42 protein-coding genes and 1 CRISPR repeat array (1 of these 43 running past the window's edge) are annotated in these 57,671 nt (G+C 73.6%); of the genes, 29 read left to right on the top strand and 13 right to left on the bottom strand.

Going from position 1 to position 57,671, the window contains the following annotated elements; genetic code table 11:
• Positions 1-1,060, bottom strand: partial view of a peptide ligase PGM1-related protein gene (locus ACFXAM_RS08575; RefSeq protein WP_380288802.1) — the 5' portion only. Its footprint begins 182 nt before the window's first position; 1,060 of the gene's 1,242 nt are visible here — the first part of the coding sequence; it begins with the start codon at positions 1,058-1,060; its stop codon lies off the left edge, out of view.
• Between the two features lie 243 nt (positions 1,061-1,303).
• Here ACFXAM_RS08575 and ACFXAM_RS08570 point away from each other — a divergent pair, with 243 nt between their 5' ends.
• From ACFXAM_RS08570 to ACFXAM_RS08550, 5 genes are all read left to right on the top strand, one after another.
• Positions 1,304-2,497 carry a GNAT family N-acetyltransferase gene (locus ACFXAM_RS08570; protein ID WP_380288800.1) on the top strand — a complete coding sequence of 398 codons (1,194 nt, stop codon included), beginning with the start codon at positions 1,304-1,306 and terminating at the stop codon, positions 2,495-2,497.
• A gap of 228 nt (positions 2,498-2,725) precedes the next feature.
• Complete coding sequence (locus ACFXAM_RS08565) at positions 2,726-4,486, top strand: ABC transporter transmembrane domain-containing protein (protein WP_380288798.1); 1,761 nt, start codon at positions 2,726-2,728, stop codon at positions 4,484-4,486.
• Positions 4,483-6,294: an ABC transporter ATP-binding protein gene (locus tag ACFXAM_RS08560; protein ID WP_380288796.1), complete on the top strand. Its 1,812-nt coding sequence runs from the start codon at positions 4,483-4,485 to the stop codon at positions 6,292-6,294. Before ACFXAM_RS08565 ends, ACFXAM_RS08560 begins: the two co-directional genes overlap by 4 nt.
• 54 nt (positions 6,295-6,348) lie before the next feature.
• Positions 6,349-6,648: an acyl carrier protein gene (locus tag ACFXAM_RS08555; protein ID WP_380288794.1), complete on the top strand. Its 300-nt coding sequence runs from the start codon at positions 6,349-6,351 to the stop codon at positions 6,646-6,648.
• A 51-nt stretch (positions 6,649-6,699) separates the two neighbouring features.
• A complete protein-coding gene (locus ACFXAM_RS08550) occupies positions 6,700-13,803 on the top strand; it encodes an amino acid adenylation domain-containing protein (protein ID WP_380288792.1) in 7,104 nt (2,367 codons plus the stop codon).
• A gap of 21 nt (positions 13,804-13,824) precedes the next feature.
• Here ACFXAM_RS08550 and ACFXAM_RS08545 read toward each other — a convergent pair whose 3' ends face one another.
• Both ACFXAM_RS08545 and ACFXAM_RS08540 read right to left on the bottom strand, forming a co-directional pair.
• Entirely contained in the window at positions 13,825-15,270 is a 1,446-nt protein-coding gene (locus ACFXAM_RS08545; RefSeq protein ID WP_380288790.1) for a purine-cytosine permease family protein, read from the bottom strand.
• A 163-nt stretch (positions 15,271-15,433) separates the two neighbouring features.
• Complete coding sequence (locus ACFXAM_RS08540) at positions 15,434-16,780, bottom strand: M20 family metallopeptidase (protein ID WP_380288788.1); 1,347 nt, start codon at positions 16,778-16,780, stop codon at positions 15,434-15,436.
• Positions 16,781-17,009: 229 nt separating this feature from the next.
• Here ACFXAM_RS08540 and ACFXAM_RS08535 point away from each other — a divergent pair, with 229 nt between their 5' ends.
• Positions 17,010-17,867, top strand: coding sequence for a MurR/RpiR family transcriptional regulator (locus tag ACFXAM_RS08535; protein WP_380288786.1), 858 nt, complete (start codon positions 17,010-17,012; stop codon positions 17,865-17,867).
• Positions 17,868-17,921: 54 nt separating this feature from the next.
• On the opposite strand, the gene ACFXAM_RS08530 is transcribed toward ACFXAM_RS08535, so the two are convergent.
• From ACFXAM_RS08530 to ACFXAM_RS08520, 3 genes are read right to left on the bottom strand one after another with little or no spacing between them, the layout of a single operon-like run.
• Positions 17,922-19,139, bottom strand: coding sequence for a M20 family metallopeptidase (locus tag ACFXAM_RS08530; RefSeq protein ID WP_380288784.1), 1,218 nt, complete (start codon positions 19,137-19,139; stop codon positions 17,922-17,924).
• On the bottom strand, positions 19,132-20,301 hold the full coding sequence (locus tag ACFXAM_RS08525; RefSeq protein WP_380288782.1) for an amidohydrolase family protein: 1,170 nt from the start codon (positions 20,299-20,301) through the stop codon (positions 19,132-19,134). The genes ACFXAM_RS08530 and ACFXAM_RS08525 overlap by 8 nt, the downstream gene beginning before the upstream one ends.
• Complete coding sequence (locus ACFXAM_RS08520; RefSeq protein WP_380288780.1) at positions 20,291-21,589, bottom strand: glutamine synthetase; 1,299 nt, start codon at positions 21,587-21,589, stop codon at positions 20,291-20,293. The genes ACFXAM_RS08525 and ACFXAM_RS08520 overlap by 11 nt, the downstream gene beginning before the upstream one ends.
• A gap of 893 nt (positions 21,590-22,482) precedes the next feature.
• Between ACFXAM_RS08520 and ACFXAM_RS08515 the strand changes: the two genes are divergently transcribed.
• From ACFXAM_RS08515 to ACFXAM_RS08500, 4 genes are all read left to right on the top strand, one after another.
• Positions 22,483-24,159 carry a PxKF domain-containing protein gene (locus ACFXAM_RS08515; protein ID WP_380288778.1) on the top strand — a complete coding sequence of 559 codons (1,677 nt, stop codon included), beginning with the start codon at positions 22,483-22,485 and terminating at the stop codon, positions 24,157-24,159.
• Between the two features lie 188 nt (positions 24,160-24,347).
• On the top strand, positions 24,348-24,620 hold the full coding sequence (locus tag ACFXAM_RS08510) for a hypothetical protein (protein ID WP_380288776.1): 273 nt from the start codon (positions 24,348-24,350) through the stop codon (positions 24,618-24,620).
• An 18-nt stretch (positions 24,621-24,638) separates the two neighbouring features.
• A CRISPR array of direct repeats spans positions 24,639-24,972; the repeat unit is 28 nt; unit sequence ATCGGCCCCGCACACGCGGGGATTGCTC.
• 373 nt (positions 24,973-25,345) lie between these two features.
• On the top strand, positions 25,346-26,383 hold the full coding sequence (locus ACFXAM_RS08505) for an agmatine/peptidylarginine deiminase (protein ID WP_380288774.1): 1,038 nt from the start codon (positions 25,346-25,348) through the stop codon (positions 26,381-26,383).
• 59 nt (positions 26,384-26,442) lie between these two features.
• Positions 26,443-27,687: an agmatine/peptidylarginine deiminase gene (locus tag ACFXAM_RS08500; RefSeq protein WP_380288772.1), complete on the top strand. Its 1,245-nt coding sequence runs from the start codon at positions 26,443-26,445 to the stop codon at positions 27,685-27,687.
• Between the two features lie 52 nt (positions 27,688-27,739).
• Here ACFXAM_RS08500 and ACFXAM_RS08495 read toward each other — a convergent pair whose 3' ends face one another.
• Both ACFXAM_RS08495 and ACFXAM_RS08490 read right to left on the bottom strand, forming a co-directional pair.
• Complete coding sequence (locus ACFXAM_RS08495) at positions 27,740-28,936, bottom strand: agmatine deiminase family protein (protein ID WP_380288770.1); 1,197 nt, start codon at positions 28,934-28,936, stop codon at positions 27,740-27,742.
• Positions 28,937-29,238: 302 nt separating this feature from the next.
• Positions 29,239-29,970: an SDR family NAD(P)-dependent oxidoreductase gene (locus ACFXAM_RS08490; protein WP_380288768.1), complete on the bottom strand. Its 732-nt coding sequence runs from the start codon at positions 29,968-29,970 to the stop codon at positions 29,239-29,241.
• A 95-nt stretch (positions 29,971-30,065) separates the two neighbouring features.
• On the opposite strand from ACFXAM_RS08490, the gene ACFXAM_RS08485 reads away from it, so the two are divergent.
• From ACFXAM_RS08485 to ACFXAM_RS08460, 6 genes are all read left to right on the top strand, one after another.
• A complete protein-coding gene (locus tag ACFXAM_RS08485) occupies positions 30,066-30,917 on the top strand; it encodes a LysR family transcriptional regulator (protein ID WP_380288766.1) in 852 nt (283 codons plus the stop codon).
• Between the two features lie 88 nt (positions 30,918-31,005).
• A complete protein-coding gene (locus ACFXAM_RS08480) occupies positions 31,006-31,419 on the top strand; it encodes an ArsR/SmtB family transcription factor (protein WP_380288764.1) in 414 nt (137 codons plus the stop codon).
• Positions 31,416-32,618, top strand: coding sequence for an MFS transporter (locus tag ACFXAM_RS08475; protein ID WP_380288762.1), 1,203 nt, complete (start codon positions 31,416-31,418; stop codon positions 32,616-32,618). Before ACFXAM_RS08480 ends, ACFXAM_RS08475 begins: the two co-directional genes overlap by 4 nt.
• Before the next feature lie 410 nt (positions 32,619-33,028).
• Entirely contained in the window at positions 33,029-34,093 is a 1,065-nt protein-coding gene (locus ACFXAM_RS08470) for a hypothetical protein (RefSeq protein WP_380288760.1), read from the top strand.
• Between the two features lie 551 nt (positions 34,094-34,644).
• Positions 34,645-35,040, top strand: a complete 396-nt coding sequence (locus ACFXAM_RS08465; RefSeq protein WP_380288758.1) for a hypothetical protein — start codon at positions 34,645-34,647, stop codon at positions 35,038-35,040.
• Positions 35,041-35,153: 113 nt separating this feature from the next.
• Positions 35,154-36,044, top strand: coding sequence for a hypothetical protein (locus ACFXAM_RS08460; RefSeq protein ID WP_380288756.1), 891 nt, complete (start codon positions 35,154-35,156; stop codon positions 36,042-36,044).
• 6 nt (positions 36,045-36,050) lie between these two features.
• On the opposite strand, the gene ACFXAM_RS08455 is transcribed toward ACFXAM_RS08460, so the two are convergent.
• The 3 genes from ACFXAM_RS08455 to ACFXAM_RS08445 all read right to left on the bottom strand — a co-directional run bounded on the left by ACFXAM_RS08455 (position 36,051) and on the right by ACFXAM_RS08445 (position 37,556).
• On the bottom strand, positions 36,051-36,632 hold the full coding sequence (locus ACFXAM_RS08455; RefSeq protein ID WP_380288754.1) for a hypothetical protein: 582 nt from the start codon (positions 36,630-36,632) through the stop codon (positions 36,051-36,053).
• A gap of 59 nt (positions 36,633-36,691) precedes the next feature.
• Entirely contained in the window at positions 36,692-36,859 is a 168-nt protein-coding gene (locus ACFXAM_RS08450) for a hypothetical protein (RefSeq protein ID WP_380288752.1), read from the bottom strand.
• A gap of 193 nt (positions 36,860-37,052) precedes the next feature.
• Positions 37,053-37,556 carry a GNAT family N-acetyltransferase gene (locus ACFXAM_RS08445; RefSeq protein WP_380288750.1) on the bottom strand — a complete coding sequence of 168 codons (504 nt, stop codon included), beginning with the start codon at positions 37,554-37,556 and terminating at the stop codon, positions 37,053-37,055.
• Positions 37,557-37,953: 397 nt separating this feature from the next.
• Here ACFXAM_RS08445 and ACFXAM_RS08440 point away from each other — a divergent pair, with 397 nt between their 5' ends.
• From ACFXAM_RS08440 to ACFXAM_RS08395, 10 genes are all read left to right on the top strand, one after another.
• A complete protein-coding gene (locus ACFXAM_RS08440; RefSeq protein ID WP_380288748.1) occupies positions 37,954-38,976 on the top strand; it encodes a LacI family DNA-binding transcriptional regulator in 1,023 nt (340 codons plus the stop codon).
• Between the two features lie 5 nt (positions 38,977-38,981).
• Positions 38,982-40,577 carry an FAD-dependent oxidoreductase gene (locus ACFXAM_RS08435; protein ID WP_380288824.1) on the top strand — a complete coding sequence of 532 codons (1,596 nt, stop codon included), beginning with the start codon at positions 38,982-38,984 and terminating at the stop codon, positions 40,575-40,577.
• Between the two features lie 27 nt (positions 40,578-40,604).
• Positions 40,605-41,888 (top strand): ABC transporter substrate-binding protein, encoded by a 1,284-nt coding sequence (locus tag ACFXAM_RS08430; protein WP_380288746.1) that lies wholly within the window; start codon positions 40,605-40,607, stop codon positions 41,886-41,888.
• 2 nt (positions 41,889-41,890) lie between these two features.
• On the top strand, positions 41,891-42,853 hold the full coding sequence (locus tag ACFXAM_RS08425) for a carbohydrate ABC transporter permease (protein ID WP_380288744.1): 963 nt from the start codon (positions 41,891-41,893) through the stop codon (positions 42,851-42,853).
• A complete protein-coding gene (locus ACFXAM_RS08420; protein WP_380288742.1) occupies positions 42,843-43,682 on the top strand; it encodes a carbohydrate ABC transporter permease in 840 nt (279 codons plus the stop codon). Before ACFXAM_RS08425 ends, ACFXAM_RS08420 begins: the two co-directional genes overlap by 11 nt.
• On the top strand, positions 43,679-44,749 hold the full coding sequence (locus ACFXAM_RS08415; protein ID WP_380288740.1) for an ROK family protein: 1,071 nt from the start codon (positions 43,679-43,681) through the stop codon (positions 44,747-44,749). The genes ACFXAM_RS08420 and ACFXAM_RS08415 overlap by 4 nt, the downstream gene beginning before the upstream one ends.
• Positions 44,750-44,789: 40 nt before the next feature.
• Positions 44,790-45,488 carry an N-acetylmannosamine-6-phosphate 2-epimerase gene (locus tag ACFXAM_RS08410; RefSeq protein WP_380288738.1) on the top strand — a complete coding sequence of 233 codons (699 nt, stop codon included), beginning with the start codon at positions 44,790-44,792 and terminating at the stop codon, positions 45,486-45,488.
• The gene (locus ACFXAM_RS08405) at positions 45,488-47,131 is read left to right on the top strand and encodes a DUF4127 family protein (protein ID WP_380288736.1); all 1,644 of its coding nucleotides are present in this window, start codon (positions 45,488-45,490) and stop codon (positions 47,129-47,131) included. The genes ACFXAM_RS08410 and ACFXAM_RS08405 overlap by 1 nt, the downstream gene beginning before the upstream one ends.
• Before the next feature lie 9 nt (positions 47,132-47,140).
• On the top strand, positions 47,141-47,317 hold the full coding sequence (locus ACFXAM_RS08400) for a hypothetical protein (protein WP_380288734.1): 177 nt from the start codon (positions 47,141-47,143) through the stop codon (positions 47,315-47,317).
• A gap of 315 nt (positions 47,318-47,632) precedes the next feature.
• Positions 47,633-48,583, top strand: a complete 951-nt coding sequence (locus ACFXAM_RS08395; RefSeq protein ID WP_380288732.1) for a ribosome-inactivating family protein — start codon at positions 47,633-47,635, stop codon at positions 48,581-48,583.
• A 143-nt stretch (positions 48,584-48,726) separates the two neighbouring features.
• On the opposite strand, the gene ACFXAM_RS08390 is transcribed toward ACFXAM_RS08395, so the two are convergent.
• Positions 48,727-51,507 (bottom strand): AAA family ATPase, encoded by a 2,781-nt coding sequence (locus tag ACFXAM_RS08390; RefSeq protein WP_380288730.1) that lies wholly within the window; start codon positions 51,505-51,507, stop codon positions 48,727-48,729.
• Between the two features lie 481 nt (positions 51,508-51,988).
• Here ACFXAM_RS08390 and ACFXAM_RS08385 point away from each other — a divergent pair, with 481 nt between their 5' ends.
• On the top strand, positions 51,989-52,675 hold the full coding sequence (locus ACFXAM_RS08385; RefSeq protein ID WP_380288728.1) for an alpha/beta fold hydrolase: 687 nt from the start codon (positions 51,989-51,991) through the stop codon (positions 52,673-52,675).
• 163 nt (positions 52,676-52,838) lie between these two features.
• On the opposite strand, the gene ACFXAM_RS08380 is transcribed toward ACFXAM_RS08385, so the two are convergent.
• Positions 52,839-54,095: an FAD-dependent monooxygenase gene (locus ACFXAM_RS08380; RefSeq protein ID WP_380288726.1), complete on the bottom strand. Its 1,257-nt coding sequence runs from the start codon at positions 54,093-54,095 to the stop codon at positions 52,839-52,841.
• 209 nt (positions 54,096-54,304) lie between these two features.
• On the opposite strand from ACFXAM_RS08380, the gene ACFXAM_RS08375 reads away from it, so the two are divergent.
• Complete coding sequence (locus ACFXAM_RS08375; RefSeq protein WP_380288724.1) at positions 54,305-55,240, top strand: LysR family transcriptional regulator; 936 nt, start codon at positions 54,305-54,307, stop codon at positions 55,238-55,240.
• A gap of 516 nt (positions 55,241-55,756) precedes the next feature.
• A partial coding sequence (locus tag ACFXAM_RS08370; protein ID WP_380288722.1) for a glycosyltransferase family 39 protein occupies positions 55,757-57,671 on the top strand: 1,915 nt, incomplete at its 3' end.

Genomic DNA, 57,671 nt, shown 5'->3' with positions numbered 1-57,671 from the left:
CGTCGAACGAGGGGGTGGCCCAGCCCCGCGGCCACACGTTGGTGAGCAGGACCCGGTCCTTGGTGTAGCCCGGCCCCACCACGACCTCGCCGAGCACGTGGTAGGAGTGCGTGGAGCTGGTGATGCGGCCGTTCCACTCGGTGAACAGGACCTGCCGGTCCGGGGTGATGACCGCGTCGGCGCTCAGCCAGCCCCGGTAGCCCATCGCGTGCAGCGGCGCGCAGACCTTCCGTCCGCCCTCGATCAGCTCGGCCTGCAGCTCGGCGTCGAGCTCGGGCGGCGTCACCTCGTTGAGGTAGCGCGGGGCGTGCATCAGCTCGCCGATCCCGCCGAACACGGCCCCGCCGTCCTCGATGCGGAACTCGGCGTAGTAGGCGCGGCTGTCGTTGAAGTAGCGCTCGGCCACCACCAGGTGCGCCCCGCCGTCGGTGAGCCAGTCCCAGTGGGCGGCCAGGTACGCGCGCACTCCCGCCCGGTCCGTCACCTGCACGGTCCGCCGGGCCCCGACCGGCCGCATCCCCGCCACCGGGCTCAGCACCTCGTTGCCTGCGCCGCCGGCGCCGTACTCCAGCTTCACCATGACGCTGTGGCCCTGCTCGATCAGCGCGGTGATCGCGTCCTCGGCGGCCCGGGCGTCGGCGCACACCGCGCCCGGGGAGAGCGGAGCGCCCGCGCCCGCCGCCGCGGCCCGGAAGACCGCCTTGCTGCTGACGACGGCGCCGCCGCGCTGGCCAATGAAGGCGTGCCCGGCCAGCGCGGCCGGGTCGCCCAGCCGCTCGGCGAGCACCGCCACCGACACGTCGGGCCAGAGCGGGACCACCTCCGCCGGCGGCCGGCCGCCGAGCGCGGCCAGCACCTCGGCGGCCAGCCGCGGATCGGTGAGCTGCTCCGGGGTGAGCATGCCCGACGCGGACGACGAGGCGGTGGGCGGTACGACGACGGTGAGCGTCCGCCGGTCGACGCCGGTGTGCCCGGTCACGTAGGTCAGGAACGACTCCTCGGGAATCGCCGGAAGCACCAGGACGTCATGGTCGCGGGCGAACCAGATGAAATGGTCCACCCACCAGACGGCTCCTTCGCTGTGGCCGCCCAGATTCCCGTCCCAGTCATTGCCTATGAGGACTCTTGCCATCTCGGCCTCTCCGTGGAAACCATGGCGGGTGAGGACCAGTCAGCTCGGAACCCGCCCCGCCGGATGATGTCACAGAAGGTCCGGCGTGCAAGCGGAACGGATTGCCGACCGCGTCGCGCGCGGGACGGAAAAAGCGATTTCCCCGGAATTCCGTCAGGGAGGTGCGGGTCCATGACCGAATCGACAGCCGCTGCGGTGCCGGAGCGGCAGCGGCGGACGGTGCGGGTGTGCGACACGCTCGCGGCGGTGCCGCCGCAGAGCTGGGCACCGGTGGCCGCCCGGGCCGGGCTGTACTCCTCGCACGCGTGGCTGACGCTGGTCGAGCAGGAGACCGAGGGGCTCTGCCGCTACCTGCTGGTCCACGACGACGCCGGGCTCGCCGGCGCCCTGCCGGTCTACCTGACGGCCGACGAGCCTAACCCGTACTACGACCCGCGCTCGGTCTTCCGCGCCGCCGTCCCGGGGCGCGGCGGACGGTACTGCGTGGCCGGCAGCCGCAGCGGCTACAGCAACGAACTGCTGCTGGCCGACCGGCTCGGCGAGGCCGGCCGGCGGGCCACGGCGGCGCTGCTGCTCGACGAACTCGCCCTGCTGGCACGGGAGGAGGAGCAGCAGCACGCCTTCCTCCTCTACCTGAACGAGCGCGGTCTGCGGCAGGTCGCGGGCGCCGCCGAGGGCCTCGCCCCGGTGCTCGGCTACAGCGGGGACGCCTGGCTCGACGTTCCCGGCGAGGGCTTCGGGGACTACCTCGCCGCGCTCACCTCCAGCCGGCGCTGGACCGTGCGCAAGGAACTGCGGGGCTTCGCCGCGGAGGGCCTGCGCACGGTCCGCACCGATCCGCGGGAACGGCTCGACCTGGTGGTGGAGTTCGCGCGGCGGGGCAACGAGAAGTACGGGATCGTCGAGGACGGCGCGGCGCTGCGCACCCGGTTCGAGCGGCAGTGCGCCGCCTTCGGCGAGCAGGGGGTGCTGTTCGAGGCCCGGCGCGGGCGGACGGTCCTGGGCGTGGCGCTCTGCTACCGCTGGGAGGACCGGCTGCACCTGCGGATGGCCGGGTTCGACACGGCGGTGCCGGCCCGCGCCTACGCCTACTTCAACGTGGTGATCTACGAGTCGCTGCGGTACTGCTACGAGACCGGCCTGCGCGGCGTCCACCTGGGCACCGGGTCCCACGACGCCAAGGGCGGCCGGGGCGCCCGGATCGGCCCGCTGGCCTCCGTGGCGCTGCCCGCGGCCGGGGCGGACGGCGCCGATCCGGCCGCGCCGGCCGCCCGGGCCGGGGTCCGCCGGTACTGGCGGCAGCAGAGCGCGAGGCGCCCGCAGCTGTTCGACGAGGAGCAGTGGCGGCCGTGGCTCGGCGACTGAGCGCGCCGGGCGGGGTACGAAGAGCCATCGGTGCCCGTCGATCTGACGGCATGTCATGATGCTGGCGCGCAGCCGCGGACTCGTCCGGGGATGGACAGACGATCCGCCCCCCATGGTTAATGGCTCTGCCGACGACCGCCTGCGGGAAGACCGGCACCGTTCGACGACATGGTGCGTGTGCGGAGCCGGCGCCGACCGATCCCGGTTCCAGAGGAGATTGAGGGCTGAGTGGTGCGGAACTTCCCCGATACCGATCCCGGGGTACCGGACATTCGCGGACCGTGGCGATATCTGCTGTGGCTGGCCGCCCGGCACCGGCGCGTCCTCGTGCTCGACTCCGTCTTCAACATGCTCTGGGCGGGCGGTCTGGCCCTGACCCCGGCCATGATCGGGCAGGCCATCAACGACGGCCTGGTCGCGCGGGACCAGACGGCCCTGGTCGGCTGGGGCCTCGCGGTGCTCGCACTGGGCGTCGGCACGGCGCTGTCCGCCATGGCGGTGGAGCGCCTGGAGCTCCGGGCCAAGGTCGAACCCGGCTACCGCACCATGCAGTTCGTCACCCGGCGGACCTGCGAGCTGGGCTCGGCGGTCGACCGGAAGGTCTCGGCCGGGGACCTCGTCACCGTCGGCGTCTCGGACATCGAACTGATCGGCGCGACCTTCCAGTACGGCGCCCGCGGCGCCGGCGGCGTGGTCGGGTCCGTCCTCGTCGCCGCGCTCATGCTGGCCGCGTCCTGGCAGGTCGGCCTGCTGGTGCTGATCGCCGTGCCGGTCATCCTGGTCGTCACCACCCGGCTGGCCCGCGTGCTGCGCACCCGGCAGGCCGCGCTGCGCACGCAGCAGCGCGAACTCACCGACCAGGCCGTCGACATCGTCCGCGGACTGCGGGTGCTGCGGGGCATAGGCGGCGAGGAGCCGTTCGCCGCCCGCTACCGCGCGGGATCGCAGCGACTCCGCTCCACCGCGCTGCGGCAGGCCGCGGCGTCGGCGATGGTCGGCGCGACCAGGACCCTCCTGCCCGGACTGCTGCTCGCCGGTGTGGTGGCGCTGTCCGCGGAGCTGGTGCTCGGCGGGCACCTGAGCGCCGGACAGATGGTGGCCTTCTACGGGTACGCCGGCTACCTGACCATTCCGCTCAACCAGATGACCCTCGCCGTCTCGACGGCCATGCAGGGCCACGTCGCCGCCGCCAACGTCGTCCGGCTGCTCGGTACCGAACCCGACCTCGCGCCGGGCCCGCGGACGGGCGCGATGCCCGGTCCCGGCCCGCTGGCCGACCCCGAATCCGGCCTGCTGGTGCCCGCCGACGGGCTCACCGCCGTGGTCTGCTCCCCGGCCGACGCGATCGGCCTGGCCGACCGGCTGGGACGCTACACCGACTCCGGCGCCACGTACGCCGGGCAGCCACTGGCCGGCCTGCCGCTGGCCGCCGTCCGTGAGCACATCCTGGTCGGCTCCGCCGACGCGCACCTGTTCGCCGGACCGCTGCGCCGCGAGCTCGTCCCGCCCGGCCCGTCGGAGTCGTCGGACCGGGCGGACCGGGCGGACCGGTCGGAGGCACCGGACGGCCCCGACGCCGACGACCGGCTGCGGGCGGCCGTCGACGCGGCCGCCGCCCGGGACATCGTCGACGCACTGCCGGACCACCTGGAGACCGAAGTCGCCGCGGGCGGGCGGGAGTTCTCCGGCGGCCAGCAGCAGCGCCTGCGCCTGGCACGCGCCCTGCGCTGCGATCCGGAGGTGTTGATCCTGATCGATCCGACCAGCGCCGTCGACGCGCACACGGAGAGCCGGATGGCCGAGGGGATAGCCACGCTGCGCCGGGGACGCGCCACCCTCGTCCTCACCACCAGCGTGCCGCTGCTGCACCGGGCGGACCGCGTGGTCCTGGTGCTCGACGGCGCGGTGGCGGCCGAGGGGTCGCACGAAGCGCTGCTGGCCGATCCGCGCTACCGGTCCCTGGTGGACCGCTGGGTGGCCGTCGGATGAGCGCGCTCCCCGTCGCCACCCGTCGCGAGCTGCGCGCCTGGGCGTGGCACGCCGTCCGGACCCACCGCGCCGGATTCGCCCTGGTGGTCGGCCTCCAGGCGCTCTCGGCGGTCGTCGGGCTGTTCGCCCCGTGGCTGCTCGGCAACCTGGTCGCGGACGTCACCCGCGGCCACGACACGGTGCTGCGCTCGGTCCTGCTGATCATCGCCTGCCTGACGGGCCAGGCCGTCCTGGTGCGACTGGCCGGGTACGCCGCGGCCGCGCTCGGGGAGAAGGTCCTCGCCGGGCTGCGCGAGGAGTTCGTGGCGGACCTGCTGGCGCTGCCGCCGGAGATCGTCGAGGACGCGGACGGCGGCGACCTGATCACCCGGACCACCCGGGACGTCTCCCTGATGTCCAACGCGGTGCGCTCCGCGATCCCGGCGACCATGATCTCGATCGGCCTGGTCGGGTTCACCTTCGGCGCCCTGCTGCTGGTCAGCCCGCTGCTGCTGCTGCCCGGCCTGCTCTCGGTGCCGGTGCTGTTCGTCACCGCCCGGTGGTACCTGCGGCGGGCGCACGAGGGCTACCTGCGCCAGGCCGCCGGCTACTCCCGGCTGACCGAGAGCCTGGCCGAGACCGTCGAGGGCGCCCGCACCGTCGAGGCCCTGCGGCTGACCGGCCGGCGGCTGGACCGGCTGAACCGGGACATCGCCGACTCCTACGCCGCCGAGCGCCACACGCTGCGGCTGCGCAACGTCCTCCTGCCGCTGTGCGACGCCAGCTACTCCCTGCCGGTGGCCGCGATGCTCATCGTCGGCGGCACGCTCTACCTGCACGGCACGGTGTCCCTGGCCGCCGTCACCGCCGGCACCCTGTACGCCTCGCAACTGCTCAACCCGCTGGACCAGCTGGTCTCCTGGATGGACGAACTCCAGTCGGCGGGGGCCGCGCTGGCCCGGCTGCTGGGCCTCGCGCGGTTCCGGACGCCGGCCCCGGCACCGGCCGCTCCCGCCGCCGTGGTGTCCGGCGCCGCCGTGCCGGCCGTGGCGTCCGGCGCCGCCGTGCCGGCCGTCGCGTCCGGCGCCGCCACCGTGCCGCCACCGCGGGCGGGGGACATCGAGGTCCGGGACCTGCGCTACGCCTACCGGCCGGAGCACGAAGTGCTGCGCGGCATCGACCTGACCGTCCGGCAGGGCGAGTGGCTGGCCGTCGTCGGCCCCTCGGGCGCCGGCAAGTCCACCCTCGCCAAGCTGCTGGCCGGGATCTACCGGCCGCACGGCGGCGGCATCACCGTCGGCGGCCGGGACCTCGGTGCGCCGGGGGCCGCCGGACGGCGCGGCACGGTGGCCCTGGTGACCCAGGAGCACCACGTCTTCCGCGGCACGCTGCGCGACAACCTGACCATCGGCCGGTCCGGGGCGGGGGAGGCGGAGATCACCGCCGCCCTGGCCGCCGTCGGAGCGCAGGAGTGGGCGCGGACCCTCGGGCTGGACAGCCCGGTCGGGCGCGGGGGCGCGGCGCTGGACCCGGCGAAGGTGCAGCAACTGGCGCTGGCCCGGCTGATCATCGCGGATCCGGACGTCCTCGTGCTGGACGAGGCGACCTCGCTGCTGGACCCCCGGGCCGCCCGGCAGCTGGAGCGGTCGCTGGCCGCCGTCACGGCGGGCCGGACGGTGGTCGCCGTGGTGCACCGGCTGCACACGGCCCGGGACGCCGACCGGATCGCCGTCCTCGACGAGGGCCGGATCACCGAGTTCGGCACCCATGACGAACTGCTCGCCAAGAACGGCGCCTACGCGGGCCTGTGGCGTGCCTGGCAGGGCTGACCCGGACCGGGCCCCGCAGCGGTGCCCGCCGAATCCCACGGGGGGACTGGCGCGATGAACCATCGGATCCTGCAACAGGTGCGGGCGGCCTGGGGGGACGTCTTCGGGAACCCCCCGCCCGACCCGGACCGGGACTTCTTCGCCTGCGGCGGCAACTCGCTCCTCGCGATCAGGCTGCAGCGGGCCCTGCTCGACCGGACCGGGACGGCCGTCGGCGTCGCGGACCTCCTGCGCCACCGGACGATCGCCGCCCAGGCCGCACACCTCGGCCTCGCGGGCGGCCGGGACGGCGCGGACGGCCGGGCGGGCGAGAACGACGGGGGCGGCCCGGCCGGGGCGCCCGGACACGCATGACGAACGGTCGGCCACCGAGGCGGGATCTCCTTCCAGGATCAGGGGTAACAGATGCCAGACGACGTCCTGCTGCCGGTCTCCTTCGCCCAGCAGCGGCTGTGGTTCCTGGATCAGCTCGCGCCGGGCAGCGCCGAGTACCTGATCCCCGTCGTCCTGCGGCTGACCGGCATCCCGGACGTCGCGGCACTGTCCGCCGCGGTGGCCGATCTGGCGGCCCGGCACGAGTCCCTGCGGACGGTGTTCCGCGAGCATGACGGCCGGCCGGTGCAACTGGTGCGCGACCCCGACCCGGACGTGCTGCGGGTGGCCGACGGGCCGGCGGATCCGGCCCGCGCCGCGGCCGCGGCGGTGGCGCCGATGGATCTCGAACACGGCCCGCTGTTCCGGGCCGTGCTCTTCCGCCAGGGCCCGGACGACCACCTGCTCGCGCTGACGATCCATCACATCGTGGCCGACGGATGGTCGCTGGGCATCATCGCCGACGAGCTGAGCGCGTGCTACGCCGCCCGCCGCGCCGGCCGGGCCCCCGACCTGCCGGAACTGCCGATCCAGTACCCCGACTTCGCGCTCTGGCAGCGGGAGCGGCTGGACGGGCCGGTGCTCGCCGGGCAACTGGCCCACTGGATCGGGGAGCTGGACGGCCTGGCGCCGGTGGAGCTGCCCACCGACCGGCCCCGGCCGGCGGTCCGCTCCGCGCGCGGGGCGACGGTGTGCTTCGACGTCCCGGCGGCCCTGTCCGCACGGCTGAAGGAGCTGTTCGCCGCGCACCGGGTCACTCCGTTCATGGGGCTGCTGGCGGTGTTCCAGGTGCTGCTGGCCAACTACTGCGGACAGCGGGACGTCGCGGTCGGGACACCGGTCGCGGGCCGCAACCACGACGGGACCGAGGCCCTCGTCGGCTTCTTCGTGAACACCCTGGTGATGCGGGCGGACCTGACCGGCGACCCGTCGTTCACCCGGCTGCTGGCGCAGGTCCGGGAACGGGCGCTGGCCGCCTACGACCACCAGGACCTGCCGTTCGAGCGGCTCGTCGAGCACCTGGCCCCGGTCCGGGACCTCTCCCGCACGCCCCTGTTCCAGATCATGTTCAACCTTCAGGACACCGGGGCCGGGTCCGGCGGCTGGGACCTGCCCGGGCTGCGGGTCGACGTCCAGCCCCTGGCCTACGGGGTCGCCAAGTTCGACCTGTCCCTCGACCTGGCGGAGACCGGGACGGGCTTCACCGGCGTCCTGGAGTACGCCACCGACCTCTTCGACCGGGCGACCGTCGAGCGGATGGCCACCCACTTCCGGGCCCTGCTCGCCGCGGCGGCGGCGGACCCGGCGGCCGCCGTCTCGCGGCTGCCGATGCTCGGCGCCGACGAGCAGCACCGGATGCTGACCGAGTGGAACCGGACCGGGGCGCCCGTCCCGCAGGCCTGTGTGCACGAGCTGGTGTCCCGGCAGGCCGCCGCGACATCGGAACGGATCGCGCTGGTCTGCGGGGAGAGCCGGCTCTCCTACCGCGAGCTGGAGGAGCGGTCCAACCGGCTCGCCCACCGGCTGATCCGGGCCGGGGTCGGACCGGAGACCCTGGTGGGCCTGTGCCTGGAGCGCGGCCCGCAGCTGCTCGTCGGCCTGCTGGCCGTCCTCAAGGCCGGCGGCGCCTACGTGCCCCTGGACCCGGCCCACCCGCGCGAACGGCTGGCGTTCATCCTGGACGACATCGCGGCGCCCGTCGTCCTCACCCAGCGCGGCCTGGCCGAGCGGCTCCCCACCGGGGAGCACCGGAGCGTGCTGTGCCTGGACGACGGCGGCGACGACGGCCTGCCGGTCACCGCCCCGCCGCCGCGGGCCACCCCGGCCAACCTCGCCTACCTCATCTACACCTCGGGGTCCACCGGCGCCCCCAAGGGCGTCCAGACCCGGCACGACAACGTCGTCAACGGCCTGTTCGCCATGCAGCAGGTGATGCGGCTGACCGGCGAGGACCGGCTGATGGCGGTCGCCCCGTACACCTTCGACCCCTCCACCGTGGACCTCCTGCTGCCGCTGCTCCGGGGAGCGCGGATCCACCTGGCCACCCGGGAGGAGACCACCTCGCCGGCCCGGTTCGCCGCGATGCTCGCCGAGGACGGCATCACCGTCCTTCAGGTCACCCCGTCGCTGTGGAAGCTGGTCGTCGAGGAGATCCCCGACCTGTCCGACCGCCTCCACGTGCTGCTCGGCGGCGAAGCCCTCGACCCCGCGCTCGCCGCCACCACGCGTCCGCTGGTCCGGCGGCTCACCAACGTCTACGGGCCGACGGAGACGACGATCTGGGCGCTCGCCTCGGAGGTCGGACCGGGGCGGACCCGGGCCGCGGCGGTGCCGGTCGGCCGTCCGCTCGCCAACACCCGGGTGTTTGTGTTGGACGGGTTCTTGAATCCGGTGCCGGTGGGGGTGGTGGGTGAGGTGTATGTGGCGGGTGTGGGGTTGGCGCGGGGGTTTTGGGGTCGGGCGGGGTTGACGGCGGGGCGGTTCGTGGCGTTTCCTTTCGGGGTGGGTGGGGAGCGGATGTATCGGACGGGGGATGTGGGGCGGTGGGGGGTGGAGGGGGAGTTGGAGTTCGTGGGGCGGTCGGATGATCAGGTGAAGGTGCGGGGGGTGCGGGTGGAGTTGGGTGAGGTGGAGGTGGTGGTGCGGGGGAGTGGGTTGGTGGGGGATGTGGTGGTGGTGGTGCGTGAGGATCGGGTGGGGGAGCGGCGGTTGGTGGCGTATGTGGTGCCGTTGGTGGGTGGTGCGGGGGTGGATGTGGTGGGTTTGCGGCGTGTGGTGGGGGAGCGGTTGCCGGAGGTGATGGTGCCGTTGGTGGTGGTGGTGGAGGGGTTGCCGTTGACGGTGAACGGGAAGGTGGATCGGGGGGCGTTGCCGGTTCCGGACGGGTCGCGGCCGGTGACGGGTGGGGTGTTCGTGGCGCCGGTGGGGCCGGTGCAGGAGACGATCGCGCGGGTCTGGGCGCAGGTGCTGGGGGTGGACCGGGTCGGGGCGCAGGACAACTTCTTCGAACTCGGCGGCCACTCCCTGCTGGCGACCAGGGTGATCTCCCGGCTGCGGAAGGAGTTCGGCTCCGGCCTCGGGGTGCACAGCCTGTTCACCGCCCCGACCGTGGCCGGACTGGCGGACGCGGTGCGGGCCGGCGGCGTCGTCGCGGCGGGCATGCCCGCCATCCGGCCGGTGCCGAGGCGGGGGGCGCTCCCGCCGTCCTTCGCGCAGGAACGGCTCTGGTTCCTGGACCAGCTCGCCCCGGACAGCACCGAGTACCTGCTCATGCGGGCCCTGCGGCTCACCGGGGAACTGGACCCGGATGCGCTGGAGCGGGCACTTTCGGAGCTCGTCGCCCGGCACGAGGTGCTGCGCACCGGGTTCGAGGCCGTGGCCGGTGCGCCGGTGCAGGTGATCGAGGAGCGGGTCGGGCCGGTGCTGGCGGTGACCGATCTGAGCGGGCTGCCGGCCGAGCGGGCGGAGGCGGAGCTGGCGGCGGCGGTGCGGGCCGAAGGGACCCGGCCGTTCGACCTGAGTGCGGCCCCGCTGCTGCGCGGCCGGCTGCTGCGGCTGCCCGGCGGCGACCACGTCCTGGTCCTGGTGGTGCACCACATCGCCGCCGACGGATGGTCGATGGGGGTGCTCACCCGCGAGCTCGCCGCGCTGTACGCGGCCCTGCGCGAGGGCCGGCCCTCGCCGCTCGCACCGCTGCCGGTCCAGTACGCCGACTTCGCGGTCGGGCAGCGGGAGTGGCTCCGGGGCGAGATCCTCGACCGCCAGCTGGACTACTGGCGCGAGCGGTTGAGCGGCCTGACGCCGTTGGATCTGCCCGCCGACCACCCGCGGCCGGCGGTGCGCTCCGGCCGGGGCGCCGAGTACGAGTTCACCGTCCCCCCGCAGGTGGCCTCGGCGCTGGGCGCGCTGTCCCGGCGGGAGGGCGCGACCATGTTCATGACCCTGCTGGCCGCCTTCCAGGTGCTGCTCTCCCGCCAGTGCGGGCAGCAGGACATCGCGGTGGGCACCCCGATCGCCAACCGCAACCACGCCGACACCGAGGGGCTCGTCGGGTTCTTCGTGAACACCCTGGTGATGCGGGCGGACCTGACCGGGAACCCGTCGTTCACCCGGCTGCTGGCGCAGGTCCGGGAACGGGCGCTGGCCGCCTACGACCACCAGGACCTGCCGTTCGAGCGCCTGGTGGAGGAACTGCGCCCGGAGCGCGACCTGAGCCGCCACCCGCTGTTCCAGGTGATGTTCCTCTTCCAGAACACCCCGGTGGTGCCCTTCGAGCTCGCGGGCACGACGGCGGCCCCGGTGGACTTCGCGGCCTCGGTGGCGAAGTTCGACCTGACCCTCTCGGTGCGGGAACGGGACGGACGGCTGGACTGCCTGTTCGAGTACAGCACGGACCTGTTCGAGCCCGGCACCGTCGCGCGGCTGGCGGGGAACCTCAATGAGCTGCTGGCCGGGATCGCAGCCGACCCGGACCGCCGGCTCTCCGGGCTGCCCGTCCTCACCGGTGCCGAGCGGCTGCTGCTGGAGCAGTGGAACGACACCGCCGCACCCGCGCCGAGCGACCGCTGCGTGCACGAGCTCTTCGAGGAGCAGGCCGCCCGCACACCCGACGCCCCCGCGGTGGTCGTCGGGGACGAGGTGCTGACCTACGGCGAGCTCAACCGGCGGGCCAACCGGCTCGCCCACCACCTCAGGGCCCTCGGCGCAGCGCCCGAGACACCGGTCGGGCTCTGCGTCGAGCGGTCGGCGGAGCTGGTCGTCGGCCTGCTCGGCATCCTCAAGTCCGGCGCCGCCTACGTGCCGCTGGACCCCGCCCACCCGACCCGGCGCCTGCGGGACGTCCTCGCCGACACCGGGGTGCCGCTGCTCGTCACCCAGCGGCACCTGCGCGAGCGGCTCGCCGTCGACGTCCCCGCCCTCTGCCTGGACGACGACGGGGACCGGCGGGCCGTCGCCGCCCGCCCCGACGACGACCCGGCGCCGTGGGCCGGACCGGCCAACCTCGCCTACGTGGTGTACACCTCGGGATCCACCGGCCTCCCGAAGGGCGTCGCCGTCCAGCACGGAGGCGTCTCGGCGTACCTCCGGTTCATCACCTCCGAGTACCGCGTCACCCCCGGGACCAGGGTGCTGCAGCTGGCGTCGATCGCCTTCGACGCCTCGGTGCGGGATCTGCTCGGGCCGCTGACCTGCGGTGCCACGGCGGTGCTCCTCGACCGGACGGGGCCGTTCGACCCGGCCGCGATCGCCGCCTGCATCGCCCGGCACCGGGTGGAGGTGCTGCTCAGCGTGGTCCCCTCGCAGCTGCGGGAGATCATGGCCGTCCCCGATGCGGAGCACTACCTGGCGTCGGTGCGGCTGACGGTGGCCGCCGGAGAGAGCCTGCGCCTCGCCGCCCGGCGGGGCGGGCCCGCGCTGCCCGGCCGGCTGGTGAACCAGTACGGCCCCACCGAGTGCACGATGACCTCCACCTTCCGGTACGCCGGGGAGGACTGGGCGGAGCGGGCCGAGGACGTCGTGGGCCGTCCGGTCGCGAACAAGCGGGTGTTTGTGTTGGACGGGTTCTTGAATCCGGTGCCGGTGGGGGTGGTGGGTGAGGTGTATGTGGCGGGTGTGGGGTTGGCGCGGGGGTATTGGGGTCGGGCGGGGTTGACGGCGGGGCGGTTCGTGGCGTGTCGTTTCGGGGTGGGTGGGGAGCGGATGTATCGGACGGGGGATGTGGGGCGGTGGGGGGTGGAGGGGGAGTTGGAGTTCGTGGGGCGGTCGGATGATCAGGTGAAGGTGCGGGGGGTGCGGGTGGTGTTGGGTGAGGTGGAGGTGGTGGTGCGGGGGAGTGGGTTGGTGGGGGATGTGGTGGTGGTGGTGCGTGAGGATCGGGTGGGGGAGCGGCGGTTGGTGGCGTATGTGGTGCCGTTGGTGGGTGGTGCGGGGGTGGATGTGGTGGGTTTGCGGCGTGTGGTGGGGGAGCGGTTGCCGGAGGTGATGGTGCCGTTGGTGGTGGTGGTGGAGGGGTTGCCGTTGACGGTGAACGGGAAGGTGGATCGGGGGGCGTTGCCGGTTCCGGACGGGTCGCGGCCGGTGACGGGTGGGGTGTTCGTGGCGCCGGTGGGGCCGGTGCAGGAGACGATCGCGCGGGTCTGGGCGCAGGTGCTGGGGGTGGACCGGGTCGGGGCGGAGGACAACTTCTTCGAACTCGGCGGCGACTCGATCCTCAGCATCAAGGCCGTCCACCGGGCCGGCCGTCTGGGGATCCACCTCACACCCCGGATGATGTTCCGTCACCAGACCGTCGCCCGGCTCGCCGCGAACCTCGGGCGGGACGTCCCCGGGGGCGCCGCCGCCACGACGGGCCGCGCCGTCGTGTCCCCGCTGAACGAGAGCACCGCCGACCGCGCCGTCTTCTGCTTCCCGGTGATCGCGGGGAACGTCACCGGCTACGTCCCGCTGGCCCGGGCGCTGCGGGACGAGGCCCGGGTGCTCGGCGTCGAACTCTCCTGGTGGGACGCACCGGACGGCGCCGAGTGGGACATCCGGGCGATGGCCCGCAGCTGCGCCGAGGCGATCCGGAGCAGCCGGCCCGGGGGCCGCTACCTGCTGGTGGGCTGGTCGTTCGGCGGTGTCCTGGCGACCGAGACGGCGCGGATCCTCGACGCGGCCGGGCACGCCGTGCGGGTCGTCGCGCTGGACACCCTCTTCCCCGGGGCCGGGTACCGGGCCGCCTCGCGCGGGACCGCCCGGACCATCGACGCCGTCCTCGCCCACCTGGCGGGCGGCCGGGAGCCGGACCGCGGTCTGCCGGACGACGTGCTGGCCCGGCTGCGTTCGCTGAACATCCCCCCGGAGCTGTACGAGGTCGCCGGCGACGACCTGGTGCGCCACCTGACCGTGATGCGGGGGCTCGGCACGGCCATCAGGGCCTACGCCCCCGCACCGGTGGACTTCCCCGTCACCCTCTACGAGGCGGCGGACCGGGTGCTGCCGGACTGGGTCGAGGGAACGGTCAAGGAGACGTGGCGCCCGTACGTGTCCGGCCTCGACGTGCGCGGCACCCCGGGCGACCACTACTCCTTCCTGCGCTACCCGATCGTCCGCTCCCTCGCCGAGAGCCTCCGCCAGGACATCCGCGACCACGCCTGAGCCCGCCCGCCGCCCCGGGGGTCAGGAGCTGTGCACGGGCAGCCCGCGCTCCCCGGGCGCATCCACCCGCGGCGCGGTGCGCTCCGGCCGGGCCGGGAGCATCCTGACCGTGAGCACGTACCCGACACCGCTGGCGAGCGCCACGAGGGGGATCGGCAGCACCGTGTCGGGCAGGGCGAGGAAGGCCAGGGCGCCGAGTGCCGACCAGGCGAGGGCGAGGACGTTCACGCCGCCGGTGTAGCGGTAGGGCCCGTGCGGGTCGAAGAGGGCCGGCACGTCGAGGCGGCCGCGCTTGATGACGACGTAGTCGGCCAGGATCACACCGACGAGGGGGGCGAAGACGTTGCCCATCGCCGACATGGAGTCGTTGAAGCCGTCGATGAGCGCGGGGAAGGCGGCCAGGGCCGTTCCCGCGGCGGCGACCACCAGGGTCGACCAGAAGCGCCCCAGCCGGGTGGCGAGGTTCGCCAGCGCCAGGCCGCCCGTGTAGACGTTCAGCACGTTGACCGTCCAGTTGTCCAGGAGCAGCACGACCAGCACGAGCACCAGCGTGACCGGGCCGACGCCGAGACCGGGGATCACCTCGAAGGCGTTCGCCGTCGTGCCGAGGCTCGCGGCGGCGGCGTAGGCGCCGAAGAAGGCGGATCCGGCCGTTCCGAGCAGGGCGGCGGCCATGGTGCCGATCCACATGTCCTTGCGGGACTTCGAGTAGCGGCAGTAGTCGGCCGCGTCCGTCACCTGGCTGAACCACGCCGCCGCGACGGCGTTCACCCACACCGCGAACACCGCCCACTTCCAGCCGGCCGAACCGGAGTAGGAGAACACCTCGCTCGGCGCGAACCCCGGCGCCCGGTGGTTGGCGAGCAGCCACAGGAGGTAGCCGAGGATCACGAGCTTGACGGGGAAGGCCACCTTCGACAGCCACTTGAGGGACCCGTAGCCGAAGAGCGCGACGGACGCCTGGAGCACCGCGAAGGCGAGGCTGACGGCGATGAGCGGGGGCTTCACCCCGAGCCACGCGTCGAGCACGGCCAGGATGCCCATGGCGCCGGCCAGCGTCTGGAAGGCGAACCAGAAGGCCGAGCTGACGGCGCGCAGCAGGGAGACCAGCCAGCGGGAGGCCGCGATGCCGAGGAACGCCCGGGTCGACACGATCCCGGGCAGGCCGTAGTCGACGCCGACGGTGGCCATGACGGTGTAGGCGCAGAAGGCGATGAGGACGCCCAGCACCTGGGCGGTGACCGCGGCCCAGAACGAGAGCCCCGAGACCACGGCGAGTCCGCCGATGAGGATGAGGCCGGGGTTGAGCATCACGTTGAAGATGATCTGGAACAGGTCGTACCAGCGCACGGTGCGCTGGTCGTCCGGGACGGGTTCGACGCCGTAGCGCTCCACGCCCTTCGGCTGGCGGTAGGCGTCGGGCTGTCCGTCTTCGGGGCTTCGTGCACCGGGAACGTCGGTGGGCATGGGGGGCCTCCGGTCTGGGGCGCGGGGGAGGGGACGGAGGAGAGCGGGGGGCGACGCCTCGCGGGCGGGGATGCACCCCGGCGCCCCGGACCGGGGTCCGGGGGCGGGGTGCCCCGCACGGGTGGGGGAGGCGGCCCCGCGAGGGGGGAGGGACCCGTACGGGTCAGGACGCGGGGGAGGCGGTGCCGCACCAGCGGGTGGCGAGGACGGCGTAGGTGCGGGCCGCGAGCCAGACCTCGTCGAGGTCGACGTACTCGTCGTTGCCGTGGGCGACGCGCAGGTCGCCGGGGCCGAAGACGACGGACGGCACACCGGTCCGGGTGAACACGGTCGCGTCGCACACGCCGTAGAGCCCGGTGTAGGAGGGCTGGTCGGAGAAGCCGGTGCCCCGGGCCGCGGTCCGGTAGGCGCCGGCGACGGACTGGCTGATGCTGTCGTCGGGCGAGGTGACGAACGGGTCCCAGTTGAGCTTCCACTCGCAGTGCGGGCGGTGCTCGCGCAGCCACGGATCGGCGTCGGCCGCACGGTCGATGACGGCCTGGATCTCGGCCCGCACGTCCTCCGGGGAGCGCTCGGGGTGGTACATGACCCCGTACTCGATGGTGGCCGTGTCGGACAGGGCGAACGGGACGGTCAGGTCACCGGGGCCGCCGCGCATGGCACCGGGCAGCAGGGAGAAGTGGCCGTTGTACCAGAGGTCGTGCCGCTGGGTGCGGGCCCACTCGTCCTCCAGCGCGCGCAGCGCCCGGTAGACGAGGAAGACCTTGTCGATGGCGTTCACGCCGATCGCGTCGCCGGGCTGGGTGGGGTGGACGGTGGCGCCGCGCATGGAGCCGTGCACCTTCTTGCCCTCGACCGTGACCGAGAACCACAGCAGTCCGGGGCTGGCGACCACGATCGACAGCGGGGTGGGCGGCGCGCTCGGCTCCGAGACCACCGCGGCGTCCGCGACGTACCCGCGCTCGACCACCGCGCCCGTCCCGCAGGCGTGGTCACCGGTCTCCTCCCCGACCACGGCCTGCAGTTGCAGCTCTCCACCGAGCTCGATCCCGGCCTCGCGCAGGGCGATCGCGGCATAGGCCTGGGCGACCAGCCCGGACTTCTGGTCGGTGGTCCCGCGGCCGTACATCCGGGAACCCACGACTTCGCCGGAGAACGGCGGGGCCTTGGCCCACCCGGCCGGATCCCCGCCGGGGACGACGTCCACATGACCGTTGAAGAGCAGCGAGCTGCCGCCGCCCCGGCCGGCGATCCGGCCGACGGCGTTCTCGCGGCCCGCCTCCACGGCGAAGACGTCCACCGATGCCCCGGCGCGGCGGTAGAGGTCGGCGAGCAGCGCGGTCGCCTCGCCTTCCCGGCCGACGTGCTCCTTGTACTCGATTCCTGGGTACTTCGGGCTCACGGACGGGATCCGGACCAGCTCCTGCAGGCTCGCCGTCATCTCGTCGCGCAGTCCGTCGACGACGGACAGCAGCCGGTTCAAGCGGGAAGTTTCTTCGGGGGAGCTCATGACGCCTCCATTGGCGCGCTCGGAAGGTGCGGCGCCCGCGACCGTCTCGGTGCCGGGCCTCGCCGCTTGGCCAGAATGAAACAGGCGGTAGGTTTCGCCTGTCAATAGCCGATTTCGAAACAGACGTTACATCCAGGGATCGTCAAGTGGCCTGCGCGCGGCGTGGTTCGGCGTCGACGGGCGCGTGTAACGAATGTTTCAGTGGGACCGGTTTTGGTAGCCTGGAGAAATGGAGATGATACCGGGGGGGCACGCGTCGGTGCGGAAGCTGCTGCTCTCCGCCATGGACGGACTCAGCAACGGCGAACGCAAGGTCGCGCGCGCGGTGCTGGCCCAGTACCCCACGGCCGGCCTCACCACCGTCGCCGACCTGGCCGCCGGTGCCGGCGTGAGCTCGGCGACGGTGGTCCGCTTCGTCACCCGGCTCGGCTTCTCCGGATTCCCGGCCTTCCAGCGCGCCCTGGTCCACGAGCTGAACGGGGAACTGGGCTCCCCGGTGAAGCAGTACGCCGAGAAGGCGCCGGTCTCCGCGAAGGGCGTGCTGCCGGAGACGCAGCGGGCCTTCGCGCAGGTGCTGGAGGCCACCTACGCGGAGCTGCCGGAGTCGGAGTTCGCCACCCTGGTCAGGCTCCTCGGCGATCCGGCCCGGAGCGTACGCGTGACCGGGGGCCGGTTCAGCCGGCTCCTGGCCGAGTACCTGGTCATCCACCTGTGGCAGCTGCGCGCGGACGTCGACGTGATCGGCCAGGAGGAGATGGAGCGTCGCCGGGCACTCGCCGACGCCGACGCCGGCACGGTGCTGCTCGTCCTCGACTACCGCCGCTACAGCGAGTCCAGCCTCCGTTTCAGTGAGGGAATGGCGGCCCGGGGCGCCACCGTGTGCCTGATGACGGACAACTGGCTCTCGCCCATCGCCAAGCTGGCCAAGGTCGTCCTCCCGGCGCGGGTGCAGTCCACCTCGCCCTTCGACTCCCTCGTGGCCGCGATGGCGCTCTGCGAGAGCCTGGTGGCCGCGGTGACGGACGCGGTGGGCGCGGCGGGCCGGGAGCGCATGGAACGGTTCGAGACGGCGACCGAGCGCGCCTGACCGCACGGCCGGGTGCGCCGTCCCGCTCCGGGGCCGGTCGCCGCCGCGGCCGCGCTATCCGGCCGGCACCCCCGGGGCGCCGGCGTGGCCCCCCGGGGCCCCGGCGCCGTCCTTCAGGGCGGCAGCCGTTCCGAGGTACCCCGCCATCAGGGCGGTGGCGAGCGCGCGGACGTCCGCGTCCTCGGGCAGGAAGCGCGAGGAGTGCAGCGGCTCGGACGTCCCGGTGCCGACGAACAGCATGACCGAGGGCACGCGTTCGCAGAAGTACGAGAAGTCGTCCGAGCCCAGGGAGCGCAGGTTCCCGGAGACCGCGACCCCCCGGCGCTCCAGTGCGTGCGTGATGCTCCGCACCAGGGCCGGGTCGTTCTCCAGCACGGGCTCCCCGTGGGTGAGGGTCACCGCCGCGGTGCAGGCGTGGGCCCGCGCGACGGACTCGGCGACCTCCGTGATCCGCCGGTGGATCAGCTCCCGGGTCGAGGACGCCAGCGCCCGGACGGTGCCGGTCGCCCGCGCCGTGCCGGCGATCACGTTCGCGGCGTTGCCCGCCGCGAACGACGACACTCCCACGACGGCGGGAGCCATCGGATCGACGGACCGGCTCACCACGCTCTGGAGCGCGACGACGATCTCGGCCAGCGCCAGCAGCGCGTCGTTGGTCAGGTGCGGGTACGCGGCGTGTCCGGGCCTGCCCCGCACGACGATCTCGAACTCGTCGGACGAGCCGTTGACGCCCCCCGCGGTGCACGCCACCTCGCCCCGGGCCAGCAGCGGCTGGACGTGGACGCCCACCATGGCGGCGCACCGCTCGGCGTCGAGGACGCCGCTGGTGGTGATGTCCCGTGCCCCGGACGGGTAGGTCTCCTCGCGCGGCTGCAACACGGCGAGCAGCGGGACCGGAGGCCCGGTCTCGGCCAGCGCGCCCGCCACGGCGACGAGTGCGGCGAGGTGGGCGTCATGACCGCACGCGTGCATGACGCCCGGGCGGGCCGACGCCCAGCCGACACCGGTCTCCTCGGTGACGGGCAGCGCGTCCATCTCCCCGCGCACGCCGATCGCCGGTCCCGGCCCGCCGATGCGCAGCACGGCACCGGTCTCGGCCGCCTTCACCGCCGCACCGGCCCCCGGCAGCGCGGCCAGCACCGTGTCCCGGGTCGACGCCTCGTCACCCGACAGATCGGGTTCGCGGTGCAGCCGGCGCCTCAGGTCGAGCGCCGCGGGGAGGTGCCGGTCCAGGGCGGACCACAGGGCGTCGCAGGTGTCCGGGTCAGTCATGCGGCAGTCCGTAGAGGCGCTGCGCGTTGGTGCGTCCGATCATCGTCGCGACGCGCACGGCGTCGGCCTCGGCCCACTCGCCCTCCTCGACCCAGGCGCCGAGCGCCCGGGACATGCCGCGCCGCCAGAGCACCGCGCCGAGGTGGTGCAGTTCGGGCGGTCCCCAGGCGTCGGAGGAGTACAGCACCTTGGTGAAGGGGGCCAGTTCGAGGCTCTCGGCGACGACGGCGGTGGAGGCGGCGCCCGTGTAGTTCACGCCCAGGCCGACGTCGAAGTGGACGTGCGGGAACACCTGGGCGAGGAAGCCGGCGTTGCGGTGGAACGGGTAGCAGTGCAGCAGCACGACATCGCTTCCGGCGCCCTCGATCTCCTTCAGCCAGGGCATCAGCAGCAGCGGGTCGCACCGCCGCAGATCCAGGTCGGGGTCGCCGTACCCGGCGTGCAACTGCAGGGGCAGACCGGTGTCCACGCCCGTCCACAGCGCCATGCGCAGCAGCACCGGGTCGGTCACGCGGACGGGGGCGCCCGCCGCCAGGTCGCGCAGCCAGGCACCGGCCGCCCGTTCCACCTCCCGGGCGGAGGGGCGGGCGGGGGCGAAGTCGAAGCCGTAGCGGTAGGCGATGATCGACTTCAGGCCGACCGCCGATGCGGTGGCCCCGGCGAGCGCCGCCCGGAAGTCCTCGGCGAGACGCGCGGCGCTGCTCGTCGGCGCGACGTCCTCAAGAACGGTCTCCAGGCGCACGATCTCGGAGAACCGGGCGGGCAGGCGCCCGGCGAGCGTGCCGGGCGACAGCAGCTCGTCGCTCTTGAAGCCGGTGTCCAGCAGCCAGTCGCTGACGCCGGCCCCGGCGAGGAAGAGGTCCGACAGTTCTTCCGGGGTGCGCTCGGACCGCGCGCTCCAGTACGCCTCCGCCGACGCGTGCGCGGGCAGGCCGAGCAGCGGTGCGCAGTGGCGGCGGATCGCGAAGCCGATCTGCGAGTCGAACTGGGTGACCCCGGCCGGCAGGGGGCGGTCGGATTCGGTGATCAGCGTCTCGAACTGCCCCCGGGTCACCGGCGAGGCGAGCGGGGCGTGGACGTGGTGGTCGACCAGCGGTAGCGCGGCGATGCGGCGGCGCAGCTCGGTGGGCGTCCTCCCGGTGGCCGTCTGCTCAGTAGACATCGGCGACCCGCCCGCACACGTCCCGCTCGTCCAGACCCGCGACCGCGGCCAGCTCCGACCGTTTCACCGAGCGGTGGGTCTCCAGCAGCTCGGCGGAGAACCAGCCGGACACCACGTCGTCCTTGTCGAGTTCGAGGAGCGCCTCCTCCAGCCCGCCGGGCAGGGAGGGGACCTCCGCGAGGTCCGCCTCCCCGGCCTCCTCGGGCCAGACCCGGGGCTGCGCGTAGTCCGCCTCCAGCCCGCGCAGTCCGGCCCGGACCAGCACGCCGAGGACCAGCCACGGGTTGGCCGTCGCGTCCGCGGCGCGGTACTCCAGGTTGAACTGGTCGGCGGCCACGCCGCCGCCCAGGCTGCTCGTCGGGCAGATCCGCAGCAGCGCCTCCCGGTTGCGCTCGGCCAGGAACACCCCGGCGGAGCTCCAGCGGTGGGGTGTCAGACGCAGGTACGAACTGGGACTGCCCGCCGTGAACGAGAGCAGCGCCCGCGCGTGCCGGAGGATCCCCGCGCTGAACCGCCCGCCCAGCTCGGAGAGCCCGCCGGGACGGGAGGCGTCGAACAGGACCGGCCGCCCGGTCGCCGCGTCGCGCAGCGAGAGGTGGACGTGCACGCCGTTGCCGCTGCCCTCGGGGTGCAGCAGCGGCGCGAACGTGGCCCGGTGCCCGTACTGCGACGCGAGGTCCCGGACCACCTCCCGCAGGACGACCGCGCGGTCCGCGGCGGTCATGCCGTCCGAGGGGCGCAGGGTGATCTCGTACTGGTCGGTGCCGAACTCCGGCAGCCAGGTCTCCGGTTCGAGCCCCATCCGGTCCAGCAGCGACACCAGCTCGCTGCCGAACGGCTCGGCGGACCGGAACCGGGCGAAGGAGAACGGGGCGCCGCTGTCGAGTCCCGGGATCATGAACTCGTGCTCGAAGGTGGCCACCACCTCCAGTCCGGTGGCCCGCCGCAGGTCGTCGAGCGCCCTGCGGGCGAAGCCGCGCGGACAGTTCTCCCACGGCGTGCCGTCCGGCAGCACCTGGTCGGCGAGGTACAGCCGCACTCCCGGCAGGTCGCCCCGGGCGGGGATGTCCACCCCGCTGGACTCGGCCGGCAGCAACTTCAGGTCCCCGGTCGAGCCGAACGGATTCGGCGCGACCTCCCCGAACGCCGTCACCGCCAGATCGGCCGGAACCCATCCCAGCCCACGCCGCAGCACCCCGTCCGCCGCATTGCCCGGCGCGGCACGCCCCCGGGTGAAGCCGGACAGGTCATTGGTCGCCACGAACACCGTGGTGGGTGAAGAACTCATGTCTACCTCTTCGTTCGGGCCACGTTCCCGCGTCGAGAGTTACAAACATTTCAGACATGGTCAAGGGTGCTTGGTGTGGAATCTTCGTTTCATCTGCCTGCTCGTGAGACGAGCGAGTCGAGTTCGACGGACTGATCCTCTGAGCCCGATCCCGCCGATACACTCGCAGGTCACGAAGCATCGGCCCCGCACACGCGGGGATTGCTCCTTGCCGCTGCTCGCGTCGGTCCCCGCCGCCGTATCGGCCCCGCACACGCGGGGATTGCTCCTACCACGAGGCCGCTGGCTCGTCGGCTCGCGAATCGGCCCCGCACACGCGGGGATTGCTCCGGCGACTGGAAGTTCACCGCCTGGTCCACGACATCGGCCCCGCACGCGCGGGGATTGCTCCACCGGCGGGGCGCCGAAGTCGTCCATCAGCCGATCGGCTCCGCACGCGCGGGGATTGCTCCGAGGTCAGCACCATCGACCTGTCGAAGACCGGACCGGCCCCGCACGCGCGGGGATTGCTCCACCAAGCCCGGAGCCGTCGTCTACGTGGACGAATCGGCCCCGCACGTGCGGGGATTGCTCCCGGTGCGTGACCGCCCCGTACTCAGCCTCGGAGCCGTGGTCGCCCGGCTCCACGGTCGCAGGAGACCGAGCGGGAATCCCTCGTCGAATGCGACTGAACGCGGAGCGGTGGCGCTGTGCGGGAGGCGGGGCGCGCGCCCGGCGCACGCCGTGGCGTTCGTGCGCCCTGGTGCGGCCCGGCCCGGGCGGTCAAGCTTCCCGAGGCGGCCCGGTGGCCGACCGGCTCATCGTCAGACTGATTCGCACGCCGATCGGCGAGTGGCGGCCTCTCGCGCGGGACGGGCCGTCGGCCGGTGTGTCACGCGGAGAGGTGGACTCGCATGACAGTGATCCGCAGCGAACCGGACGCACCCCCGGGGGCCCGTCGTCATCGGCGGTCGCGGCACCGGGCGGCGGCCGCCGCGCTGGCCGGCGCGCTCGCCGCTCTGGGCGTGCTCGCGCCCGCGGCCCCCGCCGCGCCCGCGTCCCCGGCGCACGCCACCGCCGGGAGCCCCGCGCACCGGCTGGTCTACGTCGCCAACCTGCGTGGCAACTCCGTCACGGCGTACGACCCGTCGACCAATGCGGCCGTGGCGACCATTCCGGTCGGCACCGCCCCCGAGGGGGTGGCGGTCTCCCCGGACGGCACTCAGGCCTACGTCGTCAACGACGGCAGCAACACCGTGTCGGTGATCGACACCGCCTCCAACGCGGTCGCCGCGACCATCCCGGTCGGCCGGCTGCCCGGCCCGGTGGCGTTCTCCCCGGACGGCTCGCGCGCCTACGTCGGGCACTATGTCAACCCGCGCACCGGCGGCGTGGACGTCATCGACACCGCCACCAGGACGGTCACCACGACCGTCCTGGTCGGCAGCCAGCCGTTCGGCATCGCGCTGACGCCCGACGGGGCGCGCGCCTACGTCGCGAACCTCCTCGGCGACTCCGTCTCGGTGATCGACACCGCCAACGACACGCTGATCGCCTCCATCGCCGGCCCCGGCGTCCGAAGCCCGGCCGCCGTGGCGGTCACCCCCGACGGCAGCCGCGCCTACACCGCGAACTTCAACAGCGGGAACGTGTCCGTCATCGACACCGCGAGCAACACGATCACCGCCACCATCGCCGTCGGGTCCGGCCCCGGGAGCGTGTCGATCGCCCCCGACGGCGCCCTCGCCTACGTGGCGAACCAGAACGCCAACACGGTGTCGGTGATCGACACTGCGAGCGGCACCGTCAGCGACACCATCGCGGTCGGCGCCACGCCTGTCGGCGTGCTGGCCGATCCGGCCGGCGGCGTCGCCTACGTGACCAACGGCCGGGCCGACACGGTGTCGGTGATCGACACCGCCACCCGCACCGTCACCGCGACCGCCGCCACGGGGAAGAACCCGTACGGTCTGGCCACGGCCACCGTCGCGCCCACCGTGGCCGGGGTGCGCCCCGGCCACGGCCCTGCGGCCGGCGGCGGCACCGTCACGATCACCGGCACCCACCTGGCCGGCACCAGGACGGTCCTGTTCGGCACCACACCGGCGACCGGCGTCACCGTCGTCGACGACTTCACCGTCCGGGCGACCGCGCCGCCGGGGACCGCCGGCGCGGTGGACATCACGGTGGCCACCCCCGCCGGCACCAGCGCCGTCACCGGTGCGGCCCGGTACACCTACGAGTACCCCTTCAGCGGCTTCCGTCCACCGGTCGCCGATCCGCCCGCCGTCAACCAGGGCCACGCCGGAAGGGCGTTCCCGATGAAGTTCTCGCTGGGCGGCGACCGCGGCCCGGCCGTCATCGCCCGCGGCTACCCGACCGCCCGGGAGATCGACTGCACCACCGGCCAACCCCTCGGCGCGCCCGCACCGGCCGGCACCCCGGGGAACAGCGGACTGCGGTACGAGGCGGCGACCGACACCTACACCTATGTGTGGAAGACCTCCGCCTCCCACGCCGGAACCTGCCGGCTGTTCACCCTGGGCCTGACCGACGGCACCACCCACACGGCCCTGTTCCGCCTCAACTGACCACCCGCCAACGGCACACCGGCCCCGGCCCCGGCCCCGCTGGGGCAGCCGGGCCGGTCGACCAATCCCGGCGACCGTCACCGAGCCGGATGTCCGTGGCAGCCACGGCCGCCACGGACATCCGGCCCCGCCGACTCGACCGACGAGGCGTCCGCCGCGTCGGAGCCCGGGACCCGGAGTCCCTGCGCATGCTCGCCGACCTCGGCCCTCATGCCGCCCGCTACGCGGACCGGCCCAGGGCTCTGGCTGCCGACAACGACCGCTGGGACCCGCGCCAAGGCGGCGCACGCGCTCTGGGCCACGACGGCGATTGCGAGATCAGCGTCCCGGCCATGACGAGCGTCATCCGGGAACTGGCCGACGGAACCTACTACCCGGTCATGCTCCCCGCCGTTCGTCACCGGGCCCGGGTCGGCCACGCTGCCGACGGACTGATTCTCTCAGCCCGATCCCGCCGATAGACTCGCAGGTCACGAAGTATCGGCCCCGCACACGCGGGGATTGCTCTCGCGCCAGGCTGTCCCGGGTCCCCGGACCCCAATCGGCCCCGCACACGCGGGGATTGCTCGGGTGAGGACCGCCCTGCCCTTGATGTCGGCCTATCGGCCCCGCACACGCGGGGATTGCTCCACGGCGAAGCATGCCACGGCCGTGGAGTACGGATCGGCCCCGCACACGCGGGGATTGCTCTAGGGTCCGGAATAGACACGGGTTCAATTCGGGATCGGCCCCGCACACGCGGGGATTGCTCCTACGGCCCCGAGGACGGATGGGGGCTGCCGGGCATCGGCCCCGCACACGCGGGGATTGCTCCCCGCTGGCTCGGTGGCAGCCTCCCGTTGGCGCACGCCCGGACGCTCATGGCCGACGCCGTCGGGGCCGAGGTGGCCCGGCTCGGGTCCTGACGGCGGCAGCGGCAGCCGCAGCGCCAGGGCGCGGCGTAGCGCTGCGTGCACCACTGTTCCCGGATCCGTCACCGCGCACCCCTCGGTTTGACTGACTTTTCAGTCAGTGCGACGCTGATTCCGGGGTCGGGGTACTGCCGACGGCTCGTTCCCGTCGTTGCGCCGGTGCGCCACGACGCGAGGAGCCGACGCGGCGGAGCATCCTTCCCGACGACGGGTCCCGGGCGCCGGAGGCGTCCGCACGACCGTACCCCCGTACCACCGCACGATCTGGAGACCTGGTGACCCACTACCGCGACGACCGTTCCACCGAGGCCTGCCCCTGGGTCCCCGCCGACGACGTCCCGCACGCGCGGACCTGGATGTCCTGGCCCTCCCGCCGGGGCGTGTGGGGGCTGCGCCTCGGCGGGATCCAGGAGGACATCGCACTGATCGCGAGCACGATCGCCGAGTTCGAGCCGGTGGTCATGTGCGCCCCCGACGACCACACGGCGAAGAAGGCCAGGTCCTGGTGCGGCTCGGAGGTGGAGGTGACGACCGCGATCCCCACCGACGACCTGTGGATGCGCGACATCGCCCCGGTGTTCCGCCGGGACGGGCACGGCGGCCTGGAGGCCGTCGTCCTCAACTTCAACGGCTGGGGCAACAAGCAGGTCCACCACGACGACGCCCGCGTCGCCGAGCGCCTCGCCACCCTCCGCGGCCTGCGCCACTCCTACGCGGACTTCGTCGGCGAGGGCGGCGCGATCGAGACCGACGGGGACGGCACCGTGATGGCCACCGAGAGCAGCCTGGTCAACAAGAACCGCAACCGCGGCATGAGCCGGGACGAGATCGAGGACGCCGTCCTGGAGGCCTACGGCGCCGACACCATGATCTGGCTGCCCGGGATCAAGGGCCAGGACATCACCGACGACCACGTCGACGTCACCTCCCGGTTCATCCGGCCCGGCGTGGTGATGGTCCAGCTGCCGCCGGCGGGACGCGACGACGCCTGGGCGCGGGACGCGCGCGAGCAGTTCGCCATCCTGTCGGCCGCCACCGACGCCCGGGGCCGCCGCCTCCAGGTCATCCCCGTGCAGGGCCCGGACAGCGTCCGCTCCCGCAGCACGACGTTCGTCGACTCCTACCTCAACTTCCACGTCGTCAACGGCGGTGTCATCACGGCCCGGTTCGGCGACCGCTACAAGGACGCCGCCGCGAAGGAGGCGCTCGCGGCGGCCTTCCCCGGCCGCGAGGTGGTGCAGCTCGACGTCGACCGCCTGATGGCCGGGGGCGGTGGCATCCACTGCTCGACCATGCACGAACCGCTGCCGTAGCCGGCAGCACCCGACGCCCCGCTCGAAGTCCCGCGCCCACCCCCGGACGGAAGACCCCCATGCCCACCGCCCTGCCCCGCCGTACCCTGCTGCGCTCCCTCGCCGGTGCGAGCCTGCTCGCTGCTGGTCTGACCGCCTGCTCCGCCCTCGACGACCCCGACGCCCCCGCCGACACCCCCACCGGCGGCCCCGGCGGCCCCGGCGGCCCCTCCGCCGACCCCACCGGCGGGAGCACCCCCGCGGCGCCCCCGCAGCCCGGCGCCCCCGGCGCCCCCGGCACCCCCGCCACCTCCGGCGGGCGCCGCCTCGGCGCGGAGTGGGAGAAGCACGTCCGCACGGTGATGTCCTGGCCGGCCTCCGAGGACGTCTGGGGCGATCAGCTCCCGGACGTCCGCAAGGACATCGCCGCCCTCGCCCAGGCCGTCGCCGCCCGCGAGCCGGTCGTCCTGATGGCCCGCCCCGAGCAGCGGGACGCCGCGCGGAAGGCCTGCGGCTCGGCGGTCGAGGTCGTCCCGATCCCCGTCGACGACCTGTGGGCCCGCGACACCGTGCCCGTGTTCGTCGAGGAGGGCGGAAAGGTCAAGGGCGTCGACTTCAACTTCAACGGCTGGGGCGGCAAGCAGAAGCCGCACGCCAACGACAGCAAGGTCGCCCGTGCCGTGCTGGCCTCGTACGGCATCGAGCGCATCGGGACCGGGCTGGTGGCCGAGGGCGGGTCCTTCGAGACGGACGGCCAGGGCACGCTGCTGATCACCGAGAGCTCCATCGTCAACGACAACCGCAACCGGGGCATGAGCCGCGACCGGATCGAGGCCGAGCTGAAGACGCTCCTCGGCGTCACGAAGGTCATCTGGCTGGCCGGGGTGAAGGGCGAGGACATCACCGTCGCCCACGTCGACTGCCTCACCCGCTTCGTCGCCCCCGGCGTCGTCCTGCTCGACCAGGCCTTCCCCGGCACCCCGTCCGACGTCTGGTCCCGCTCGGCCGACCAGGCCCGGTCCGTCCTGGCGGGGGCCACCGACGCCCGTGGCAGGAAGCTGGAGGTCATCGAACTCCAGCAGCCCGACCCGGACCGGATCACCGGGCACGGCGACGCCTTCGTCTCCTCCTACATGAACTTCTACATCGGCTCGAAGGGCGTCTACCTGCCGAGGTTCGGCGACGCCCGGGCCGACGACCGCGCCCAGCAGATCCTCAAGCAGCACTTCCCCGACCGCGAGATCGTCCCCGTGAAGATCGACGCGATCGCCTCCGGTGGTGGCGGCATCCACTGCGCCACCCACGACATCCCCGCCGTCGGCTGACCGGAGCGTCGGCCGACCGGAGTACCGGCCTCGGCCGACCGGAACGCCGGCCTCACGAGGCGGCGGCGGGCTGCTGCTGCGTCGCGCAGTGGATGCCCCCGCCGCCGGAGGCGATGTGGTCGATGCTCAGCTGGGTGACCTTCCGCCCGGGGTGGAGGTCGCCGATGATGCCGACGGCGCGGTCGTCGGCGGCCTTGTCGCCGAAGCGGGGCACGATGACGCCGCCGTTGCAGACGTAGTAGTTGAGGTAGGTGGCGAGGAAGTCCTTGCCGGAGCCCTCGATCAGGTTGAAGTCCGGCTCGGGCAGCTCGACGACCCTGAGGGTCCGCCCGCGCGCGTCGGTCGCGGTCGCGAGGACCTGCCGGGCCTGGTCGGAGGCGGTGGTCCAGACGTCCGGCGGGGTGTCGGCGGCCGGGCGGTGCAGCAGGACGGTGCCGGGGTCGGCGAACCGGGCGAGGGCGTCGATGTGGCAGTCGGTGATGTCCTGACCGGCGACCCCCTTGAACCACAGCACCTTCTCGACGCCGAACAGCTCCTTGAAGGCGGCCTCGATCTGGTCCCGGCTCCTGCCGGGATTGCGGTTGTCGTTGACCCAGCAGCTCTCGGTGGCCATCAGCGTCCCGTCGCCGTCCACCTCGATGCCGCCGCCCTCCCCGATGATCGGTGCCTGGACGCGCGCGATGCCGTAGTGGTCGAGCAGCGTGCGGGCGACCAGGCTGTCCGCGGCGTGCGTCTGCTTGTCCCCCCAGCCGTTGAATCCGAGGTCGACCCCGGCGAGCCCCGGCCCGCCCGTGACGAAGGTCGGGCCGGTGTCCCGCGCCCACAGGTCGTCGACCATCAGATCGATCACCTCGACCGAGGAGCCGCACAGCTGCCGCGCCTCGGCGGCCTGGTCGGGCCGGGCCATCAGGACGACGGGTTCGAACCCGGCGACGGCCCGGGCCAGACCGGCGATGTCCTGCCGTACCCCGGGCAGTTGGTCACCCCACACCTCCTCCAGGGCCGGCCAGGACATGAAGGTCCGGGTGTGCGGCCGCGACTCGGCGGGCATCGCCCGCGCGGCGCTCGCCGTCCCGCTCGCCGTCCCGCTCGCCGCGCCCCCGCCCGGGCTCGCCCCGCTCGCACCGCTCGCCCCGGACTCCTCGCCCCCTCCGCCACCACCGGAGGAGCACCCGCCCGCCACCGCCAGCGCGGCGAGCGCCGCCCCGGAGCGCAGGAGCGAGCGGCGGGACGGCCGGCGGTGGGTCATGGGGCCTCGTTCCGGTAGGAGCCTGGGAGAACAGCTCGCACGCTACTGACCGCCCGGTCAGGGCCCGCCGCGGCACGCCCCGCCATCCGGGCGAATGGCCCGGGCGCCTGCGCCTCGGTACCCGCGGCCACGATGCCCACCCATCCGAAGACGCCCCGGGGAGCCGCATGCGGTGAACCGCCCGGTGCGAGTGCCCGGTCGACGGTCTCGGCGATCCCGCGCGGACCTCCGGGGGCGGCGCGCGTGGTGGTCACCCCGCCGTTGACCAGTTGACCGGTTGACCGGTTCGCCGGTTCGCCGGTTCACCAGGGCACGACGCCGGCGTCCTCGAAGAACTGGCCCGTGGGGCCGTCGTCGGGCAGGGTCGCGAGGGCGACGGCGACGGCCGCGCCCTGCCGGGGGGTGCGCACGCCCTGGAAGCCGTTGAGGTCGGTCGCGACGTAGCCGGGGCAGCAGGCGTTGATCAGGATGTTCGTGCCGCTCAACTCCCGGGCGTACTGGAGGGTGACGGCATTGAGGAAGGTCTTCGACGGCGCGTACGCCACGGCCGGCGGACCGGGGGCCGCCCCGCCGGCGGCCCCCGACTGCCGGGCGAGGGAGCCGACGCTGCTGGACATGTTCACGATCCGCGGCGAGGCGGAGCGGCGCAGCAGCGGCATCATCGCGTTGGTGACGCGGACGACGCCGATGACGTTGGTCTCCACGACCGTGCGGATGGTGGCGGGGTCGACCCGGGTGGGCTCCTGGGGCGCGCCGCCGGCGATGGCGGCGTTGTTGACGAGCACGTCGAGGCGCCCGGCCCGGTCCTCGATCAGCCGCGCGGCGGCCGTGGTGCTCGCGCCGTCGGTCACGTCCAGCGGCACGCCGAACGCGTCGACGCCGGCCGCGCGCAGCGCCTCGACGGCGGCCTCGCGGCGCCGCTCGTCACGGGCGCCGACGCCGACGCTCCAGCCGAGGGCGCCCAGGCCCGCGGCGATCTCGTAGCCGATGCCCTTGTTCGCGCCGGTGACCAGCGCAATCGTTCGTTCGCTCATGGGGACCATGCTGCTCCCGGGCCCCGGCGGGGGTCCAAGACCGATCGGGTGGGTGGCGATACCCTCCGGGTATCGATCCGGAGTACCGTGCCCGGATGGAGACCAGGGAACTGCGCTACTTCGTCGCTGTCGCCGAGGAGTTGCACTTCGGGCGCGCCGCGCAGCGGCTCGGGATCGCACAGCCGCCGCTGTCCCGGGCGATCCAGCAGCTCGAACGCCGACTCGGCGCGGCGCTGCTGGACCGGACCGGCCGCACCGTCACGCTGACCGAGGCCGGCGCGGTGCTGCTGGCCGAGGGCCGGGCGGCCCTCGACGCGGTCGAAGCGGCCGAGCGCCGGACCCGCCGTGCCGCCCTTCCCCCGACCGGCCGTCCCGGCCTGGTCCTGGTCGCCAAGGCCAGCGCGTCCCGCGAACTGCTGGCGGAACTCCTGGACGCGTACGCCGCCGGACCCGGTGCGGTCCCCGTCGACGTCATCCTGTGCGGCCCGGCCGAGCAGGAGCGGCTGCTGCGCGACGGCCGGGCCGACGTGGCGCTGCTGCACCGGCCGTTCGACTCGACGGCCGGGTTCCACACCGAGGAACTCGGTACGGAGGGCCAGGTCGTGGTCCTGCCGGCCGGGCATCCGCTCGCGGTCCGCACCGAGCTGCACATGGCCGACATCGTCGGGTTGCCCGGGCTGCCCCTGCCGCGCTGGCCCGGCCCCGACGGCAGCCACCCGCCCGGCCCCGGCCCCCAGGTCCGCGACCACGAGCAGCTGCTGCAACTCGTCGCGCTCGGCCGCGCCTGCGCGCTCTCGCCGGAGTCGTGCCGGGCCCGACTGCACGGTGACCTCGCCGCCGTGCCCGTGCTGGACGCCCCGAAGGTCACCACCGTGATCGCCTGGCCGCCGCACAGCCGGTCCAGGGCCGTCGCCGACCTCGTCCGGACGGCGACCGGCCTGCGGTAGCGGAAGCGGCCGCCCGGCTTGATCGTTCGAGAATTCCCGCACTATTATCGTGCGGGAATAGTCGAACGATTCAAGGAGGTGGCTGCCGATGGCGCCGTCACGGGTGTACGAGCATCCCGGGGTCGACGAGATCGCGATCCCGCGGGTGCTCTTCGCGCTGAGCGAGCCGCTGCGGCTGTCGATGGTGCGGATGCTCGCGGAACGCGGCGAGGTGGACAGCATCGAGCTGGGCCCGGACCTGCCGCGGTCGACGCTCACGCACCACACCGGCCTGCTGCGCGAATCCGGGGTGGTGTTCGTGCGCGCCGAGGGGCGCAAGTGCATGATCCGGCTGCGCCGCGAGGACCTGGACGCGCGGTTCCCGGGCCTGATCGGCACGGTCCTCGACGGGTACCGGGAAGCCGGCGCCTCCGCCGGGGAGACGGCCTCGACCGGGGCGGACGCTTCGACCGGGGAAGCCCCGTCGACCGGGGAAGCCCCGCCGACCGGGGCGGACGCGTGATCCGCCGCCTCTGGCCGCTGGTCGCGGCCGCGATCGCGCTGGGTGTCGACGCCTACGTCCTCGCCGGAGTGCTGCCCGAGATCGCCGACTCGCTCGCCACGACGGTCGCGGCGGTCGGCCTGGGCGTCACGGCCTTCACCGCGGCCTACGCCCTGGCCGGGCCCCTGCTGTCGGGAACGCTGATCCGGGGGAGTACCGCCGGGGCGCTGCTCATCGCGCTGGGCGTCTTCAACCTCGGCAACCTCGTCACCGCGGTCGCGCCGGGGATCGAGGTCTTCCTCGCCTCACGGGTGATCACGGGCGCCGGCGCCGGCGTGCTCACCGCGGTGGCGACCGCGGCCGCCGCCGCGATGGCCGCCGACCACGAACGCGGGCGCGCCATGGCCATGGTGACGTTCGGGCTGTCCACCGGGACGGTCGCCGGAGTGCCGGTCGGGATGGTCATCGGCCACCAGCTGAACTGGCGCTGGACGATGGGCCTGGTCGTCGCCGTCGGCCTGCTCGGCATGGGGGCGCTGGCCGCCAGGGCGCGCACGATCCCGGCACTGCCCGCTTCGCGCGGTCCCGCCTTCACGGTGCTGAGGTCGTCGAGGACCCTCAGCGGTGTCACCGCCGCGTTCCTCCTCGGCGTGGCCAGCCTCGGGCTCTACACCTACCTGCTGCCCATGGCCGAGGCCCGGGGGCTTGAGGGCTGGGGCTTCGCCCTGGTGTGGGCCTGGGGCGTCGGCGGGGTCGCCGGCTCCGCCCTGATCGGCAGACCGCTGGACGCCTACGGGCCCCGCGCGCTGCTCCTCGTCCTGCCCGCCGGGCTGCTCGCGAGCTTCGCCGCCCTGTGGATCTTCACCTCCCCGGCCGTGTGGCTCGTCGCGGCGGCGTGCTGGGGAGCGGTGGGGTGGGCGAGCGTCCCCACCCTGCAGCAGGCCCTGACCGGGGACCGTCCCGAGCAGGCGATGCCGGTCGTCGCGTTCCAGATGGCCGCGATGTACCTCGGCTCCGCCGCGGGCGCCGCCGCCGGCAGCGCTCTGCTCGCCGGCCATGTCGATCCGGGCGACCTGCCCGTCTGGGCGCTGGTGCCCGCAGCAGTGGCGCTGCTCCTCACCGGGCGGCTCGCCATCGCCGGCCCACGGCCTCGCGCCCGACGCGGCGTCACGCCCCTCGTCTGCCGCGAGGCCGGGGGCGGAGGCCTGTCCGGCGGGTGAGGAAGCCGCGGCCGCCGCTGGTCGGGGGGCCCGGTCCGGCACGACAGGGCGGCAGCGGTCACCGCCGTCGGACGCCCAGGATCTGACGCCGGAGCAGGACGACGTCGGGGTGTGCTTGTCGGCGTTTCGGATCCCCCGGGCCTGTCGGGGGCCGCGCCCGGTGACCTCGGTCCGGCCATGGCGGCCGGAGGGGGCTTCCCGCCGGACGGCACCGGGGCGGACCTGCGCGAGAATGAGCCCGACAGGGACCGGATCCGTGCCGACCCCACCGCCGTGACCGGGCGTCGCGGCGCTCACCGGCGCAGCAGCCGATACGGTGCCGTACCGGCTGCTGTGCACGTTGCCGGCTGTGCACGTTGCCGGCTGTGCACGTTGCCGTGGGGGGGCGCGGGCGTACCGAGGGGATCGATGTGGCGACGACCACCGTGGACGTGGCAGTTCCCGACGCGCTGCGGCCGGTCGTGGATGTGGCGGCGTTGCCGGCGGCCCCCGGTGACGCGGGGCCGGCGTGGCTGGTGCTGTCCGGCGGCGGACGGCTGGCGCGGTGGACGCCGACGACCGGCGAGGTGCGGGACGTGGCCCGGTACCGGGAGGAGAGGCCGGCGGCCGAGTACGGCGGCGGCGTGCGCCTGCGGCTTCATGTGTCCCGGTGCGGCCGTTGGGCGGCGGTGGTGCAGGACCGCGGCCGGTACGGCACCGTCGTCGATCTCGCCACCGGTTCACCGGCGTTGACGTTGGACGGCGGGGACTACTGCTGCGAGACCGTCCCGTTCGCGTTGGCGTTCGCCGAACACGACGGCCGGCCGGTCGTCGTCCACCGGACGAACTGGAACCGGTTGGACGTCACCGATCCCGCGTCCGGCGAGGTGCTCACGGCGCGGGACACCCCGGACGGCGACGAGGAGGACGCGGAGCACGACCTCGACTACTTCCACGGCGCGCTGTTGCCGAGCCCCGACGGGACCCGTGTCTACGACGGCGGTTGGGTGTGGCAGCCGTGCGGGATGCCTGCGGTGTGGAGCCTGACCACCTGGCTGCACGACAACCCGTACGAGTCCGAGGACGGCCCCAGCCATGCGGTGTATCCCGAGGTCTCGCAGTGGAACGGGCCGGTGGTGTGGATCGACGACGAGCGGATCGCGGTGTACGACCGGGACGACGCCGGCCGCGGTACCGTCCACGTCCTCGACCCCACCGCGATCCGACGGCGCTCGCCGGGCGTCCGATGGATCGAGGCGGTCGCGACGTTCCCCTGGCCGGTCGGCGATCTCGGCTTCTTCACCGACGGCGAGCATCTGCTGATCGCCGGCGAGGCCGGTCTGCAGGGCGTCGACATCACCAGCGGACAGCGGGTGTTCGCGATCGACGGGTTCCGCCCGGCGCGTCAGGATCGGCACACCGGAGCGCTGATCCAGGTCGGCAGCGCCCAGGCCCGGTTGTGGACGCCGCCGGAGTGGACGGCGCGCGCCGGCTGAGCCGCCGATTCCCGCAGGTCGCCGCCGGAGAAGCCCGGGCCCGTCCCCCGTTCGGATCCCGACCCGGGCGACCACCCGGCCGAGGGCCGGGCCCGGTCACGGCCAGGTGGCCGGCGGGACGGTCACGGCCGCGGTGACGGCGAGCCCGTCGCTTCATCGGGCGGAGGCCGGGCGGGGAACGGGTCATCACCTGATCCGGTGCGCGGGCCGGCCCGGGTATTCATTGCGGTGTACGCGTCATAGAGTGTGAGGTCGTGGGCCGGACGGGCGAGTGATCGGCCGCTGTCGCCCCCCTTTCAACGGGCGAGGCCCCCCGGCGCCGGGCGCGCGTGTCTCCACTTCCGCCTCCGCCGTCGTCCCAAAGCCCAGGTCAGCGGCGTGAGACACCGTCAGCCGCCGGTGAAACGGCGTCAAGCCCCGGGGAGCCGCCGATTCTCCGCCTACCTTTGAGCCGAGCCCGGAACTCGCTCCGAGGCCCACCACTCACACCGGTCATCGCTGCCGCACCCGTCGGCGGCGGTCGCCGCACGACCACCCATGGGGGACGAATCATGAAGAAGACCACCGCCGCCCTCGGCCTCATCGGGACGCTCGCCGCGTCCACGATCGCCCTCGCGCCGTCGGCCTCCGCGCTGAGCTGCCAGGAGGACACCCTCTACACCGGCCAGCGCACCGTCGGGTGGACCACCACCAAGGCCAACGACGCCTGCCGGGACGTCAACCTGGTGTTCGCGGGCGCCTCGGGCGGCCGGCACAACGACGGCTACGAGGGCATGTACGTCGACGCCAACGGCAACTGGCAGGCCGCCGCGTCCGGCTACCACTGGCTGAACGACGGCTCCTACAGCCTGGGCTCCGTCGTCCTGATCTCCAACCTGACCTCGGGCCGCACCTTCGGTGTCGCCGCGTACCAGTCCGGCTGGGGCGTCGTGAAGGTCCAGCACTGACATCCGGGGCCGGCGCGGCCCCGCCCGTCCCACCCCGCCGGCAGGCGCCCCGCGCCCGGGGCGCCTGCCGGCACCACCTCCACCACCGGCCACCACCCGAAGAGGACGGCACGTTGCGACGCCCCACCCGGCACCCCCGTCGGCCCGCCGGCATCGTCCAGGCATGCGTGGGCGCCGTCCTGCTCCTCGGCGCGACGGCCTGTGCGAGCACGGCCACCGGCCCGGCCGCGCCGACCGCCGCCCGCTCGGCCGTGCCCCGGCCGCCGATCCCCGTGACCTGGACGATGCCGACGGACGTCTCGGCCATGCTGCTGCCGTCGACCGGCGCGGAGACCCGCTGGTCCCAGGGCCTGGACACCTTCACCACCCTGGTGGCGAACGCCGCGACCCGCACCTGCGCCCGCTCCCGGGGCCTCGCGGAACCCGTGACGACGCCCGGGATGTTCTTCCGCGTCATGGACATCCCCGACCTGCCCTTCATCCAGGCCCACGGCTTCGACGGCGGCCTGGCCCCCGGCGAGTCCGCCTCCGCCGCCGGCGCGGCCCCGGGCCGCTCCACCCCCGGACCCGAGCAGCAGCAGTGCTTCGAGGACGGCGCGAAGGCCATGCGGGAGCTGAAGGACCTCTACGCCCCGCTGCAGGCCCAGTGGTTCACTGCGGCGGCCGCCCTGCGGCGCCACCAGGAGGTCGACGCGGCCTACCGGCAGCTCGACGGCTGCCTCGCCGGGCACGGCGTGCGGGCCAAGGGGGAGGAGGCGTTCTTCGCGGTCGTCGACCAGAGCATCCAGGCCGCCGACGCCCCCGCCGTCTCCCGCCTCGGCGAGGTGTACGCGACCTGCATGGCCCCGGTCGAAGCCGTCCGCGAGCCACTGCGCGCCAAGCTCCGCGACGACTTCCGCGCCGGGCACCGCTCCGAGATCGACACCCTGGGCGACAGCGTCCCCCGCAAGGTCCACGAACTGGAGGAGCGCTACGGCCTCCGGATCTCCTTCCCCTCGCCCTGAGCGGACTCACGCCAGGAAGTCCTCGATCAGCTCGGCCGAGTTGGCGGCCCTGGTGGCCTCCTCCTCCCAGCCCGGGCAGTCCATGTCGAACACGACCACGGGCAGCGGACGGCCGAAGATCCTCTCGATGGTGCCGCTGTCGTGGAGGTGACGGGCGAGGCCGACGACGGCGTCGTGGAAGTGGAGTTCGAGAAGGCCGGACTTCGCGCGAAGCCCGTCGTCCGCCGGCATCCGGCCGAGATCGAACTCGCCGTCGTACCAGATGCCGAGGTCCCTGGCCTCCGCCTCGTAGAGCGGGCCGCCGACCCGGTCCTCAGGGACGTTGCCGAGCCTGTCGAAGCCGTCGAGGATCCAGAAGGCGTAGTTCCAGCGCACCTCCCGGCGATCGGAGCCCAGGTGCATCTGCTCCTCGTACCGGCTCTCCGTGTTGTAGCCGATGTCCACGTACGGACGGCGGTTGTCGGCGTCGATGCGCCAGATGTTGAAGGCCAGGACGTAGATCTCGTGCTTCAAATGCTCGGGGACGCGCTCCAGGATGCCGGTGGCGGCCCGCCGCAGGTGCGTCCGGAAACTCTGCCGTTCTGTCACGGTGACAGCGTCTCACCCACCCAGCCCCGGGGCCCCGCCGCGCACGCCGTTCTCCCGGCTCAGCGCCCCGGTGCCGCCGGGAGGACCGCGGCGTGAGGCGCGGCCCACAGCGGGACCACGTCGAGGGTGGGGTGGCTGCGGGGGGCGTCCCTGGTGACGGGGATGGAGGCGGTGGTGGTCCGCAGGCCGGTCCGGGCGCGGGGGGTCGTGGCGTTCACGGAGGTCATGGTCGTCAACCTACCGGCCGGGACTGACAGACCGTCCCCTCCCGCCCGGGCCGCGGCGGGAACAGCGCACCGGCGGCAGGACGGGCGGCGCCGAGGTGATGGCGCGCAGCCACGACCGCACCCGCGAGCCGGGGGCGCGGTCGCGACTCCCGTTCCAGCGGCGGCCTTCGCGATCGGTGCGGGCAACGGCTGGCTACGCGTCGGGACGCTGCGGCAGGGCGAGCCAGTCCGACCACGAGATCTCGCGGCCGAGGAAACGTGGCTGTTCGAACGGCCAGTCGGCGGCGATCCACTGCGGCACCAGCGCGTCGAGGGCCTGCTCGACCGCGCTGCCCACCAGCTCGTCGACCACCCACCAGGAGATCTCGCCGTCCGCTCCGGCCCGCTCCGGCGGGTCGATGTAGACGCAGCCGAGCAGGGCGGTCTCCGCCGCGTCGAACAGCGCGTAGTTGAAGGACTGGTGTGCGGCGATCTCCTTCTCGTGCCGCAACAGGTCGGCCCGGTCGGCCTCATAGGTCATGGTGGCGGCCGGCCAGCCCCAGGCCGGGCCGAAGACGGTCCACAGCCGCTCGCGCGAACCCATCACCGCCGGATAGTCGAGCGGGGCGTCCGACTCCCGGATCGGCCGCAGGTGGTGGCCACCCCCCGGCAGCGGTACCAGGACGGGGTGGACGAAGTCATCGGGAAGCCAGCTCATGGCGCCCGACCGTAGCAGCGCGCGGCCGTCCGCTCCTCCGGATTTTCCCCGGGGGCCGACGGCGCCTCCGCCCCCGCGTCCCCACGCACACCGACCCGGCGGCCCCGGGGGGTGACAGGCGGTAGTCGGCGCAGGGAACCCGGGAGGGGTTGCCGGAGCCCGGGTGCGGCCGCTGCTGGACAGCGGGTGAACGGACGCCGGCCACCCCGGGAACGCGGGGGTGGGGCAAATCGACCGTTGCTCCGACATGTCGGCCACTCGCCCCGATTGTTCAGGATCCCTGCAAAACCCCTCAAGACCGTTGACACCGCGTAACGGCCCGAGTAGCGTCACTGATCATCCCGCTGATAATACGTATTATCAGCGCCGGCCTTGCCGCCTCCGGAGGAGTTCCCCCGTGTCAAGGATCACGCAGCGTGACATCGCTCGCCTCGCCGGCGTCAGCCAGGCGGTGGTCTCGCTCGTGCTGAACAACAGGACCGACGCGACGACCCGCATCGCTCCCGAGACCAGGCAGCGCGTCCTCGACGTGATCCGGGAGACCGGCTACGCGGCCGACCCCGTGGCCCGCCGCATGGTGCGTCAGCTCAACCAGATCATCGGCGTGTTCACCTACGAATCGGTGTTCCCGAGCACCAGCGCCGACTTCTACTACCCGTTCCTGCGCGGCATCGAGGAGTGCGCCGAGCAGCTCAGGTGCGACCTGCTGCTGTTCACCAGCGCTCCGGTCGTCGACGGGCGGCGCAAGGTGTTCCACGAGAACAACCGGCTGCGGATCGCCGACGGCTGCATCCTGCTCGGCCGTGACATCCCGCACGACGAGCTGGCCCGGCTGAATCGCGAGAACTACCCGTTCGTGGCAGTCGGCCGACGCGACGACGCGGGTGGCCCGGTGCCCTGCGTGGGGGCGGACTACGCCGCCGCCACGCAGAAGCTGGTCGAGCGGGCCCGGGAGCTCGGGCACCGCGAGTTCGCCTACGTCGGGGCGGGGGAGGGGGCGGAGTCCGCCGACGACCGGATGAAGGGGTTCCGCGCCGGCACCGGGGGGAGCGGCCGGCACGAGCGGACGGCCGGCCGGTCCGCGGGGGAGACCCTGGACGCGCTGCTCGCCGCCGGGGTCACCACCGCCGTGGTCGAGGGCTACGCCGACGGGGTCGCGCTGATCCGGGCCGCCCGGGAGCGGGGCGTCGACGTGCCCGGTGACCTGTCGGTCGTGGTGACCGGCGTCCCGGCCGATTCGGCGGACGCCGACATCAGGAGCACCGGGTTCCGCATTCCGCGCCGGGAGATGGGCTGGCAGTCGGTGGAACTCCTCGCCGCCTTACTGGAGGACCGCCCGACCACCACGCTCCAGCGGCTTCTGCCGTGCCACTTCGTCGAGGGGCAGACCCTCGGCGAACCGAGAAAGGACCGTTCTTGACCGAGATACGCAGTGACGTGCTGGTGGTCGGCGGAGGGCTGGGCGGCGTCGCCGCGGCGCTCGCCGCCGCCCGCGCCGGCCGGACCGTGGTGCTGACCGAGGAGTTCGACTGGATCGGCGGGCAGCTCACCAGCCAGGCCGTGCCGCCGGACGAGCACTCCTGGGTGGAGCAGTTCGGCGTCACCGCCGGCTACCGCGCCCTGCGCGACGGCATCCGCGACTACTACCGCCGGCACTACCCGCTCACCGAACGGGCCAGGGCCCGCCTCGAACTGAACCCCGGCGGGGGCTGGGTGAGCAAGCTCTGCCACGAACCGCGGGTCGCGCTGGCGGTCATCGAGGCGATGCTCGCGCCCCACCGCGCCGCCGGGCGCCTCACCGTCCTCCAGCCGTACCGGCCGACCGCCGCCGACACCGACGGCGACCGGGTGACCGCGGTGACCCTGACCCACCGCGACACCGGCGAGAAGATCCACGCCACCGCCGCCTACGTGCTGGACGCCACCGAGACCGGCGACCTGCTGCCGCTCACCGGCACCGAGTACGTCACCGGCTTCGAGTCCGCCGCCGACACCGGCGAGCCGAGCGCCCCGCAGGTCGCCCAGCCGCTGAACATGCAGGCCGTGTCGGTGTGCTTCGCGATGGACCACGTCGACGGCGACCACACCATCGACAAGCCCGCGGACTACGACTTCTGGCGGTCCTACCAGCCCGAGGTGTGGGGCGGACCGCTGCTGTCCTGGCAGTACCCCCACCCCAGGACGCTGGAGCGCGTCGGGCACGACTTCAGCCCCAACCCCAGCGACGACCCGCTGGCGGTCAACGCCGACCAGCGCGTCAACCCCGGCAACGCCAACCTGTGGACGTTCCGCCGGATCGCCGCCCGCGGCACCTTCACCGACGGCGCCTACGCCAGCGACATCACCCTGGTCAACTGGCCGATGATCGACTACCTCGAAGGCCCGGTCCTCGACGTCCCCGACGCCGCCGACCACCTGCGCCGGGCCAGGGAACTGAGCTTCGCCTTCCTGTACTGGATGCAGACCGAGGCGCCCCGCCCGGACGGCGGCACCGGATTCCCGGGGCTGCGGCTGCGCGGCGACGTCACCGGCGGCGCCGACGGCCTGGCCCAGGCCCCGTACATCCGCGAGGCGCGCCGGATCAAGGCCGACTACACCGTCGTCGAGCAGGACCTCTCGCTCGCCGTCCGCGGGGAGCGGGGCGCCGTGCGCTACCCGGACTCCGTCGGCCTGGGCATGTACCGGATCGACCTGCACCCCTCGACGGGCGGCGACACCTACATCGACGTCGGCTGCAGCCCGTTCGAGATCCCGCTGGGCGCGCTCCTCCCGCAGAGGGTCGAGAACCTCCTGCCCGCCGGCAAGAACATCGGCACCACCCACATCACCAACGGCGCCTACCGGGTCCACCCGGTCGAGTGGAACATCGGGGAGGCCGCCGGCGCGCTCGCCGCCTTCTGCCTCGACCACGGGACCCGCCCCCGCTCGGTCCGGGAGAACCCCGACCTGCTCTCGGCCTTCCAGGACCAGCTCACCGCGGCCGGCGTCGAACTGCGCTGGCCCGACATCACGGGCTACTAGGCCCCACGCACCACCGAGGAGAACACCATGTCGATTCGAAGAGGGCTGGCCACGGTCGCCGCCGCGATGTCCGCAACGCTGGTCCTGGCCGCCTGCGGTGGAGAGGGCTCGGAGGGCGAGAAGGGCCCGGTGAGCCTGCGGATGACGGTCTGGACCTCCAACAAGCCGCACCTGACGCTCTTCAACGAGATCGCCGCCGAGTACATGGCGGCCCACCCCGAGGTCAAGGAGATCAAGTTCGACCCGCTGCCGTTCGACAGCTACAGCACGGCGCTCACCACCCAGATGACCGGCGGCAACGCCCCCGACCTCGCGTGGGTCTTCGAGACGGACGCGGCCGACTTCGTCAGCTCCGGGGCCCTGGTGCCGCTCGACGACACCCTGAAGCAGACCGGCGGCTACGAGTACGACGACCTGATCCCGAGCACCACCAAGCTCTGGAAGCGCGACGACAAGCTGTACGCGTACCCGTTCTCCACCTCGCCGTTCGGTGTCTTCGTCAACCACGACCTGCTGAAGGCCGCCGGCCAGCAGACCCCGGCCGAGCTCATCGGGGCGGGCACGTGGAACTGGGCGACCGTGCTCGCCGAGGGCGCCGAGGTGCACCGCGCCACCGGCAAGGCCGGCGTGGTGATCCGTGACTTCGAGTACAAGGAGTGGGGCAACGCGGCCACCTTCTGGGGCGGCTGGAAGGCCGAGCCCTGGAGTGCCGACGGCAAGACCTGCACCTTCGACAGCCAGCCGATGGTCGACGCGATGACCGCCCTGCACAAGGGGATATTCGAGGACAAGGCGATGCCGGGCCCCGGCGAGTCCGCCGACTTCTTCACCGGCGACGCGGCGATGACCATCACCCAGATCAGCCGGGCCTCGCTGCTGGACGGCGCCAAGTTCGACTGGGACCTGGTGCCGCTGCCGGCCGGACCGGGCGGCGACTACTCGGTGATCGGCCAGGCCGGCATAGGCGTCGTCAAGCGGGGCGGCCACACCAAGGAGGCCAAGGACTTCCTCGCCTACTTCACCAACCCGCAGAACTCCGCCAAGCTCGCCGCCTACTTCCCGCCGCCCCGGGAGTCCCAGCTCACCGCGGAGAACCTGGCCAAGACCAACCCGCTGCTGAAGAACGAGCAGCTCGACAGCGTGGTCGTCAGCGGCGTCAAGAAGGGCGTGGTCAAGCCGGGCCACGCCGGCCAGGCCGAACTCGCCCAGCGGGTCCGCGCCGGACTCGACCCGCTGTGGACGCCGAACGCCGACGTCAAGGGCGTGCTCGGCGACCTGTGCAAGAACATCTCCCCGCTGCTGGGGAAGTGACCATGTCCGTCTCCCCGCGAACAGCGGTGGCAGACCCGCCCGAGAGCGGGTCCGCCACCGCGGGGCAGCCGCCGCGACGTCCGTTCTGGACCCGGCGCCGACGTGACCAGCTCGCCGGCCTCGCGTTCATCGCGCCCCAACTCCTCGGCAGCGCCGTCTTCGTGCTGCTGCCCATCGCCCTGGTCCTCCGGTACAGCCTGTACGAGTGGAACGTGCTGGCCGGCGACTTCCACTACACCGGCGGCGACAACTACACCCAGCTGCTGGACGACGCCAACCTGCCCCAGGTCCTGAAGTCCACGGCCCTGTTCTCGGTCGGCCTGGTGGTGCTCAACCTCTCCCTGGCCCTCCTGCTCGCCGTCCTGCTCAACCAGAAGCTGCGCGGAATGACGGTGTTCCGCACGCTCTTCTTCTCCCCCGTCGTGGTGTCGCTGGTCGCCTGGACCATCGTGTGGGGCTTCCTGCTCCAGAACAACGGCGGCATCAACGGCCTGCTGCGCACCGTCGGCATCGACGGACCCAACTGGCTGCGCGGCGAGGGCACCGCCATGCTCTCGGTCATCGTCGTCCAGGTGTTCAAGAACGTCGGTCTGAACATGGTGCTGTTCCTGGCCGCGCTCCAGGGCGTGCCCAAGGAGCTGTACGAGGCGGCCCGGGTCGACGGGGCCGGCGCGTGGACCCGGTTCCGGTCCATCACCCTGCCGCTGATCAGCCCGACGATCCTGCTGACGTCGGTGATCACCATCGTGGGTTCGCTCCAGGTGTTCGCGCAGATCGCGGTGCTCACCCAGGGCGGCCCGAAGCTGTCCACCACCGTGCTCGTCTACTACCTCTACCAGCAGGCCTTCCAGTTCCATCACTTCGGCTACGGCGCGACCCTGTCCATCCTGCTGCTGCTGATCGTGCTGGCGCTCACCGTGCTGCAGTGGCAGATGCGCAAGAGGTGGGTCTTCTATGAATCGTAAAATCCCGCCGCGCACCCGGGTCGCCCTGTACGGCCTGCTCTGCGTGCTCGCGATCCCCTTCGTCTTCCCGACCTGGTGGATGGTCACGTCGTCGTTCAAGCCCATCGGCGACATCTTCTCCTACCCGCCGAAGCTCTTCCCGGCCAACCCGACGTTCTCGGCCTACCGGGACGTCTTCGACGGCCGCCCGTTCGTCCAGCAGTACGTCAACAGCCTCTACATCGCCGCGCTGGTGACGGCGGGGACGATGATCGTGTCCTCGCTCGCCGGCTACGCCTTCGCCCGCATCAGGTTCCGCGGCCAGAACGCGCTGTTCCTGGTGGTGCTGGTGGGCCTGCTCATCCCGAGCGAGGTCACCATCGTCCCGCTCTTCCAGATGTTCAACGACCTCGGCCTGGTCAACACCCACTGGCCGCTGATCCTGGTGCCGATCTTCGGCGCGCCGAGCGTCATGGCCACGTTCATCATGCGGCAGTTCTTCATCAGCCTGCCCAACGAGCTGGAGGAGGCCGCCCGGATCGACGGCATCGGCTACTTCGGCACGTTCTGGCGGATCGCACTGCCGCTGGCCAGGCCGGCGCTCGGCGCCGTCGGGATCTTCACCTTCCTGCAGAGCTGGAACCTCTACCTGGAGCCGGTGGTGTACCTCTCCTCGCCGGAGAAGTTCACCCTGCCGCAGGCGCTCACCCAGTACGTGGACTCCTACGGCGGGGCCATGTGGAACGTCCAGCTCGCCGCGGCGTCGCTGACCGCGGTCCCGGTGCTGATCGTGTTCGTCATCGCCCAGAAGCAATTCATCGAGGGCCTCGCCCATACGGGGCTGAAGTGAACGCCACACTCGGCATCGACATCGGCGGCACCAAGACGCTGGCCGCCCTCGTCGGACCCGACGGCGCCGTGCTCGACCGGGCGCGGGCCGACACCCCGGCCGCGCAGGGCCCGGACGCGGTGCTGCGGACCGCCGCCGACCTGGCCCGGCGCCTCGGCGGCGCCGGTCCGGTCGGCGTCGGCGCCGCGGGTCTCATCGACCCGGCCACCGGCGTCGTCCGGTACGCGACCGACTCCCTTCCCGGCTGGGCCGGGACACCGGTGGCCGACGCGCTGGCCCGGCGCATCGGCCGGCCCGTGGTGGTGGACAACGACGTCAACGCCGCCGCCCTCGGCGAGAGCTGGGCCGGGGCCGCCCGCGGTCGCGCACACGTGCTGCTGGTCGCGGTCGGCACCGGCCTCGGCGGCGGACTGGTCCGCGGCGGCGCCGTCGACCACGGGGCGCGCGGCGGCGCCGGGGAGACGGCTCATCTGCCGGCTCCGGACGCCGACGAGCTGCCCTGCGGCTGCGGGCGCACCGGGCACCTGGAGGGCGTGGCCTCCGGCACCGGGCTCGCCCGCGCCTACCGGCTGCGCACCGGGGTGGACGTCACCGGCCGCGAGGTCGCCGCCCGCTGCTCCGCCGGCGACCCGGCCGCCGTGGAGGTCCTCGCCACCGCCGGCCACGCGCTCGGCCGGGCCCTCGCGGGTCTGGTGGCGCTGCTCGATCCGCAGACGGTGGTGGTGGCCGGTGGGGCCGGCCGGGCGCTGCTGCCGTACGCCCGGAGCGCGTACGACGCCGAGCGGCTGCCGGTCCACGCCGACGTGTCGCTGGTCCCGGCGGCGCTCGGTGACGCGGCGGTCGCCGTCGGCGCGGCCCGGGCGGCGATGGTCCGGCGAGCCGTGTGCCCGCCGTCCGGTCCGGGGCCCGCCGGTCCCGGGCCCGCCGGTCCGGGGCCCGCCGGCCCGGGATCCACCGGTCCGGGGCGGGTCGATCCCGGCTCTGTCAGCCACGGCTCTGCCGGTCCCGGTCCTGCCGGTCCCGGTCCTGCCGGTCCCGGTCCTGCCGAACGCGGCCCCCGGCCGTAGTCGGTCACCTTCCCGCACGCACCACCGAAACGGAGCCCCAGTGAACGTTCTCGACACCCTCCGCGGCGGACTGGTGGTCTCCTGCCAGCCGCTGCCGGACGAACCCGCCGACCCGATGCGCGACGCATCCGTGCAGGCGAAGGTCGCCGCCGCCGCGGTCCTCGGCGGCGCGGCCGGCATCCGCGCCAACAGCCCCGAGGACATCGCCGCCGTGCGGGCGGCGGTGGACGTGCCGGTCATCGGCCTGTGGAAGGACGGCCCCGGGCCGGTCGTGATCACGCCGACCGGCAGGCACGTCCGAGCCGTCGCGCAGGCCGGGGCGCACCTGGTCGCCGTCGACGCCACCGACCGTTCGCGCCCCGAGCCGTTCGCGGCCGTCGTCGCCGCCGCGCACGCCGCCGGCGTCCTCGTCCTGGCGGACGTGTCCACCGAGGCGGAGGGACGGGCCGCGGCCGACGCGGGCGCCGACGCCGTCGCCACCACGCTCTCCGGCTACACCGCGCACACCCCGAAGACCCCGGGGCCCGACCTCGGCCTGCTGGAACGCCTCGCCGGGCGGCTGTCCGTTCCGGTGATCGCCGAGGGCCGCTACCGCACGGCGGACGACCTGCGACGCGCCTACGCCGCCGGGGCGCACGCCGTGGTGGTGGGCAACGCCATCACCTCACCCCTCTACCTGACCAGGGAGCTGGCCCGTTCGGCTCCCGCTCACGCCGACGCGAACGGAGTGCACCCCTGATGAGAAGACGTACGGTCCTTACCGCCGGAGCCGCCGTCCTGGCCGCCCCGCTGCTGGGCCTCACCCCGCAGACGGCCACCGCGGCCCCACGTCCGAGCCGCCGGATCGCCCTCGTCCCGCTCGACGACCGGCCCGTCAACGTCTACTGCCCCACCATGACCGCCGCCGTCGCCGGCGTCGACCTCGTACTGCCGCCGCGCGAGACCCTCGGCCGCTTCTTCCGGCCCGGGGACGGCGCGGCCGTCGCCCGCTGGCTGGGCTCGGCCGGCGCGGACGAGTACGTGATCTCGGTCAGCATGCTCGCCTACGGCGGCCTGATCGCCTCCCGCACGGGTGCGCCCACCCTCGAATCGGCGCGGGCCAACATCGCGGCGATCCGGGCCCTGCGGGCGGCCCGGCCGAGCGCGCAGATCGTGGTCCACGACACCATCCAGCGCCTCGCGCTGACCCCCGGCAACCCCGACCTCGAACAGTACGTGGCCGCGCTGGTCGAGTGGGCCAAGCTGTACGACCAGGTGGAGAACCTCGGCCGGGAGGACCTGCGGCCCCGGCTCACGGCCGTGCGGGCCACCATCCCGGACGCGGTGGTCGACGACTACCTGAAGGCGCGGGCCCGCAACCACGAGGTCAACCGGCAGATGGTCGAGTGGGTCGCCGACGGCACCATCAGCCATCTGGTGCTCTCCGAGGACGACACCGCCCCGGTGGGCCTGGCCCGGGCCGAACGCGTCGAGCTCGAAAAGCTGGTCGAGCGGCTGGGGGTCGGCTCGCGGGTCGAGGTCTTCCCCGGCGCGGACGAGGTCGACGCGCTGCTGGTCGCCCGGCTGATCGCCGCGGGCACCTCGCCCACCTACCGGGTGGAGTACGCCGGGATCTCCGGCGAGCAGTGGACGGCGGAACTCGAAGGCATCCCGTTCGCGGAGAACATCCGCCGGCACGTGAAGTCCGTCGGCGGCACCGTCGTCGACGGCCGCGCCGACCTGGTGCTCATGGTCAACACCCCTTCGGCGACAGGGGACCGGCGCGCCGCCGACCTCACCGCGTTCGCCCGCCGGGTCGCCGGGCTGACGGCGGCCGGGGAGTCGGTCGTCGTGGTGGACCCGGTCTTCGTCAACCGCGCCGACCACGACCTGGTGGCCGAACTGGAGCAGCGCGTCGACCTCGCCGCGCTGCTGTCGTACTCCGGCTGGAACACCGGCGGCAACGCCCTCGGCCTGGCCCTGGCCCACGGCACCGCCCGCTGGGCCTTCCTGAAGCGCTCGACCAGCGGAATGGGGGTGCCGGCGCTGACCGGGCCGGGCCGGGCGCACGCGGAGTACCTGCTCTACCGGTTCGTCAAGGACGACCACTGGAAGAACGTCATCCAGAAGGCCGCCTACGCGGAGGCCAGGTCCAGGGGCTGGAACCCGTTGAACCTGACGGCCGAGCAGAAGGCCGTCTTCGACGGCTGGGTCCGGGACCGCCTGGCCCCGGTGACCCGCCAGTACTTCACCGACCACTTCGCCGGCCACCGCCTCCTCCTCGGCCGCCGCGGCGCGACCAGCCGCACCGCCGAGCTCGCCGCCGTCGGTGACATCCACATCGAACTGCCGTGGGACCGCCTCTTCGAGGTGACGCTCGAACCCCACCTCACCCTGGCCTGAGGGGCCGTCGTGATCGGGCTGGTCCCCGGGCGCGCGGTCGGCGCTGCGGCGGCCGGCCTCAAGTACCGGCCGGGCGCCGACGCGGTCGACGGGGTCGGCGTGCACGCGGTCGGCGGGGCGGTCGGTTCGACGCCGATCGGCTTCCTCGCCACCGGGCACGTCGGCTTCCGGCGCCGCCCTGCGTGATGCACACGACCGGACCGGGGTGCCGGGGCCGGCCGAACTACGTCACATGACGGAAGCGGCCGCCCATGGAGCGTTCCTATGGTGGGGCCGGCACACCGTTGCCGGCACACCGTCATGTCCTCGGCGTGGACGGGAGAACCTGACACCGGCGGCCGCATCGGACCGGGAACCGGAGCCGTCCACGACGCCTCCGTGAACGAGGACGATGCCGCCGCGCTGCTCCCGCCCGCTCCTCGGACCACGCGATGCCCGGGGGACGGGGACCGGCCGACGCCCGGTCCCCATCCCCCGGCCCGCCCTCGAAAGGGAACCGAGATGCGCACGGAAGTCTCCGAACCGCCCGCCACCCGCCCGCTGCACCGTCGCGTCCTCGTGCTCGCGGCGCTTCTCGTCGCACTCGCGACCTCCCTCCTGGCGCCGGGTCCGGCCCGGGCCGACGTCAACGACCACGACATCGGTCACGTCTGGCTGAACCTGGGCTCGCCGGGCTCCTCCGCCCAGAACAACTACGCGGCCTTCGTCAACAGCCTGCGGCAGGCCGCCGGGCACGAGTACCGCAACGGCGTCTGGCAGACCCAGTCGCAGCCGACCAGCCGGCTGATCCGCATCGACCTCACCTCGCCGGACGGCCGCACGGTGTGGCTCTGGGTCACGCCGCACGACCTGTACCTGCGGGGCTTCACCAGCCAGGCCAACGGGACGACCTACTTCTTCAACGACTTCACGGACTTCCCCAACCTCTTCCAGGCCCTGAGCGGCCACCCGTTGCTGCCCCCGAACCACAGCCTCAGCCAGCTGTCCTTCGGCTCCAACTACAACGCCATGCGGCAGGCCGCGGGCCGCGGGCGTGAGTCGATGCCGATCGGGTGGAACGACCTCACGGCCTCGATCGACAACCTCGCGAGCACGGGCTACCCGTACGGCGCCGCGCAGCAGAACGTCGCCAGGTCGCTGATGTTCATGATCCAGTTCACCTCCGAGGCCGCGCGGTTCTGGGACGTCTACGGCGTCACCCGGGACATCCAGGGCGGCAACCGGCCGGTGTACCAGGGGCTCCCCGAGCGGCAGCAGTACCTGGAGAACGCCTGGGACCAGATCTCCCGGTACGCCTACGACGTCAGCAACAACCCCAACACCCCGTCGGTCAACGTCACCGGGGTCGGCACGTTCTACTCCTTCGGCGACGTGCAGCGCTGGATGGCGATGCTGATCGGTGTCACCAGCCAGGTCAGCTCCACCGGTGACTGGAACCACGCCGAGCTCTGACCCGGCGGCCCGGACCCGGACCCGGACCCGGACCCGGACCCGGAGCGGCCGAGGCCGACCACCGACGGCGGCCGGGCGTCCCGGCCTGCGCCTGTGCTCCTGCGTCGAAGGGGGTCTGGCCGGGCGGATCCGTCCGTCGGCGGTCAGCGCGGCGGACGTTCCACCCCCTCCAGCGCGTCGCGGAGGGAGGCCCGGCTGGTGATACCGAGCTTGGGGAAGGCCTGGTAGAGATGGGTGGAGACGGTGCGGGGGGAGAGGTAGAGCCTGGCGCCGATCTGTTTGTTGGACAGTCCCAGGGCGGCGAGGCTGGCGATCTCCCACTGCTGCGGCGTCAGCGGCCCCCGGTCGCCGACGCCGCGGGCCGGGGCGCCGCAGGCGCGCAGTTCCGCGCCGGCGCGCTCCGCCCAGGGGACGGCCCCGAGCCAGCCGAAGGCCTCGCCCGCGGCAGCCAGGTGGTGCCGGGCCTGCGCGGGGGCCTTGGCCCGGCGCAGGCGTTCGCCGTAGTAGAGGCGGATCCGGGCCCGCTCGAACGGCCAGCGCTCGGATCCCGCGACCGCCAGCGCCTCCCGGTACCGCGCCACGGCCTCGTCGTCGTCCGGGGCGGCGAGACCGGCTGCGGCGAGCACGACCATCCTCAACCGCGGCGAGACCGTGTCCAGGCCCGCGGCCCGTGCGGCGGCCACGTGATTCAGCGCCCGGTCGCGTCGTCCGGTGCGCACCGCGGCCTCGGCGGCGTCGAGGAAGACCCACAGGGCCTGTCCGACGAAGGGCGCCAGTGTTCCCGGTGCGGAGATGACGCTCAGGTGCCGGTTCGCCTGCTCGAACTCGCCCTGCGCCAGGGCGATCGTCGCCCGGACCTGCGCGGCGTACCGGCGTACGGCCCCGGCCCGCCGGGAGCCGGCCCACTGGTCCATCCGGTCGGCGCAGGCCCGGGCGGCGTCGAAGTCGCCGCAGGCCGCGGACACGCAGCCGAGGGTGAACGTCGCCGTCCACGATCGCAGCGGACAGTCGAACTCCTCGCAGAGGTCCAGCGCCTCACGGCAGAGGCGCCGCGCCTCCGGCCACCGTCCGGAGAACCAGGCGTGGTTGCTCAGCAGGGACAGCGCCTGGATCGCCGGGAGGATGTTCTCGCCCCGGCCGCCCCCGGCTGCCATGCGCCGCAGCGACTCCTCGACCAGTCCCAGGCGGTCGCCGTAGGCGCAGGCGGTGCCCACCTTCAGGATCCGGACCGGGTCCCGCTCGGTGGTCAGTGCCGCGGCCGCGGCGTCGAGCCGCGCCCAGTCCGACGGCCGGGCCCGGGCCGGGTCCCCGAAGACGGTCCGCATGAGGTGGAGGGTGTCCGGCAGGGGGTCGAGCCCGGTCACCAGAACGTCGAAGTCCGCCCACAGCTCGGAACGCCCGCCGTACACGCAGACCATGAGCAGCGCTGCCAGTGCCTCCGGCAGGGCCGCGTCCGGGATCCGGGCCGACCGCCGCTGCTCGATGGCCCCGTAGAGCAGCCGGAAGGCCGTGTCGACATCACCGTAGCTGTTGAGCAGGAACACCGAGGCCGCCATCGCCTGGGGGAGCGAGTCGGCACCGGGGTCCGCCTCACGGGCGTCCTCCAGCAGACGGGGGACCTCGCGCAGGCCCCCCGTCAGGCTGGCGCCGACGTACGCCGCGCCGGCCAGCAGACGGGCGCGCTCCGCCCCGGTCGGGCTCAGCCCGGCGGCGCGGACCAGGGCCTCCACCGCGTTCGGCCCGTCGCCGCGGCGGGCGCTGACCTCGGCGACCTCCTCCAGGAGGGCCGCGATCTCCGCATCGGGGCCGATCGAGGCCTGCGCCAGGTGCCAGACCCGTTGCTCGGGCACACCGGTCCACGCCTCGGCCAGCGCGCGGTGCACGCCGCGCCGCTGGTCACTGGAGGCGAGGTCGACCACGGCCGAGCGGATCAGCGAGTGTCGGAAGCCCAACCGGCCGGTGGCGTCGTCGATGTGGACCAGCCGCACGCGCTCGGCCGGCGCCAGGTGCTTCAGACCGCACCGGCCCGCCACGGCGCGTCGCACCACCTGGAGGTTGCCGCTGCCCTCCAGCGCCGCGACGAGCAACAGGTGCCGGGTCGGGGCCGGCAGGGTCCTGACCCGGGCGGCGAAGGCCGCCTGCAGCCTCTGGGTCAGCGGGATGCTCCGCGGGAGCGGCGCGGCCGCGGTGCGCTGGGAGTCGGTCAGGGCCGCGGGGAGTTCCAGCAGGGCCAGGGGATTGCCCTCGGCATCGGCGATCAGCCGGCGGCGGACGCGGGCGGCCAGTGCCGGGAACCGGCGGGTCAGGAGCGCCTCGGAGTCGGCCGGGCTCAGCGGGCCCAGTTCGTGGACCGGTAGTCCGCCGTGGTCGAAGAAGCCCTCCTCCCCGGCTCTGGCGGCGCACACCAACCCCGCGCCGCTCCCCGCGAGTCGTCGTGCGACCCGTTCCAGGACCGCGGCGCTGGAACGGTCCAGCCACTGCACGTCGTCGAGGACGAGCAGGACGGGCCGGTGGTCGGACATGACCTTGAGGAGCAGGACCACGGCCTCGGCGACCGCGTCGGGGCCGGGGGCGGCCCCCGGCTCGACGCCCAGCGCCGCGGCCAGGGCAGGAGCCCCGGTCGCGGCGCGGCTCAGCTCGCGCGTGGCCGTCAGCAGCTGTGACAGGGCCGAGTAGCTCGTCCGGGCGCGGTACTGGACGCCGGTGGCGCGCAGGACGTGGAGCTTCCGGGCCGTCGCCCTGGCGGCGACGGCGTCCAGCAGCGCCGTCTTGCCCACCCCGGGCTCGCCCAGCAGCACCACGGACCCGCCCGATTCCGGGACGGCGGCGATGAACTCGTCGAACCGGGCCAGGTCCGGTGACCGGCCGACCAGCGATCCGTGCGGGTCGTCCGGTGTCCTGTCCGGGGCCGATTCGTCGAGCATGCTGCCGTGCCTCCACTCGGGCGGTCTGGATGCCTCCATTGAAGTCGCGGCGAGTGCCCACGGGCCAGGCACAAGCTCGTGCGGACGTGCGGTGTCGGTCCTCCGGTCCGCCTCGGCCGCTCCGCCCGCGCCCCTGCCGTCGTCTGCGGAGCCGGACATCCGGCCCTGTGGGCGACACGATGTCGCCGACCTCATCCACGTCGCCGCCAGGGCGGTCGGCTGACGCGGCCACGGACCGGGACCGTTCCCTCAGCGGCGGCCCGGGCCATCCGGGGGCGGACGAGGTCGAGCAGTCCCGCTGCCCGCGCCCGGGCAGCGGCGGGGAACAGCGCGCCCGCCCCCGGGACGGCCGAGTCGGCAGGCGCGGATCGCTGCGAGGAGTCATAGTGTCGGTACTCGGTGAAGTTCTCGCCGTCATGGGCCCGCCGGCGCGGGTCCGGGCCGAGCAGGCCGCCCCTGATGCCCACGAAAGAGGAAGATCATGGCCGGCAGAGCCAGCATCGTTTTCGCCCACGGACTCTGGGCCGACGGGTCGTGCTTCAACAAGCTCATCCCCGCGCTCCAGGCAGAGGGCCACCAGGTGTCCGCTTCGCAGCACGGCCTCGACTCCCTCGCGGGTGACGTCGCGTGCGTCACCCGCTCCATCGATCACGTCCCCGGTCCGGTCGTGCTGGTCGGCCACTCCTACGGCGGCACGCTGATCACCAAGGCCGGCACCCACGACCGGGTGGGTGCCCTGGTCTACATCGCCGCGCTCGCCCCCAGCGAGGAGGAGACCTCGCAGGACCAGCAGGACAAGTTCGCCCGCACGCCCGTCTTCGAGCACGTCGACGTCGCCGACGGCCGCATCTGGCTCCTGGAGCCGGGCCTCGGCGACTTCTGCGGCGATCTGCCGGAAGCCGAGCAGAAGCTCGTCCTCGCGACGGGTGCCGTGCCGGTCCCCGACCTGTTCGACCAGCAGGTCCCCGGCACCGCCTGGCGCACGAAGCCGAGCTGGTACATCGTCGCGAACAACGACCGCACGGTGAACCCGGACCTGGAGCGGGCCGCCGCCGAGCGCATGGGTGCCAAGACCTACGCCGTCGACAGCAGCCACGTACCGATGCTCTCGCACCCCGACCTCGTCCTCGACGTCATCCGCGACGCCGCGAAGACCCTTGAGGCGTAGAGCCGTCGCCGAAGCGGTGTGAGGTCCCCGTGCGACGCTCCGCCGCACCTCCACCGGCCTCGGCGGCCGCACCGGGCCCCGGCCGCCGTGCAGGGCACCCGGGCGGACGTCCGCCCGGCGAACCCTCGCGCTGCGCAGGGACGCCCTGCCGTGAGTGCCGCACTCACCCAAGGTGCCGTTCCCGGGCGGCGACGGCGGGGACCGTCCAGGACGGGCGGGTGTTGACCTGGGTCACGGTGGCTCCGGCCAACCGCTTGTAGCGGGTCGCGATCTTCTCGGCCTCCCCGACGGGCAGCGCCCCGTCGTGCTCCTCGGCCAGCGCGATGGACTTCTCCGGTCCCAGGTCCCGGTTGGCCAGCACGATCGCGTTGACGGTCGGCCGGCGCATCCGGTCGTAGCGGCGGAGCGCGGCCTCGGCGTCGTCGTCCCGGGCGAGGCACCAGGCCAGCACCCGGCTGTCGACGACGGACTGCGAGCCGCCGTTCATGCCCATCGGGAACATCGGGTGTGCGGCGTCGCCGAGGAGGGTGACCCGTCCGACGCTCCAGCGCGGCAGGGGGTTGCGGTCGGTCATCGGGTACTCGTAGACCGCCGAGGAGTCCTCGGCGAGCGCGGCGAGGTCGATCCACGGCAGGTTCCACGAAGCCAGCCCGGCGCGGGCCTCGTCCACGCCGATGCGACGGCCGGGGCCGCCCGGAGGCGGGGCTCCGTGCCGGACCTCCAGCACCCAGTTCAGCAGGGCGTCGGTGCCCGCGGTCGCGGGGTCCTCGATGGGGTAGGCGACGAACTTCGCGCCGGGGGTCCCTCCGGCCACCACGATCGACCGGCCGTCGAGGACGTGCGGGTGTCGTGCGACCCCGCGCCACATGTGGACGCTGTTCCCGGGCGGGAGGCACTCGTCGGGGTACAGCCGGCTGCGGACCACGGAGTCGATGCCGTCCGCGCCGACCAGCACGTCGGCGTCGTCGAGCACGGGCAGACCGCTCGACCGGTCCAGGAAGTGGGAGCGTACGCCGTCCGCGCTCTGTTCGAAGCGTTGGAACAGCAGGCCGGTACGGACGCAGGCCGGTCCCAGCCGCTCGCGCACCGCTGCCAGCAGCAGCATCTGGAGGCGGCCGCGGTGCACGGAGTACTGCGGCCAGCGGTACCCGGCCGCGCGGCCCAGCGGCTCCTCCCAGACGGTCCCGCCCGCCCGGTCGCGGTAGCTCAACAGGTGCGGGGCCAGGGCGACGGAGGCCAGCTCGCCGCCCAGGCCGAGTTCGGAGAGCTCCCGGACGGCGTGCGGCAGCAGGTTGATCCCGACACCGATCGCCTCGATCGACCGTGCTGCCTCGTACACCCGCGGCGCGAAGCCCGCGGCGTGCAGGCTCAGGGCGCAGGTGAGCCCGGCGATGCCGCCGCCGACGACGGTCACTCTCATCTGCCTGTCCTCGCCTTTTCGCCGGGGCCGCGGGTCGGCCGGCACACTGCCACCAGCCTCGGGGCCCCGGTCGACGGTTGTCCAATACATGGTGGTGATGACAGCCGTCACGATCACTGATCGCACGAAAGACCGCCGAGCCGGTGCGCGATCGGTCGCGACCCGTCGCAACCGGGTTTCCCGGCGGAGAAGTTGATAATTTGTCAGCCATGGAGCTCCGTACGCTGGAGTACTTCGTCGCGGTGGCGGAGGAGCGGTCGTTCACGAAGGCGGCGGCCCGCTGTCACGTCGTGCAGCCCGCGATCAGCCAGCAGATCCAGGCCCTGGAGAGGGAACTGGGGGAGCCCCTGTTCGAGCGGCTGCCCCGGCAGGTGGTCCTCACCTCCGGTGGCGCCGCCCTGCTCCCGCATGCCCGTGCCTGTCTGGCGGCGGCCGCGTCGGCCGCCCTGGAGTTCGCGGACCGGTCCGGTCTGCTCGGCGGCTCGTTGGCACTGGGGACCGTCGGCGGCCTGGACGGAACCGTCGTTCCCCGGCTGCTGGGGGAGTACCACCGCCGGTATCCGCGGGTCTCGGTGAGCCTCGCCGGGGCGTCGAGCCCCTCGCTGCTGGCGAAGGTCCGCGACGGGGAGGTCGACGCGGCCGTGGTCGCGGGACCACCGGAGGGCGAACCCGCCGCCGTCGCCTCGCGGGTGCTCCTGGAGGACCGGATCGTCGCGGTCCTCCCCGCCGGAAGCCGGCCCGCGAACCGTCCGATGACTCTCGACGAGGCGGTCCGGAGCCCGGTCATCAGCTACGGTCCCGACAGCGGAGTACATGCGTTCGTCCACCAGGCCTTCGCGGCGGAGGGGCTGCGGCTGGACATCGCCTATGCGACGAACGACGTCGCCCTCCAACTGGCCCTGGTCGCCGAGCGGATCGGTATCGCCCTGACCTCCCGCGCGAGTCCGGTTCTCGCGGCCGACCGGCGATTCGTCGTCGTGCCGATGGAGCCCGCCATCCGCCTGCGGAAGGTGTTCGTCTGGCGGGCGGGCACCCGGCCGGGTGCGCCGTTGCGGGCCTTCCTCGATCTGTGGACGGAGCTGTCCGCCCGCCCGCCGCGCGACGGCGGTTCGGCGGTTCACGCGGAGCGGACCGTCCCCCGGTAGCGGGGGGGAGAGGCCCGTGGTGCGTGTGAACGCATTGCCGAACGCGCTCTCGGAGCCGTCGAGGCCGGGCCCCGCTCCGATCTGCGCGGGCGCGGCCTGTACCGGGCCGTGTTCACCCACGCGCTCGCCCGGGCGAAGGAGCGCGGCTACCGGTGGGCCGTCATGGACGTCGACTCCACCAACGCCATGGCGACCGCGGGCCTTGACGAACGCCTCGGCGCCGCACCTGGACCGGACACGTGCTGGACCTCACCGGCGGCGCCGATCGGCTGCGCTCCGCCACGGGTATCGGGTGAGGCCGGATCGTGGCCGGATTCACAGCTGAATCCCAGGTTCCTCCCCGAAACCTGAAAGGGACGCCCTCTAGCTTGAGTGCTCTTCGAGCGGGACCCGAGCCAAGGAGAGATTGTCATGTCCACGTCGTTATCGGGGGCGTTCCCGTCGGGAATGCCGAGTGGCGATCGGGTGGTAGCGGGTGACTCCGGGCGGTCGGCGCGCGGGTGGCGCGGGCTGCTGGTGGGTTCCGGAGGGGGGCCGCGCTGGGCGCGGCCGGCGCTGTGGGGTCTGTTGCTGGTCGCCGCGGTGCTCTACCTGTGGGGGCTGGGCGCGTCGGGGAACGCCAACTCGTTCTACGCGGCGTCGACCTGGGCGGGCACCCGGAGTTGGAAGGCGCTGTTCTTCGCCTCGCTCGATCCCGGCAACGCGATCACGGTGGACAAACCCCCGGCGTCGCTGTGGGTGATGGCGCTCTCCGGGCGGATCTTCGGCTTCAGCAGTTGGAGCATGCTGGTGCCGCAGGCGCTGGAGGGGGTGCTTTCGGTCGCGCTGCTCCACTCGGCGGTGCGGCGCTGGTTCGGGCCGGTGGCCGGGCTGTTGGCCGGCTTCGTGCTGGCCGTCACGCCGGTGGCGGCACTGATGTTCCGGTTCAACAACCCGGACGCGATGCTGGTGCTGCTCATGATGCTGGCCTGCTGGGCCACGGTCCGGTCGGTCGAGGCGGGGCAGGCGCGCTGGGTGGTGCTCGCGGGCGGGGCGGTGGGCTTCGCTTTCCTGGCGAAGATGCTGCAGGGCTATGTGATCGTCCCCGCGCTGGTGCTGGTCCACCTGTGGGCGGCGCCGGTCTCCCTGGCCAAACGGTTCCTGAACATGCTCTGGGGCGCGCTGTCGATCGCCGTCTCGACCGGCTGGTTCGTGCTGGTGGTCGCGCTCTGGCCGGCCTCGTCCCGCCCGTTCATCGGTGGCTCGCGCAACAACAGCGAGTGGCAGTTGGCCGTCGGCTACAACGGACTGGGCCGGATCTTCGGCGGCGACGGCAACCCGTCGGGCGGGGGTCCTGGCGGGGGGATGCCCGGTGGCGGCCCCGGGGGGATGCCCGGCGGGCCGGGCGGAGGCATGTTCGGTGGCGACACCGGAATCACCCGGATGTTCAGCCCGAGCTTCGGCGGGGAGGTCGCGTGGCTGCTGCCGACCGCCCTGGTCGCCCTGGTCGCCCTGGTGATCTTCACCTGGCGCGCGCCGCGCACCGACCGGGTCCGTGCGGCGGCGCTGCTGTGGGGCGGCTGGCTCGTGATCAACGGTGTGATCTTCAGCTTCATGAGCGGGATCATCCACCCCTACTACGCCGTGGCGCTCGCCCCGCCGATCGGGGCGCTGGTCGGCGTCGGCGCGTGCGAGATGTGGCGGCGGCGCGACGTTCCGTGGGCCCGGGTCGTGCTGGCGCTGATGACCGCCGCGGCCGGAGCCTCGGCGTTCCTCCTCCTGGGCCGGGACTCGTCCTGGCTGCCGTGGCTGCGATGGACGCTCCTGGGGGCGTCCGCCGTCGGAGCGGTGGCGCTGGTCGCGGCGGCGCAGGCGCGGCGCGCGGTGACGGTGACCGCGGTGATGGCCTCGCTGGTCGGTGGTCTCGGCGGTTCCACCGCGTGGGCGGTGGCCACCGCGTCCCAGCCGCACGGCGGCCCCATCCCGGCCTCGGGGCCGAACGGCGCGGGCGGGCCGGGCGGGTTCGGAGCTCCGCCCGGAGCCGTTCCGCCCGGTGGCGGCGTCGGGACGCCCCCGGCCGCGGGCGGGGTGTTCGGCCCGGGCGGACCCGACGGCGGTGGCGTCGCCCCCGCGCTGGTACGGCTGTTGAAGGAGACGGACAGCCGGTGGGCGGCGGCGACGGTCGGTGCCCAGCAGGCGGCGAGCCTGCAACTCGCCAGCCACAAGGCGGTGATGGCGATGGGCGGTTTCAGTGGGGGTGACAACTCGCCGACGCTGGAGCAGTTCAAGCAGTACGTCGCCAGGGGCGAGATCCGCTACCTGGTCGCCGGAGGCCGGATGCCCGGCCGGGGGCCGGCTCCTGCGGTCCCGTCGGCCCCTGCGGCGTCCGCCGGACCCGGCGGGGGGAGCGCGAGCGGGACCCCGGCCGCCCCCGGCGGTCCGGGTGGCGGGC

This window comes from Kitasatospora sp. NPDC059462, assembly GCF_042749955.1.
Lineage (GTDB): Bacteria > Actinomycetota > Actinomycetes > Streptomycetales > Streptomycetaceae > Kitasatospora.
This window is presented reverse-complemented; position numbering and strand designations above follow the sequence as displayed.

What these genes read in the sequence shown, in the direction of transcription:
- ACFXAM_RS08510 (WP_380288776.1), top strand. Translation starts at nt 24,348, where the DNA reads ATGCTCGCCGACCTCGGCCCTCATGCCGCCCGCTACGCGGACCGGCCC.
- ACFXAM_RS08425 (WP_380288744.1), top strand. Translation starts at nt 41,891, where the DNA reads ATGTCCGTCTCCCCGCGAACAGCGGTGGCAGACCCGCCCGAGAGCGGG.
- ACFXAM_RS08380 (WP_380288726.1), bottom strand. Translation starts at nt 54,095, where the DNA reads ATGAGAGTGACCGTCGTCGGCGGCGGCATCGCCGGGCTCACCTGCGCC.
- ACFXAM_RS08405 (WP_380288736.1), top strand. Translation starts at nt 45,488, where the DNA reads ATGAGAAGACGTACGGTCCTTACCGCCGGAGCCGCCGTCCTGGCCGCC.
- ACFXAM_RS08395 (WP_380288732.1), top strand. Translation starts at nt 47,633, where the DNA reads ATGCGCACGGAAGTCTCCGAACCGCCCGCCACCCGCCCGCTGCACCGT.
- ACFXAM_RS08550 (WP_380288792.1), top strand. Translation starts at nt 6,700, where the DNA reads ATGCCAGACGACGTCCTGCTGCCGGTCTCCTTCGCCCAGCAGCGGCTG.
- ACFXAM_RS08545 (WP_380288790.1), bottom strand. Translation starts at nt 15,270, where the DNA reads ATGCCCACCGACGTTCCCGGTGCACGAAGCCCCGAAGACGGACAGCCC.
- ACFXAM_RS08450 (WP_380288752.1), bottom strand. Translation starts at nt 36,859, where the DNA reads ATGACCTCCGTGAACGCCACGACCCCCCGCGCCCGGACCGGCCTGCGG.
- ACFXAM_RS08520 (WP_380288780.1), bottom strand. Translation starts at nt 21,589, where the DNA reads ATGAGTTCTTCACCCACCACGGTGTTCGTGGCGACCAATGACCTGTCC.
- ACFXAM_RS08570 (WP_380288800.1), top strand. Translation starts at nt 1,304, where the DNA reads ATGACCGAATCGACAGCCGCTGCGGTGCCGGAGCGGCAGCGGCGGACG.
- ACFXAM_RS08515 (WP_380288778.1), top strand. Translation starts at nt 22,483, where the DNA reads ATGACAGTGATCCGCAGCGAACCGGACGCACCCCCGGGGGCCCGTCGT.
- ACFXAM_RS08385 (WP_380288728.1), top strand. Translation starts at nt 51,989, where the DNA reads ATGGCCGGCAGAGCCAGCATCGTTTTCGCCCACGGACTCTGGGCCGAC.
- ACFXAM_RS08430 (WP_380288746.1), top strand. Translation starts at nt 40,605, where the DNA reads ATGTCGATTCGAAGAGGGCTGGCCACGGTCGCCGCCGCGATGTCCGCA.
- ACFXAM_RS08535 (WP_380288786.1), top strand. Translation starts at nt 17,010, where the DNA reads ATGGAGATGATACCGGGGGGGCACGCGTCGGTGCGGAAGCTGCTGCTC.
- ACFXAM_RS08530 (WP_380288784.1), bottom strand. Translation starts at nt 19,139, where the DNA reads ATGACTGACCCGGACACCTGCGACGCCCTGTGGTCCGCCCTGGACCGG.
- ACFXAM_RS08445 (WP_380288750.1), bottom strand. Translation starts at nt 37,556, where the DNA reads ATGAGCTGGCTTCCCGATGACTTCGTCCACCCCGTCCTGGTACCGCTG.
- ACFXAM_RS08560 (WP_380288796.1), top strand. Translation starts at nt 4,483, where the DNA reads ATGAGCGCGCTCCCCGTCGCCACCCGTCGCGAGCTGCGCGCCTGGGCG.
- ACFXAM_RS08525 (WP_380288782.1), bottom strand. Translation starts at nt 20,301, where the DNA reads ATGTCTACTGAGCAGACGGCCACCGGGAGGACGCCCACCGAGCTGCGC.
- ACFXAM_RS08495 (WP_380288770.1), bottom strand. Translation starts at nt 28,936, where the DNA reads ATGACCCACCGCCGGCCGTCCCGCCGCTCGCTCCTGCGCTCCGGGGCG.
- ACFXAM_RS08465 (WP_380288758.1), top strand. Translation starts at nt 34,645, where the DNA reads ATGAAGAAGACCACCGCCGCCCTCGGCCTCATCGGGACGCTCGCCGCG.
- ACFXAM_RS08490 (WP_380288768.1), bottom strand. Translation starts at nt 29,970, where the DNA reads ATGAGCGAACGAACGATTGCGCTGGTCACCGGCGCGAACAAGGGCATC.
- ACFXAM_RS08480 (WP_380288764.1), top strand. Translation starts at nt 31,006, where the DNA reads ATGGCGCCGTCACGGGTGTACGAGCATCCCGGGGTCGACGAGATCGCG.
- ACFXAM_RS08555 (WP_380288794.1), top strand. Translation starts at nt 6,349, where the DNA reads ATGAACCATCGGATCCTGCAACAGGTGCGGGCGGCCTGGGGGGACGTC.
- ACFXAM_RS08485 (WP_380288766.1), top strand. Translation starts at nt 30,066, where the DNA reads ATGGAGACCAGGGAACTGCGCTACTTCGTCGCTGTCGCCGAGGAGTTG.
- ACFXAM_RS08375 (WP_380288724.1), top strand. Translation starts at nt 54,305, where the DNA reads ATGGAGCTCCGTACGCTGGAGTACTTCGTCGCGGTGGCGGAGGAGCGG.
- ACFXAM_RS08500 (WP_380288772.1), top strand. Translation starts at nt 26,443, where the DNA reads ATGCCCACCGCCCTGCCCCGCCGTACCCTGCTGCGCTCCCTCGCCGGT.
- ACFXAM_RS08390 (WP_380288730.1), bottom strand. Translation starts at nt 51,507, where the DNA reads ATGCTCGACGAATCGGCCCCGGACAGGACACCGGACGACCCGCACGGA.
- ACFXAM_RS08420 (WP_380288742.1), top strand. Translation starts at nt 42,843, where the DNA reads ATGAATCGTAAAATCCCGCCGCGCACCCGGGTCGCCCTGTACGGCCTG.
- ACFXAM_RS08540 (WP_380288788.1), bottom strand. Translation starts at nt 16,780, where the DNA reads ATGAGCTCCCCCGAAGAAACTTCCCGCTTGAACCGGCTGCTGTCCGTC.